Raw genomic sequence first — 56284 nt, forward strand, 5'->3', positions numbered from 1 at the left:
TCGGCCCTCTCATGGCATCGCGACTGTCGGCCATCCAGACCGGTATGACGGTATGACCAGATGCGGCGGCGTGTCAGTGTATTCTCTGGATGCGCGCCTGCGACCTCCCAGCCGCGGTCTGTCACGCCGCGTCAGCCGTGCTGCAGCGCTGTCGGACGCGAGTCCAACTCGCGCGCGCGGCACAGCGACTGATGGCGCCGGTGGAGCGCCTTGTCCAGTGTCAGGATTGCCGGCTTTCTCGCTCTCTGCAAACGGTCGTGCGCACGCCTTGCGCAGGTCATCGGCTCGTGGAGCTGCGACAGCAGGCGCGTACGCTTGCATCGCGCTCGTCTGGGCGCATCCGAGCCAAGCCGCTACGCGTGTCGCCTGCCGACCCTCGCCTGCGTTCGCGGGCGAGCGGGCGATCTGCGTTGAGCAGCCGTTTTCGGCCGCCAATGCTCCAGCACAGTGGCTGCGCTCGGCGCCACCTGGCAGCGAGCCGCGCGCGTGCGCGCCTCGCGCTTCGCGCCGCAACCCTCTCATGCACAAAGTGCACGACGCAGCGCGCAAGACGTGCGCGATCGCTGGGCGTCACATGGCCGCGGACTGTGCGAGCTGCATTGCCGGCGCCCAGATGCCAGAGCGCGTCTGCAGGCAGCATTTCGCGCTGCGGCGAAGTGCCGCCGAGGTCTCCGCATCGCTGTGGCAGCGATGCGCTGCGTGCGCGCGCCTCATCGCAGGGCGGCGCTGGCACACGCGACGCGACAATTCGCCGCCGCGCCTTTGCGGACAACTCGGCTAGCGCATTGCGTGGCTGCAGTCTCACACAAACAGATGCTGCGCTGTCACGCCGTGCGCGCGCGTGTTGCGCTCAGACCTCGCTCGCCGGCGAAGCGCCATGTTGCGGCCTCGGCCGCGCGCCTCCTCGGCCTGGCGCAGGACGACGCATCGATATGCGCGTAGAAGCGGTGTTTGCGGGCAGCGGGGCAAAGCGTGTAAGTGGGAGGGGTGAGAGGACTAATCGAGCGCACGGCCGTGGTGTTGCGGCCGACATTGCCGGATCCGAGCCAGCCCTTTTCCAGCACCGCGACATTGGTGATGCCATGTTCCTTGGCGAGATAATAAGCCGTCGCCAGCCCGTGGCCGCCGCCACCGATGATGATGACATCATAGGACGCCTTCGGATCCGGCTTGCGCCAGGCCGGTTTCCAGTCCTTGTTTCCCTTGAGCGCATTCGCGAGCAGCGAAAAGGCCGAGTACTCTGCCATCATTGTCATCCGGTTCGGGCGATGCCGCAGACTATAGAGCAGGGCGCACCTGCAAAGCCAATATTGCGCCATCGCCTTTCGACTGGCCGACGCCTGGTCAAGCGATTGGATAGGGTCGGCGATCGGATACGACGGCTTGCCCCATGATATGGCCGTCTTTATCAAGGACAGGCTTTCAAATTGCCTTTGCCGCCCATGAGTCGCCGCCAAATCATGCTTTTCCGATTGCTTCGCCTCATTTTGATCCTTGCGCTCGTTGTCTCGGCGCCGCCTTCGTTCGACGTGATGGCGCAAGCGCTCGGCCAGGGCGCCGCCGGATTGATCACCGATCAGCAGAAAGTCATTCAGGGCCTGACGGCCAAGACTGACGATCTCGAGAAGAAAATACAGCAGGACGGTGAGGACGATGCCTCACTCGTTGATATCCGTCTGCAACTGGAGGAGATGTCGCGTGCGGCACTTACCAGTGCGCTGGCGTTCCGTTCGCGCCTTACCGACATCAACAATCGGGTCGAAACGCTTGGCCCGCCGCCAGCGGCGGGGCAGCCGCAGGAGCCCGACATTGTGACCGGCGAACGCCAGGCGCTGGCGTCGGAAAAGGCCGAGATCAACGCAGTCGTCGCCAGCGCGCAGAACCTGTCGATTCGCATCAGCGGGCTGATCGAAAAGATAGGCAACATGCGCAGCGCGCTGTTCCGCAACCTTTTGACCAAGCGCTACGTGCTGTCCGATGCCTTGAGCCCGCAGGTCTTCTCGGATGCCACGGACGAATACGCCAATTTGTACAAGGCGGTGTCGTCCTGGCTGAGCTTCGCTTTCAAGTTCAAGTTCCAGGCCGTCCTGGCCGCGACCTTCGTGGCGCTCGGCCTGGCGCTGGTGCTGCTGGTCGGCGGCCGGCGCCTGTTCGGGCGGGTGTTCGAAGCCGATCCCGCCAACGAAGACCCGTCCTATCTCAGCCGTCTGTCGGTGGCCTTCTGGTCGACCTTGCTGCCGACGCTGGCGGTCGGAGTATTTCTCGCTTCCACGGTGTTCTTTTTCAACTATTACAATGTGTTGCGCGGCGACATCGGCGTCTTCCTGAATGCGCTGGCGGCCGTCATCGGAGTGGTGTTCTGCGTCAACCGGCTGGCCAATGCGGCGCTCGAGCCGCGGCTGCCGAACTGGCGGCTCATTCCCGTCGAAACCGGCCCGGCGCGCTGGCTGGTGCGGCTGACGACCGCCATGGCCGTGGTCATCGGCGTCAACTATTTCCTGTCGATCGTCAACGACAAGATGGGCTCGCCGCTGTCGCTGACCATTGCCCGCAGTTTCGTCGCCACCATAGTCGTCGGCGTCATCCTGATCCTGATGGCGATGCTGAGGCCGTTCAAGGCGCGTGACGGAAGCTGGCGGCCGTGGCCGGCATGGCTGCGCTATACATCGCTTGCACTTGGGCTGTTCACCATCGTTGCGGCGCTGCTCGGCTATATCGGCCTTGCCCTGTTTGTCTCGCTGCAGGTCGTCGTCACCGGCACCGCCCTGATCACCGCCTATATCGGCTTCCTGTCGGCACGGGCGATCGGCGAGGAGGGTGCTTTCGCCAACACGTCCGTCGGCCGCTGGCTGTCCGCCAATTCGAGCTACGAGGATACAGCACTCGACCAGCTCGGCCTTGTCGTCAGCGTCGCCATCAATCTGATGATCGTGCTGGTGTTCCTGCCGCTGATCCTGTTGATGTGGGGCTTCCAGCCCGGCGACATCCAGGCCTGGGCCTACAAGCTGGCAACCGGGATCAATATCGGTTCAGTGACGATTTCGGTCACCGGCATTCTTTCCGGTATCGTCGTCTTCATCATCGGCTATTTCCTGACGCGCTGGTTCCAGGGCTGGCTCGACGGTTCGGTGATGGCGCGCGGCAAGGTCGATACCGGGGTGCGCAACTCGATCCGGCTGGCGGTCGGCTACGCCGGTGTTGCGCTGGCGGCACTCGTCGGCATCTCGGCGGCGGGCATCGACCTGTCCAGTCTTGCGCTCGTCGCCGGCGCCCTTTCCCTCGGTATCGGCTTTGGTCTGCAGAATGTGGTGTCCAATTTCGTCTCCGGCCTGATCCTTTTGGCCGAGCGGCCATTCAAGGTCGGCGACTGGATCGTCGCCGGCGATGTCAGCGGCACCGTCAAGAAGATCAGCGTGCGCGCCACCGAGATCGAGACGTTTCAGCGGCAGTCGGTGATCCTGCCCAATTCGAACCTGATCAACAACGCCGTCGGCAACTGGACGCACCGCAACAAGCTCGGCCGCGTCGACATCAAGGTCGGCGTCGCCTATGGCAGCGACGTCAAACAGGTTCACGCCATCCTGCTGGACATCGCACGCAGCCACCCGCTGGTGTTGAAGAACCCGGAACCTTTCGTGCTGTTTTCCAATTTCGGCGCGGCGGCACTCGAATTCGAGATCCGCGTCTTCCTGGCCGATGTGATGAACGGTAATATCGCGCAGAACGACATCCGTTTTGCCGTGCTTGAGAAATTCGGCGGCGAGCACATCGAGATTCCCTCGACGCCGCGTGCCGTCGTCGAGGTTCACAAGCCCAAGGCCTGGCCAACCGACGACGACAAGATCGAGGCCGATTTCGCCGAGCAGGAGCAGGCCAAGGTGGAAGCCGCGGCCGAGGCGAAGCGGCTTGCCAAGTCGGGACGCAAGGTGCGCAAGCCGGACCCCGACTAGGGGGCCGACAGTCCAACTGGCGTTCGAACGGGCGCGCTCGCAATCGCCCAAAGCCAATTGCGGCATGAATGCGGCATTCAGTTGCGGTTCAGCTTCCGTCTCATATAAGCTTCCATGCAAAGGCAAGAACGCCTTGCGAATGCAACAGAGGCGGTGGGAACACCGATATTGCAACATGTGGAAGTCTCTCGTCGCTGCCGTCGCCCTGGCCGCCGCCATCGGCTCGGCCCATTCCGCCAGCGCGGTCAACAAGGACGCCGAGACCCGCACGCTGGTCGTGACCGAGGGCGGCAGCAAGTCCGAACTGGCGCTGGCCGCTGGCGAAACCGTCGAATTCTGCCCGAACGGCTGCTTCGTCACCTTGCCGAATGGCGATCTCGAAGCCCTGACCGGCTCGGAAACCGTCGAGATCTCGGGCGGCGTCGCCCGTATCAAGTAATTCCGACCGCATGACAGGAAAGGCCGGGCATTCGCTCGGCCTTTTATCGTTTCCGGTAGTAGTTGTTTAACAATGACGCCGGAAATACCGCCATGGCAGCCGCCTGCAACCGGACGTTTTAACGTTCGCTACGCCATCCCCCGCTATACCAGCTTCAAGACGGCGAAACGCGGCGCGCAACGAGGTCCGTTTTCCGGATCATACGCTGGCAGGGCAGAACGGACATGGATGCGCGGTCGGACAGGAACGCAATACCGCTTGCGGTCGATCTCGACGGCACGCTGATCGCGACCGACCTGTTGTGGGAAGGGCTATTCATCCTTCTCAAGAAGAACCCGCTCTATATATTTCTCGTGCCTTTCTGGGCTGCCGGCGGACCGGCCCGGTTGAAGCAGGCGATCGCCCAGCGCATCGACATCGATCCGGCATCACTGCCCTATCGCGAAGCGCTGCTCTGCCGTCTCCGGACCGAGCACGCCGAAGGCCGCAAGATCGTGCTGGCGACCGGCACGCCGCGCAAATTCGCCGACGCTATCGCTGACCATCTCGGCATTTTCGACCGGGTGCTGGCCACCGACGGTCCCGACAATCTCACCTCCGGCAAGAAGCGCGCCTCGCTGGTCGCGGCCTATGGCGACGCGGGCTTCGACTATGCCGGCAACAGCCGCCACGACCTCCAGGTCTTCGACGCCGCGCGCACGGCAATCGTCGTGGCGCCCGACCGTCACGCCGCGCGCTGGCAGGCCGCACATGGCGCCGAGACGATGGCGACGCCAAAGCCGACATCGCGGACCATCATCAAGATGCTGCGCGTGCATCAGTGGCTCAAGAACTCGCTGATCGCCGTGCCGATGGTGCTGTCGCATGAATATTTCAACACCGACATGATCTGGGAATGCCTGCTGGCGTTCGTCTCGTTCAGCGCTGTGGCGTCGGCCATCTACATCCTCAACGATTTCTTCGATCTCGCGCTCGACCGCAAGCACGCCACCAAGCGCAACCGGCCGTTCGCCAGCGGCGCGCTGTCGATCCCGTTTGGTCTCGGCGCGATCGCGGTGCTGCTGGCAACCGGCATCGGCACCGGGTTGCTTTTGCCGCCCGAATTCCTGGCCGTGCTTGGCGGCTACATGGTGGTCACGACAGCCTATTCGTTATCGTTCAAGCGCATGCTGCTTGTCGACGTGCTGACGCTCGCCGGCCTCTACACGATCCGCGTCCTGGCGGGTGCGGCCGCGACCGGTGTCGACGTCTCGTTCTGGCTGCTCGCCTTCTCGATCTTCTTCTTCCTGTCGCTGGCGCTGGTGAAGCGCTTTGTCGAACTGCGCACCACCGCCATCCCGCCCGGCGAGCGCATTGCCGGGCGTGGCTATCGTACTGAAGACCAGGAGATCGTCGCCCAGGCCGGTATGGCTTCGGCCTTCTCCTCGGCGCTGGTTCTGGCGCTCTACATGGACAGCGTCGCGGTGCGCGAGCTTTATCCGCATCCGTGGCTGATCTGGCCGCTGGCGCCGATCGTGCTTTATCTCACCATGCGCGTCTGGATCCTGGCGCGCCGCGACGAGATGCATGACGACCCCGTCGTCTTCATCATCCGCGACTGGCGCAGCCAGATCGTGGTGCTGATCGGCGCGGTGATGCTGGTCATCGGAGGCTGGTAGGCATGGCCACTGAGCGCTTCCCAAGCTTTGGCCTTGCCACGCCGCCGGCGCCGCGCGCAATCGACGCCGAGGACGGCATTGCGCTGCTGAAGGGCGGCCAGGCGAAGCCAGGGTCGCTGCTCGCCTATGGCAATGGCCGCTCCTACGGCGATTCCTGCCAGAACGAGGCCGGCACGGTCATCGATATGCGGCCGCTGAACCGAATCCGCGCCTTCAATGCCGAGACAGGCCTTCTCGAAGCCGATGCCGGCGTTCTGTTGTCGGACATCATCGCACACGCTGCCCCTCACGGCTTTTTCCCGGCGGTTGTTCCGGGCACCCAATTCGTCTCGCTCGGCGGTGCCATCGCCAATGACGTGCACGGCAAGAACCATCATCGGCGCGGCACCTTCGGCTGCCATGTCGAGACCTTGACGCTGCTCAGGTCCGACGGAAAGATCCGTCGCTGCTCGGCGACCGACAATGCGCGGCTGTTTCGGGCGACGATCGGCGGCCTGGGGCTGACCGGCCTGATCCTGTCGGCCTCGATCCGGCTGATGCGGGTGCATTCGCTCGACATCGTCGAGACGGCGACGCCGTTTCGCGATCTCGGCGAATTTTTCGGGTTGGCCGAGGCGGCCGACCGGGCCAATGAGTATGCGGTCGCCTGGATCGACCAACTCGCCGGCGGCCGCAACAGCGGTCGCGGTTTGCTGTTCACCGGCAATCATGCCGAGCACGGTTCGCATGCGGCCTCGCGTGCAGGCGGCAATCTCTCGGTGCCGGTCCAGCCGCCGTTCAATGTGCTCAACCGGCCGTTCCTGACCGCCTTCAACGCCGCCTACCGCTGGAAGAAGGGCCGGTCTGCGGCTCCGCGACAGGTCGGATACCAGGGCTTTTTCTTTCCGCTCGACGGCGTGCGCGACTGGAACCGGCTTTACGGGCCGAAAGGCCTTTTCCAGCAGCAGAGCGTGGTGCCGGAAGAGACGGCGCGCGAGGCGGTGCCGGCGCTGCTGGCGGCTGCCAGGCGAGCCGGGCAGGGCTCGTTCCTCACGGTGCTGAAGCGGTTCGGCTCCATCCGCTCGCCGGCGCTGCTGTCGTTCCCGCGTCCCGGTTACACGCTGACACTGGATTTCCCCAACAGGGGAGTGGCGACGCTGGCGCTGTTGCGGGAACTCGATCGCATCACGATCGAGGCCGGCGGCGCGGTCAATCCCTACAAGGATGCCCGCATGGGCGCCGACATCTTCGCTTCGTCCTTTCCCGAATGGCAGCGGCTGGAGGCGTTGCGCGATCCCGCCTTCATGTCGTCGTTCTGGGCGCGGACGGCAAAGAAGCTCGACATGCGGCGCGGCACGGTCGAGGCCGCGGAATAGATAAAATTTGAAATACTCTTGGTTGGGGCATCGCTAAATCCACGGTTCATTCAAAACATTCTTGTGGCTTCACGAAATGTTTGCGGGTTTGTAGTAGGAAGTGTGAAGGGGTGGCTGGGAACACATGAAATACATCGTCTTCATTCTCTTTACGGTCATGACCAATGCCGCCGCGCAGCTGATGCTGAAGCAAGGCATGATGTCGCTCGGTCCGATCTCCTTCGAGGGCGTCAATCCGCTGGTCAAACTGTTGCAGATCGTCTTCAGCCCCTGGGTGTTCCTTGGCCTGTGCACCTTCGTCATCTCGATGGCCTCGCACCTCTACGTGCTGTCCAAGGTCGAGCTTTCCTTCGCCTATCCGTTCCTTAGCCTCGCTTATGTTGCCGTCGCCATCTTCGCCTATTTCGTCTTCCGCGAGGACCTCAATGGCTGGCGCATCGCCGGCATTGCCTGCATCTGCGTCGGCACCGTGCTGATCGCCCAAAGTGGACGAGACTTGGGTGGGCGCGGCCATGACGCGGAAACGGCTTCCCTTTCGTCCGACAAGATTCACAGCGAGATCATTCGATGAGACATGTGATTTTCGGCGGCGACGGTTTCGTCGGCCGCCACCTTGCCCCGAAGCTTGTGGCCGATGGTGAAGAGGTTGTCGTCGCCGATATCGCCAGGAGCGACCTTTCGCATTACCGCAATGTCCGCTTTATCCAGTGTGACGTCACCGATCCGGCCTCGGTCGCCGCGGTGGGGCTCAAGGCCGACGACATGGTCTACAATCTGTCGGCCAAGATGCTGTCGCCGATCCAGGTGCGTGCCAAGCGGCACGATTTCTTCTTCCCGGTGAATTTCCACGGCACCGAGCACATCATGCAGGCCATGGACAAGGCCGGCGCACCCAAGCTCGTCCACTACACGACCGACATGATCTATGGCCACACGGTGACCCAGCCGATGACCGAGGACCATCCTGTCGCGCCGCTTGGCGAATATGGCTGGTCGAAGCAGAAGACCGAGGAACTGGCCGCCGAATGGCGCAAGCGCGGCATGTCGATCTCACTGTTTCGCCCGCGCCTGATCATCGGCCCCGGCCGGCTCGGCATTCTGGAAAAACTGTTCAAGCTGATCGACTGGAATTTTCCCGTTCCGATGATCGGTTCGGGCAGGAATCCCTACCAGTTCATCTCGGTGTTCGACTGCGCCGAGGCCGCACGCGCCGCCTGGAAGGCCGGCGTGCCTGATGAGGCCTACAATCTCGGCTCGCTCAACCCGCCGCCGGTCAAGAAACTGCTTGGCGACCTGATCAGGCATGCCGGCTCGAAATCGATCCTGATCCCGACACCGGGCTGGGCGGTGAAGCGCACGCTCGACCTGCTCGACCTCTTGAACATGCCGATCATGGATCCGGAGCAGTATCTGATCGCCGACGAGGAATGCGTGCTCGACGTCTCCAAGGCCGAGCGCCAGCTCGGCTGGGTGCCGCAATATCGCGACGAGGACATGCTGATCGCCGCCTACAGCGAGTACCGCGCCAAGAAGGCCGGTCATGCCGTCGCCACCAAACATGTGCCCGCCGAATAGCGGGTTCGCAAAACAGCTTTCGTTGCGCAACGATCCTGGTCATGCGCACAGACAGGAGATTGAAATGACCGTCATGGCCAAGCCCGAACAGACGAGCGCGCGCACCATGGTCAGCGCGCCGGCGCTGTCGCCCGTAACCATCGCCAAGCCCGACCTGATCAGCGTCGAGCAGGCCAAGGCGATGGACATTGCGCGCATGACCGACCTGTTCAAGGCGCATCTCAACCCCGGCCAGCTGCATTTCATGAAGTTGCTCGGTTTCCACAAGATCAAGATCGAGCGTGCCGAGGGCATGTTCTACGTCGACCAGAACGGCCGCAAGATCCTCGATTTCTTCGGCGGCTTCGGTTCGCTGGCCTTCGGCCACAACCATCCGCGCATTCTGGAAGCACGGAAGCAATTCCAGGAGGAGAAGCGCCAGGAAATCGCCATCGCCTTCATGTCGCAATACGCGGCAGCCCTGGCACACAACATCGCCAAGTGTTCGCCCGGCGATCTCGACATGGTGTTCCTCGGTTCGTCCGGTTCGGAAGCGATGGAAGCGGCGGTGAAACTTGCCGAGCGTGCCGCCGGCCCGAAGCGGCCGAAAATCGTCTATGCCGAGAATTCCTTCCACGGCAAGACCAAGGGCGTTCTGGGCATCACCGACGGCCAACTCTACCGCGCCGACTTCAAGATGGCGGACAATACGGTCCGCATTCCCTTTGCCGACATCGAGGCGGTCGAGCGCCTGTTCCGCTCCGACCCGGAGGTCGGCGTCATCGTGCTCGAAACCATCCAAGGCGGCGGCGGCATCATCCAGGCGCCTGCCGAATACTGGCAGAAGCTGCGCGCGCTGTGCGACCAGTACGACGTGCTGTGGGTCGCCGACGAAGTGCAGTGCGGCTACGGCCGCTCGGGCCGCTTCTACGCCTTCGAGCATTACGGCGTCGTTCCGGACGTGACGGCGCTGGCCAAGTCGCTTGGCGCCGGCAAGGCGGCGGTCGGCGCGATGATCGCGCGGCGCGAGGTGTACATGAAGGCCTATGGCACACCGAAGACGGCGATGATCCACGCCATGGCGACCTTCGGCGGCATGGGCGAGGCCTGCGTCACCTCGATCGAGGGGCTCAACGTGCTCTATGACGAAGGGCTGATCGACAACGCTGCCGTCACCGGGGATTACCTGCTGCAGCGGCTGCAGGCGCTTAGGGATAAATACCCCAAGATCATCAAGGACGTGCGCGGCAAGGGTTTCATGGTCGGGCTGGAGTTCCACGATTTCTCGCAGACCTTGCCGATGGTGCTGAGGCCGATCGTCAGCGTGCTCGACGACAAGCTGAAGGGGTCGCTGTCGGGTTTTGTCGGGGCGCTGCTGCTGCGCGACTACGGCGTGCTCGTCGCCTTCACCGAATACAACCGCAACGTCATCCGGCTCGAGCCGCCGCTGATCTGCCAGCGCGAGCATGTCGACCGCTTCGCCGATGCCTTCGACAGCCTGCTGTCGCGCGGCATCGTGTCGATCGTCAAGGATTTCGTCAAAAGCCAGGTCCGTTAAAGCGAAGGTCGTCGAGCAAGACCATGCTGACCAAGTCTCCCGCTGCGAAAAACCCACTCGATCGGCTCACCGAGGCCGGCCTGGCCTGGGGCGAGGGAACCTATGCGCGGCTGGCAGCACCCATCGGCGCGGCGGCTTTCGCGCTCTACATCCTGTTGATGGCGTTCACGGCATGGGTGATGCCGGACGCCAACTGGGACATGCTGCCCTATCTCGCCGTCGCCGAGGAGGGCGCCTATCCCGACGCGCAGGCGCTGCACGACTATGCCTACGGCACCGTCCAGGCCGGCGTGTCTGCGGGCGACTACAAGACGCTGACCGACGATGGCGGCGGTTTCCGCAGCCATATGACGGAGAATGCCGCCGACTTCCATTCGCTGCTTGGCATGTACAGGATCAAGTTCCTCTATGCCGAGATCCTGTCGACGATGAGTTCGGTGATGTCGCCGGTCGAGGCGATGCGGCTCGTCTCGGTGCTCTCCGTGCTGCTGTTCGGCGCGATCGCGCTGCTCTGGCTGCGTTCGGAGCAGGCATTGGGGTTGGCGCCGGTGGTCGGCGCGGTGCTGATCATGGCCGATTTCAGCGATGCGGCGCGCGCCTCGACGCCTGATCTGTTGTGTTCGGCATTGTTCCTCGGCGGGCTCTACGCCTATGTCCGCGGCCGCGAGGTGGCAACGGCGGTGCTGCTCTTCCTCGCCTTCATGGCACGGCCCGATAACATTGTTTTCCTGGCGATTTTCGCCGTGCTGCTGGTCGCCTTCCGGCAGAAGGCCTGGGGTGCCTTGGCCGGCTTTGCGGCGTCCTTCGTCGCCTATTTCGCCATTTCGCACTGGGCCCATCACCCCGGTTGGTGGCCGCATCTGTGGTTCTCCAGCATCGAACAGCACTACAATATGGACGGGTTCGAGCCGCCATTCTCGGTCCTCGCCTATCTCAGGGCGTTTGCGACGTCGCTGCTGCGCGCCGTCAGCCTGAACAGCTGGGTCGGCGTCTCGGTGCTGGCACTGGCCGGCTGGTATGCGGCTGGCCGCGCCGGCTTCCGCCTCGAGCGTCGTGCCGGCATATTGTTCGCGGCGCTGGTGCTCGGCGTGCTGGCAAAATTCGCTGTCTTCCCGATCCACGATACCCGCATCTATTTCCCCAATCTGATCCCGCCCTTCCTGCTGCTGGCGCCGCCCTTCATGGCGCTGTGGGCGACAATAGCCCGTGGCCAGCATCGCGCTGCCTTGCACGTCATTGCCGGAGACAAGTCATGAGTTCCCTATCCAGCCTGGCGCGCGTTGCCCTTTCGCTCGGTCTTCCCAGCGGGCTTCTCGATCGTGGGCCGTCGCTGCGTGGAACGAAGTTCCTGGCCAAGGCGGCGCTGAAGGCGCGCTTCGGTGGGGCGGGGCGACCGTTCCAGATGGTCAATGTCGGCGCCTGCGACGGCGCGCTTTTCGATGACGTCACGCCGTGGCTGCACCGCATAGCTGGCGCACGCGCCATGCTGGTCGAGCCGATCCCGTACAATCAGAAACGTCTGCGCGCCAACTATCCCGACAGGAACCGCTTTGTTATCGAGCCGGTGGCGGTGACCAAGGCAAAGGGCACGATCACCGTCCACACCTTCGATGCCGCCGCGCTCGAGGCTGGTACGCTGCCGATCGAGTTCATCGGCTGCTCGTCGGTCACCGACACCAACCTGATGTCAGGCAAGAATGCCTGGGGCGAGGCTGACGCCAACTTCAACAAGTTCGCGCCGCATCTGAGAGATATCGAGGTGTCTTCGGAAACGCTGCAGACATTGCTCGACCGCAACGGCATCAGCCATATCGACGCCTTCCTCGTCGATTGCGAGGGTGCCGACTGGATCGTCTTCGAGCAGCTCGACCTCAAGCGCTATCGCCCCGGCATGATCAAGGTCGAGGTTGGTGCGCTGCCGGCCGCCGAGATCGGCCAGGTCGTGGTCAAGCTGAAGACGGCAGGCTATCAGGTCGGCTTCCAGGCAGAGGACATCTGGGCGTTTGCCTGAACTGGGCTTTCGAGCGAAAAGAGAGCCGCCCAACGCGCGCGATGTGAACCATTCTATCGCCTGGTCGCTCGGCTTTTTGCGACGCATCGCCCCGAAAATCGGAACCGATTTTCGGAAAGGACGATGCGCATTTAAATTGTTAGAGCGTACTTTGCGCGTCCTGATGGACGCGCGTCGCTCTAATGTCGCAAACAGGCTTCATCAGCCACACCGCTCCGCCCTATAGTCCGCCCGTTTTATCACTTTGGAGTCGCGGGCAATGGCAGAGTTTCCGAAAAAGGCGAAGGTCGTCATCGTCGGCCTGGGCGGCATTGTTGGCGCATCGATCGCCCATCACCTGATCGAACGCGGCTGGAACGATATTGTCGGCATCGACAAATCAGGCATCCCGACCGACATCGGCTCGACGGCGCACGCCTCCGACTTCTGCTACACGACCAGCCACGATTTCCTGTCGTGCTGGACGACGCTCTACTCCATCGATTTCTACGAGAAGATGGGCCATTACGCGCGCATCGGCGGCCTCGAAGTGGCTCGCGTCGGCGACGACAGCCGCATGGACGAGATCAAGCGCAAGATCGCCTCGGCCAAGGCATTTGGCACGCGCGCCCGGCTGATCGAACCGGCCGAGATCAAGGAAAAATTTCCGCTGATCGAAGAAGCGATGGTGCAGGGCGGCCTGTGGGACCCCGACGCCGGTCTCGTCATCCCGCGCTCGCAGACCGTAGCCGGCAAGCTGGTCGACCAGGCGGAAGCCTCCGGCAAGCTCAAATCCTTCGCCAACACGCCGGCCAGGTCGCTCGTCGTCAAGGACGGCCGCATCACCGGCGTGGTGACCGATCGCGGCACCATCGAGGCCGACTATGTCGTGGTCTGCGCCGGAATTTGGGGCCGGCTGATCGCCGAGATGGTCGGCGAGGACCTGCCGGTCATGCCGATCGACCATCCGCTGACCTTCTTCGGCCCGTACAACGAGTTTGCCGGTACCGGCAAGGAGATCGGCTGGCCGCTGCTGCGCGACCAGGGCAACTCAGCCTATATGCGCGACACCGGCGATCCCAAGACCGCCGAAGGCGGGCAGATCGAATGGGGCTATTACGAAGAGACCAATCCGCGCCTTTGCCATCCGCGCGACCTGCTGGAGAAGGACCAGGCCCGGCTTTCACCGTCGCAGCGCGATCTCGACATGGAGCAGATCCTGGCGCCGCTCGAACGCGCCATGGAACTGACGCCGATCCTGGGCGAACTCGGCTATAACGAAGGCCATTCCTTCAACGGCCTGCTGCAGGTGACGGCGGATGGCGGCCCGTCCATGGGCGAAAGCCAGAAGGTGAGGGGCCTGTGGTATGCGGTCGCCATCTGGGTCAAGGACGGGCCTGGCATGGGCAAGCTGATCGCCGACTGGATGACCGACGGCCGCACCGCGATCGACCATCACGCCATCGACTATGCGCGCTTCTATCCGCACCAGACGAAGGAGCAGTTCATCTGGGACCGCTGCACCGAGACGGCGATGAAGGTTTACAATCCGGCGGTCCACCCGCGCGAACCGTTCTCCAAGGCCCGCAACATCAGGCGGTCGCCGTTCTGGGAGCGCGAGAAGGAACTCGGCGGCTATTTCATGGAATTGGGCGGCTGGGAGCGCGCCCACGGCTATGCCGCCAACGAGCATCTCTTGGAGAAATACGGCAACCGCGTGCCGGTGCGCGAGAACGAGTGGGACAACCGCCATTTCTGGCGTGTCTCCAATGCCGAACACCTCGCCATGAGCGAGGATTGCGGCATCGTCAACCTGTCGCACTTCTCGATGTATGACGTCGAAGGACCCGACCATGTCGCGTTGCTGGAATGGCTGTGCGCGGCCAAGATCGGCGGCGACAACAACATCGGCAAGGGCATCTACACCCACTTCCTCGACGAGGAAGGCATGGTGCGCGCTGACTTTACCGTCATCCGCATGGCTGATCGCTGCCGCGTCATCGATGGGGCGGATGCCGGCCCGCGCGACTTCCAGTACATGCGCCGCACGGCGCAGGACAAAGGCTTCGATGTCACCATCACCGATGTGACCGAGAAATTCGTCACCATCGGCATCTGGGGTCCGAACGCCCGGGCGACACTGCAGAAGGTGGTCGAGAATCCGGACGGGCTATCCCTGGAAAACTTCCCCTTCGCGGCGATCAAGCCGGTTCGGATCGGCGGCAAGGACGTCACCGCTTTCCGCATTTCCTACGTCGGCGAGCAAGGCTGGGAACTGCATATGCGCTACGAGGACGGCCTTGCCGTCTGGGACGCCTTGCGCTCGACCGGCGTGATGCCCTTTGGCGTCGAGACTTATGCCAACACCCGCCGCATGGAAAAGAGCCTGCGCCTGCAGAATGCCGACCTGCTGACCGAGTACAATCTGCTCGAAGCCGATCTTGCCCGCCCGAAGGTCAAGGAGAACGATTTCTGCGGCAAGGCAAAGCATGTCGAATACCGCGCCCGCGAGCACCAGCCGGCCATGCTGTGCACGCTGGTGATGACCGAGAATGTCGATTCGAAAGGCGTTGCCCGCTATCCCGTCGGCACGATGCCGGTGATGGACCCGAAGACGGGCGAAACACTTGTCGACGAACTCGGCCGCCGGTCCTTCACCACCTCGATGGCCTTTGGCCCGACCATCGGCAAGAACATCGGTCTCGCCTACCTGCCATGGGCCCATGCCCAGGGGGGTCGCAAGCTCACCATCGAGTATTTCGGCGAAACATACCCGGTCGAAGTCGCCGCGGTCGGCTACAAGCCGCTCTATGACCCGGAGAACCTCAAACCGCGCAGCTGATGGCTGGGCAGGACGCGAAGCAGCATGAATGAAAAGCCCGGCCAGCCGCCGGGCTTTTCTCTTTTTAAACGGGCGAATCTCGCATACCCTTGCGGCATGTCTGCTTTTTCTTGTGCAAGACATGTCTTGTCGGGGGGCGCCGCGCTGGCTCTGATGCTCTGGCTGACGCCGGCGTCCCTGGCGGACGAACCGGTCGATGTCGAGCTGGTTCTGGCCGTCGATGTTTCACTGTCGATGTCGGCGGACGAACTCGAGATCCAGCGTCACGGCTACGCCGCGGCGCTGACGCACGACAACGTGCTGCAGGCCATAGCCGATGGTGCCTATGGCAAGATCGCCGTCACCTATGTCGAGTGGGCCGGCACCACCTGGCAGCGCGTCATCGTTCCGTGGACGGTGATCGCCAGCCGCGCCGACGCGGAGCGGGTGGTTGCGCAATTGTCCGCCCAGCCGCCCGGCAGCGCGCGACGCACCTCGATCTCCGGCGCGTTGGAGTTCGGCGGCGATCTTTTCGCCGAGAGCGGCTACCAAGGGACGAAGCGGGTCATCGACATTTCGGGCGACGGCCCCAACAACCAGGGCGCGCCGGTCAACCTCACCCGTGACGAGCTGATCAAGCAAGGCATCGTCATCAACGGCCTGCCGCTGATGACCCGAGGCGGCTTTTCCGGCGCCTACGACGTCAACAATCTCGATCGCTACTACAGCGACTGCGTCATCGGCGGTCCCGGCGCCTTCATGATCCCGGTCAACGACTGGACGCAATTTCCCGAAGCCATCCGCCGCAAGCTGGTGCTGGAACTTGCCGGTCCGGCTTCGCCGCAATGGGCGAAGGAAGAGGCCGATCATCCGCCGGTGGTATTGGCGCAGGACCAGCCCGCCACCGATTGCCTGGTCGGCGAGAAGATGTGGCGCAACCGCAGCTGGATGTTCGACAGCCACTAACTCGTCTCGCCGGATCCAAGTATTGGCAAAATGGTCAGGCCGCGCTATCCAGCCGCTGAGGGGCCGCGGTCAAAACCCGAGGAAACATCAGATGAGACGTCTTGCCATCCTGACTGCTGTCGCGTCCGTGCTTTGCGCTGACGGCGCCAGCGCCCAATACAATGACGAGCCTGCCTGCATCCTGTTCGAGCACGCGAATTTTCGCGGCCGAACGCTGGAGATGGAGGCTGACGATGCGGTGAGTTTTCGCGGTGGCCAGTTCTGGAACGACCGTGTGTCGTCGGTGTTCGTGCGCCGCGGCTGCACGCTCATCGCCTACGAGGACGCGCGCATGGGGGGAGATTCGATCGAAATCAGGCGCAGGGTCCGCAATTTCGCTGATGGCGACTGGAACGACCGCATCTCGTCGGCGGAGTGCACTTGCAACGACTACTGAAGCCGCGTCGGATTTTCGGCGGTTGGCTGCCGTTTCGGTGACCGCCGCCGATCCAGTGGGTTAACGGCGCCGGTTTGCCATGCACCTCACCATCCTGTTCATTGACAAGCCGATTGGCGTCTGTGAGACAATTTCCTCAGAGAAAACAAAAGGGGAACTGACATGACCAGGATCGCCGTTCTAGCCGCAACATTGACGCTTGCCGCCGGCTTGTCCGCGCCGGCGACGGCCGCCACCTCGGTCACCATCGGCATCAGCGGCTGGACCGGCTTCGCTCCGCTGACGCTTGCCAAGCAGGCAGGCCTGTTCGAGAAGCACGGGCTCGATGTGACCTTGAAGAAGGTGCCGCAAGCGAGCCGGCCGCTCGCCATCGCCAGCGGCGACCTGCAATGCGCCGCCACCACGGTCGAGACCTGGCTTGTCTGGAACGCCAGCGGCGTCACCACCAAGCAAATCTTCCAGCTCGACAAATCCTATGGCGCAGACGGCATCGTCGCCCGCAACGACATCAAGACCGTCGCCGATCTCAAGGGCAAGAACGTCGCGTCCTCGGCACCGGGCACGTCGCCCTATTTCATGCTTGCCTGGGTGCTGAACAAGAACGGCATGTCGACCAAGGATGTGACCGTCGTCAATCTGGAGCCGGACGCGGCGGCGCAGGCCTTCCTTGCCGGCCAGAACGACGCCGCCGTCACCTATGAGCCGTTCATCTCTTCAGTGCGCGACAAGTCCGATCAGGGCCACATCCTGGCGACCACGCTCGACTACCCGATGGTGCTCGACACGGTCGGCTGCACGCCCGAATTCCTCAAGGCCAATCCCGACGCCGCCAAGGCGCTCGCCGACAGCTATTTCGAGGCGCTCGACCTGATCAAGAAAGATCCGCAGAAATCCTACGAGATCATGGGCGCCGATGTGAAACAGTCGGCCAAGGAGTTCGAGGATTCGGCGAAGTACCTGAAATGGGCCGACCGGGCGGAGAACAAGCAGTTCTTCACCAAGGAATTCCAGGATTTTTCCAAGACCGCCGGCGATCTTCTGCTGCAGATGGGGCTGATCAAGCAAGCCCCCGACGTCAACACGCTGGCCGACACCAGCGCGGTGTCGAACTGACAGCCCGACCTTTGACCATCTTGCGGCGGCGCCTGGCGTCGCCGCTTTCTCCCGGACAAGTGACGATTTGAAGATGGGGACGATTTGAAGATGCGCCCCTTGCATCCAGTCTCGCCTGGCATCCGAACCGTGCTCGGCATTTCCTTCTTCGTGCTGTTCGTTGCCTTCTGGGCGTGGATCACGCTTGGCGGCCACGTCAATCGCATCTTCCTCGCCGATCCGCTGGCGATGCTCCGGGACGGCTGGCGGCTGCTGGTCGAGGATCGCTTCTGGCTCGACATACTGATCACCATCTGGCGGGTTTTCGGAGGCTTCCTGTTGGCGTCGGTCGTCGCCGTGCCGCTCGGCATTGCCATGGGCGCCTGGAAGCCGGTGGAGGCGTTCCTGGAGCCATTCGTCTCCTTTGCCCGCTACCTGCCGGCCTCGGCCTTCATTCCGCTGCTCATCCTATGGGCCGGCATCGGCGAGCTGGAAAAACTACTGGTCATCTTCGTCGGCTCGGTGTTCCAGATCATCCTGATCATCGCGGTCAAGGTTGGCGGCACGCGGCGCGACCTGGTGGAGGCGGCCTATACGCTGGGCTCCACCAACAACGGCATCGTCAGCCGTGTGATCATGCCGGCCAATGCGCCCGAGATCGCCGAGACGTTGCGGCTGGTGCTCGGTTGGGCGTGGACCTATGTCATCGTCGCCGAACTGATCGGCTCGTCCTCGGGTATCGGCTACATGATCATCAACAGCCAGTCGCGGCTGGCGACTGGCCAGATCATCTTCGGCATCATAGTCATCGGTCTGATCGGGCTGTTGTCCGATTTTGCCTTCAAGGCCTTCAACCGCTGGCTCTTTCCATGGAGCCTGGCGTGAGCAAGCTGCTGATCGAGGGCGTCTCGCGCACTTTCGCCGGCGTGCGCGGCGGGCAGCCGGTCAAGGCCTTGATGCCGGTCGACCTGGCGGTCGCCGCCAACGACTTCATCACCATCCTCGGTCCATCGGGCTGCGGAAAGTCGACACTGCTCAGAATTGTCGCCGGCCTCGAAGCGCCGAGCGAAGGCCGCGTGCTGCTCGACGGCAAGGCGGTGACCCGGCCGGGGCCCGATCGCGGCATGGTCTTCCAGTCCTACACGCTGTTCCCCTGGCTGACGGTCGCGCAGAACATCGCCTTCGGCCTGCGCGAGCGCGGCATGCCCGAAAAGGAGCGGGACGGGATCGTCGCTTCCTATGTCGATCTCGTCGGCCTGAAAGGGTTCGAGAACCATTGGCCGAAGCAGCTTTCCGGCGGCATGCAGCAGCGCACGGCGATCGCCCGCGCGTTGGCCAACGATCCAGAGATCCTGTTGCTGGACGAGCCGTTCGGCGCGCTCGACAACCAGACCCGAGGTCTGATGCAGGAACTGCTGCTCGGCATCTGGGAGCGCCGCAAGAAAACGGTGCTGTTCGTCACTCACGACATCGAGGAGGCGATCTTCATGGCGTCGCGCGTGATCGTGATGACGGCCCGGCCCGGCCGCATCAAATCGGATGTCGCCATCGACCTGCCGCATCCGCGCCACTACACGCTGAAGACGAGCCCGGAATTCTCGGCGCTGAAGGCACGGCTGACCGAGGATATCCGCGTCGAGGCGATGCGCACGGCGCAAACACAGCCGGCCTAGGCTTTGACCCGGAGCGAACCTACTCAGGCCGCCAGCAGCTGCTTGCGGTCGACGCGCTCCTGCTGCGGCGAGCGGGCGTAAAGCTCGCGGTAGCATTTTGAGAAATGCGAGGCCGAGACGAAGCCGCAGGCGACCGCCACCTCGACCACCGGCATCGACGACTGGATCAGCAGATGCCGGGCGCGGTCGAGCCGGATTTCGAGATAGTAGCGGGCAGGGGAGCGTCCCATCTCGGTGCGGAACAGCCGCTCGATCTGGCGGCGCGACAGGTCGACATGGTCGGCGATCTCGATCAGCGACAGCGGCTCGGACAGGTTCGCCTCCATCAGTTCGATGATGGTCAGCACCTTCGAGTTCTGCACGCCGAGGCGGGCGCGCAGCGGCAGGCGCTGGCGGTCGGTCGGGCTGCGCACGCGGTCGGTCAGGACCTGTTCGCAGACGCGGTTGACGAGGTTTTCGTCGAAATCGTCGCCGATCAGCTTCAGCATCATGTCGAGTGCGGCGGTGCCGCCGGCGCAGGTGTAGATGTTCTGGTCGATCTCGAAGAGGTCGGCAAAGACATTGGCCTTCGGGAACGCCTCGGAAAAGCCCGGCAGGTTCTCCCAGTGGATGGCGCAGCGCTTGTTGGACAGAAGGCCGGCGGCGGCGAGGATATGCGCACCGGTGCACAGGCCGCCGACGGCAACGCCGCGATTGTACTCCTCGCGCAGCCAGGCGAAGGCCGACTTGTTCTGGTAACGCTCGACATTGACGCCGCTGCAGACGATGGCAATGTTCGGCCGGTCAGGGCCCGCCATCTTCTTGCGCTCTTCCTCCAGCGAGGTGTTGACCGCGCATTCGACCCCGTTCGAGGCACGGACAGGCTTGCCGTCGATGCTGGCGAGACGCCAGCGATAGGCCTCATAGCCCAGCATGCGGTTGGCCGAGCGCAGCGGGTCGAGCGCGGTCGCAAAAGCGATCATGGTGAAGTCGGGGACAAGGAAGAATACAAACGATCGCTTGATCGGATGCTTTACGGCGTTCAAGGGAACCTCACACAGCCATGACGCGAACAGGATGTCGCGAATAGCATAGCGACATCAGGAAAAACCATGTTTGTCAATCGGCTAAGTAGTCAGGACACGATTATATTTGCGACATAGGTCGCAAATGGGCAATCGACGGACAGCGAGCCCTGCAAGCGGCGCCCAATTGTTCATGGGACCGGCAAAATTACGCCTTGCGGCGAAACAAAAGCGCCGCCTTGGCTGGAACCAGGCGGCGCTACAGTTTAAAAGCAGCGGCAGGGAAGCGCTGCCTGTAAAAACATTCAGGCGACGAAGCCGAGGCGCGCCGCAGCCATCGCACCGGTCTGGCCGGGCATGGTGTTGGCAAGGCGCTGACGCTCGAGAGCGGTGGTCAGGTTCATTTCGCGGCGGGCGAAGAGGCGGGCAAAAAGCTTCATGATCATCTCCATTTGTTGCTCAGACGGGTCGCCTTCGCTTGATGGAGTGGGGCAGCTCGTTTGCTGGCGCTGATATAGGCCTGTGTAAGCAGAAACTAAATCGCAAAAGCGAAGCGCTTGATATGAAATGCGACACCGATTGCGACAATTTTGGGCAACGTGCTCGAAATTTGCGATTGTTTACAAGGCGCTAATTGGGAAAATGGATCGCTATGCGGCTTGCTCATATGCGTCATGCGCTGGCGACATGGCTCCAAAACTCATTTGAATACAAATAAAATAGAGAAGGCCTGCCGGGCGGCTTGCGCGGCAGGCCTTCAGCACATGGTACACACGATCTACTTTGCTCCAGCCCAGGACCCGACGCCATTGCGAATGCCGGTCTTGGTGTCGGCAGCTTCAGGCCAGCCGATATCCTTCTGCAGTTCGATCGGCAGGGAGTGGATGGCGCGTTCGGTCTGGTAGCGGGCGCGGGCGGCGCTGAATTCGGTCGCGATCCGACCGATGGACGACAGGATAGACATTTCTTTCTCCTTTGGTGCTGGCGGATGCCAGACGGTGGTTTGGTTACGTCGCTTTTGTTTCAACCTCATTTCATGTCGATTGCAGGTTTGTGTCGTGGTCGTTTCGGAGCCACTTCCAATGCGTCCTGCCTCGATGGTGTTGACTATCCTCCCAATCTGATGTTCAATCAAACGAAATGGAATGATGCTTTGTATCAGAAAAATTGAAGGTCACTTCCCATGAACGCCCCGCTCAATCATCCGCTGCCACTGCTCGATCTCGACGTCTTGCGTACTTTCGTGGCGATTGCCGAGACCGGCAGCTTCACCACCGCCGCCAATGCCGTCTTCCGCACCCCGTCCGCCGTCTCCATGCAGATCAAGAAGCTGGAGGATATTCTCGGCCGCTCGGTGTTCGCGCGCGACGCGCGCTCCGTATCGCTGACCACGGATGGCGAAATGCTGCTCGGCTACGCCCGGCGGCTGCTGTCGATCAACCGCGAGGTGGTGTCGAAGTTCATCATTCCCGAGATTGTCGGCGTTGTCCGGCTCGGTTCGCCGGATGACTATGGCGAGCGCGTGCTGCCGCATGTGCTGAAGCGCTTCGCGCAGTCGCATCCGTCGATCGCCGTCGACGTCACTATCGACCAGAGCAGCAATCTGCGCCGGCGCATGGACGACCGGGCGCTCGACATCACGCTCTTGACCAACTCCTACAAGACCAGCGCGCTCGGCGCCGAGGTGCTGCTCACCGAGCCGATCGTCTGGGCCGGCGCCAAGGGCGGCTGTGCGCATCTGCGCGAACCCTTGCCGGTGTCGCTCTGGGAAGAGGGCTGCGCCTGGCGGGCAGGCGCACTTGAAGCGCTTGGCCGCGAAGGCCGCAACTACCGTATCGCCTATATGAGCGCGCACACGGCCGGCCAGCGCGCCGCGATCATGTCCGATCTCGCCGTGGCGCCGCTGCCGAAGTCATTCCTCGGCAACGACATGGTCGAACTCTGCCCGAAGGACGGCATGCCCGACATCGGCACCTACAATCTGGCGATGGTGGTGGCGCCGGACGCCAGCGCGCCGGTCAAGGCCGTTGCCGACCATATCCGCGCGACCTTCGAAGTGTTCCGGGAAACCGGCAAGTTCTGATGGACCTGCTGTGAGCCGCGTTTCAGTGCTCAGCGATCTTATCACATGTGCGAAGCCGATTGATGTTCTGGCTGCAATCCTAAGCGACCTGGGTTGGTCGGAGACGCCAGTAGTCGTCCTGACCGCTGATCATATTTTGAGTGTGCTCTGACGGTTCCAGGCAGGAGAACTCACCGCTGCGGACGTGGAGGCCTGGGCAGACCTGATCGAATGCAGGGAAGATATCGACTACCAGCCAGAGCGAGATGAAGAAATACTGGAAGCAATTTTCGTGCTGGCCAATCCGGTCTTGAATGGTTCGCCAGATGAGGCCTTGGCCGACCAGGTGATCGCCTCGATCTCGGCTTGACCAAAGGTTTTTTCCCCGGCCAGGAAGGTCACTATGCTGTCGCGCGCACGCCGTGCTTCAGGCATGTCGATCAGTGGCCAGACGTGGAACATACCTTCCTCGTAGACGACCTCGACCTCGACGCCGACGGCGCGCGCCTTTTGCGCGAAGATCAGATTGTCAGGACTGAGGAGGTCGTGCGAGCCGGTTAGGAGCAGCGTTTTCGGCAGCACCGAGAGGTCGCCATAGAGAGGGCTGATGTGCCAGTCGCTTCGGTCGAAGTCGGCGCTGTAAAGCCGGACTGCCTCCATCCCGCCCGAAATGCCCAGCCAGGGGTCGCGGCGTTCGGCCTCGAACACTTCGGGGTTGGAAAGCGACATGTCGAGGCCGGGCGAAATCAGCACATGGCGCGACGGCAGTGGCAGGGCCTGTTCCGCGGCCATCATGGTCAGCACGACGGCCATGTTGCCGCCGGCAGAATCGCCCATGAAGACAATGTCTTCGGCCTCCGTCTCGTCGAGCATCTGGCGGTAGACGTCGCCGACCATGCCGAACATGGCGTGGAAATCGTGTTCGGGTGCGATGGGATAGATCGGCACGGTGATGCCGTAACCCAGCCGGTCGGCCATGTCGGCGATCAGGTGCCAATGATAAGGCGTGATTTCAAAGACATAGGCGCCGCCGTGCAGATAGAGAATTCGCCTCCGCTCGCCGGCCTTGGGGGCGATTTCGTAGACCGGAAAGCCGTCGACGGTGCGTGTCTCGATGTTGAAACGCTGATGCAGCGAAGCCGGTGGATGATGATCCTCCGTCTTGCGCGCAGCAGCGATCCAGCGCTGCAGGTTTTCCGGGCTGGAAAACGCCTTCTTGCGGCTGTGCCGGAGCACAAAGGACACGACGTGGCTTTTCAAACTTGGCATGCGGATACACGAACTTCGGTTGCAGCCGACTAAGAGAATTCCCCTCTCTTGCGAAGATCGTGCCGCGGCCGAAAATGTCAAGTTTTACGCTATGTCTACACGGTGGTGTGATCCGCGCCGCGCTGGTCAGCGACGCGGCAGAAGTGCGGCGCGCAGCCTGTTGCTGGCAACCGCCGGGGGCTTGCGAGTTCCCCGGCGTGCTCCGAGCAATTTGCATTTGTCGGCGAAGGTCATCAGCGCGCCGTACCCAGAAGCAGCGAGACGAGCGCGGCCTGCGGGTCGTTCGGCGGCGATGCCGGCCAACCGATGTCCTTCTGGACATGTGCCGGCAGGTTGTTCATGGCCCGGATCGACTTCTTCCTGTCGTGGGCAATCTTGATGGCCACACCATAGCGGCCGAGGCTTTCGAACATCGACATTTTGGTTTTCTCCGGAAGGTCACTGCGGCAGGAAGACATTTCCGGCCGGCCTTCGATAGCGGCTTAAATGCGCCGCGCATGTTTCCAGCGGATTTCACGAAAACAGCGTTTCGGTTTCCGGATCGAGCGATCCGGAAACATTTGCATACAAATGAGTTTGGGAAGCGGCGGCTTGGCTGCTTATTCCCGGCCGCGTCTCGCCGCGTGGCCTTCGCGCGAACGCCGGCGCGGGGCGGCGTCGCCGGCGACGCCATCCTCGCTGACCGTCTTGCGCGGCGGCAGTTTCACCGCCGCCGACAGTTTCGGGAACGGATCGACCTTGTTGGGCAGCGCCATGGCGTAGACGAAATGCTCCTGGAATTTTGGCTCCAGCGCGGTCTCGATCTTCTCGATCTTGCTGACCGTGTCCTCGATCTCGCGGCGGTAGCCGCGGTTGAGCAGCGCCATGCGGGCGCCGGCGCCGGCGGCGTTGCCGACAGCCGAGACCTTGTCGAGGTCGCAATCCGGGATCAGGCCCAGCACCATGGCGTATTTCGGATCGATGAAGGAGCCGAAGGCGCCGGCGAAATGGATGCGGTCGACATGGTCGGTGTGCTGCTTTTCCATCAACAGCTTGGTGCCGGCATAAAGCGCTGCCTTGGCGAGCTGGATGGCGCGTACGTCGGTCTGGGTGATGGTGATCTTCGGTTCGCCTTCCTTCAGCATGTAGGAGAAGGTGCGGCCATGGGCAGTGACGCGCGGCGAGCGCGCGGCAAGCCCGCCATCGATGACGCCGTCCTCGGAGATGATGCCGGCGAGATACATCTCGGCGACGACCTCGATGATGCCGGAGCCGCAGATGCCGGTGACACCGGTTGCCTGCACGCTGTCGAGGAAGCCCGGCTCGTCGGACCACAGTTCCGAGCCGATGACGCGATACTTCGGCTCCAGCGTGTCGGGGTCGATGCGCACGCGCTCGATGGCGCCGGGGGCGGCACGCTGGCCACCGGAGATTTCCGCGCCCTCGAAGGCCGGGCCGGTTGGAGAAGAAGCAGCCACGACCCGCGCACGGTTGCCGAGCACGATCTCGGCATTGGTGCCGACGTCGACGATCAGCATCATCTCGTCCTGGCGATGCGGGCCTTCCGACAGCGTTACCGCTGCGGCATCGGCGCCGACGTGGCCGGCGATGCAAGGCAGCATGTAGAGCCGAGCGCCCTGATTGAGCTTCAGGCCGATGTCGGACGCCTTGATGTGCACGGCACCCGAAACGGCCAGTGCAAAGGGCGCGCCGCCAAGCTCGGTCGGATCGATGCCGAGGAACAGATGGTGCATGATCGGATTGCCGACGAAGACGGAATCCAGGATGTCGTTGCGCTGGACATTGCCTTCGGCGCAGACCTTGTCGACCAGACCGGAGATCGCTTCGCGCACGGCGACCGTCATGCCTTCGCGGCCATCCGGGTTCATCATCACATAGGAGACGCGGCTCATCAGATCCTCGCCGAAGCGGATCTGCGGATTGGAGGTGCCGGAAGAAGCGGCGACGCGGCCGGACAGCAGCGACACCAGATGCATGGCGATGGTGGTCGAGCCGATATCGCAGGCAAGCCCATAGGCTTCGTTCTTGAGGCCCGGCCACAGTGCCACGACGCGCGCGGTCTCGCTGTCGGCATCCTTGTAGATGGCGGCTGTGGCGGTCCAGTTGCCCTTGCGCAAGATGCCTTGCACCTGCGGCAGCAGATAAAAATCGAAATCGAGGCTTTTCAGACCCCAGTCGTGCATCAGGGCGATCTTCAGCCGGTCGAGATCGCCTGATGGATTGTGCATGTCGGGCTCTTCGATCTCGACATAGCACATGCGGATCGCCGCATCGCGGGCGATCACCCTGGTGTCGGCATCCTTGCGGATGGTCTGCGCGTTGATGACCGTGTCCTGCGGCACGTCGATGACGAGATCGCCGAGGATTTGCGCCGAACAGGACAGGCGGCGCCGCTCGGGCAGGCCGCGGACGCGCTCATAGCGTTCTTCCTTGGCGCCCTTGGGAGAGATGTGGTCGTTGGAGGAGACGATCTTGTGCTTGGCGAAATTGCCTTCCTGCACTTCGATCTGGCAGCGCCCGCATGTGGCACGTCCGCCGCAGACGCTTTCGACATAGACGCCGAGCTGGCGCGCGGCATCCAGCACCGGCGTGCCGACCGGAAACCGCCCGCGCTTGCCCGAAGGCATGAACAGCACGAGCGGATCGGTGATGTTGACGGGTGAATTCACGATTGCGCGCTTATCCCCGAGCCATCCGGGCTTCACGGCCGCCACGGCGGCGGCCACCATTGTTGGCGCCTTCACCCGGCGCGTTGACCTGCGTTGGTGCGGCGACCGCCTGGCCGCCTTCGGCCGGCTTGTAATCCTTGTAGGTGCGGATCCAGTTGGTGCAGTTCTCGTCGGTGCCGTTCAGCACATTGGCGCCGCGCACGGCTTCCATTTCCTGCGGCCGCACCGGGTTCATGATTGCTGACGTCATGCCGGCGCCGATCACCATCGGGATGAAGGCAGCGTTGATGCCGTGGCGATGCGGCAAGCCGAACGAGATGTTGGACAGGCCGCAGGTGGTGTTGACCTTGAGCTCTTCGCGCAGTCGACGCAGCAGCGCGAACACCTGGCGGCCAGCATCGCCCAGCGCGCCGATCGGCATCACCAGCGGGTCGACCACAACGTCATGCGCCGGGATGCCGAAATCGGCGCAGCGCTCGACGATCTTCTTGGCGACGGCGAAGCGCACGTCGGGGTCCATCGAGATGCCGGTCTCGTCGTTGGAGATGGCGACGACGGGAACGTTGTATTTCTTGACCAGCGGCAGGATGGCTTCGAGCTTTTCTTCCTCGCCGGTGACGGAGTTGACCAGCGGCCGGCCCTTGGCGACCTTCAGCGCTGCCTCGATCGCGGCGGTGACCGACGAGTCGATCGACAGCGGCAGGTCGACCAGGCCCTGGACGATCTCCAGCGTCTGCACCAGCAGGCCAGGTTCGGTCTCGTTCGGGTTGACCGAGGTGACGCCGGCATTGACGTCGAGCATGGTGGCGCCACAGGCTGCCTGCTCGAGCGCATCCTTGATGACGGTCTCGAAATTGCCTGCGATCATCTCGGCGGCCAGCTTTTTGCGGCCGGTCGGGTTGATGCGTTCGCCAATCACGCAGAAGGGCTGGTCGAAGCCGATGATGATTTCTCGTGTCGCCGAGGCGACGATGGTCCGGGTCATGAATTCTCTCCGCCGTGATATAAAGATTTCTTTATATCGTTGTCTGGTTTCGTTCAAGCGAATGGGTGGTCGCTCGCGCCGTCAGTGCGCGGTCTTCACCATGTCCACCTGCGTTTCGGTAATGTCGTCGTGCAGTATGTGCTCAAGCCGGTCGGCGACCATCTGGTCGTCGCGGCGGATTTCGCGTTTCCATGGCTGGCGGCCCTTCAGCACGCCGGATTCATCGACGATCTCGGCGACATATTCCTCCTGCCGGTAGGCCATCACATGGACGCCGGAAACGCCGGAGATTTCCTTCACCTCGTTGATGATGTCGATGCAGAGCTGCTTGCCTTCCTTCTTCTGGTCCTGCGCGCCTTCCAGCCGCTTGATGACCGAATCGGGGATGTGAATGCCCGGCACGTTGGAGCGGATCCATTTGGCCGTCTTGGCCGAGGCCAGCGGTCCGACGCCAACCAGGATGAAGCACTTTTCGGTGTAGCCGATGTCGCGCACCTTCTGCATGTAGGTGCGGAACATCGGCACGTCGAAGCAATACTGGCTCTGCACGAATTGCGCGCCGGCAGCGATCTTCTTGCCCAACCGATGCGGGCGGAAGTCGATCGGCGGTGCGAACGGATTGATCGCAGCACCCAGGAAAAGCTGCGGCGGCGTCGTCAGCTTGCGGCCGGACAGGAACTTGCCGTTGTCGCGCATGATGCGGCAGGTCTCGAGCAGCGACATGCAGTCGAGGTCGAACACCGGCTTGGCGCCGGGTTGGTCGCCGGCCTGCACGCCGTCGCCAGTCAGGCACAGCATGTTGGCGACGCCCATCGCCGCCCCGCCCAGCACGTCGCCCTGGATGGCGATGCGGTTCTTGTCGCGGCAAGCGATCTGCATGATCGGCGCATAGCCCATGCGGGTCAAAAGTGCGCAGATGCCGACCGACGACATGTGGCAGTTGGCGCCCGAGGCATCGACGGCGTTGATGGCATCGACCCAGCCGTCAAAGATTTTCGCCCGGTTGTAGACGTCTTCCGGATCGGCGCTGTCGGGCGGATTGAGCTCGGTGGTGACGGCGAACTCGCCGCGCCGCAGGACGCGCTCCAGCCGGCCGCGCGAGGTGTGGCCGGGCAGGGGATCCAGCGGCAGATGGATGCCGGCCGGGTTCTCGTCGCGCTGGCGTCCGTTCATGCCGATGCCCCGGTGTTTGCCGCCCCATTCTTGGCGGCAGCGGCTGCTTCGCGCGCGGCGGCCGCCTGCGCGGTCACCCGCAGCCAGGCCGAGGTTTCGCGCAACGACTGATCGACCGGCTTCTGCACGGCCAGGATCCTGTCGCTGTGCACCATGTTCTGCGAGCCTTCCCAGGCCTTGACCCAGACGCAGGGCATGTCAGGCTCGACCTCGCAATTGCCATTGGCGCGCACACCGCCGCACGGGCCGTTGCGCAACTGCTTGGGGCAGTTCATCGGGCACGACATGCCAGTCGAGGACAATATGCATTGGCCGCACATGCGGCAGTCGAACATGAAGCCCTTGACGCGCTTCTCGACGAATTTGACCGACCCTTCGATACGGCCGTAACCGATGCCCTTCCACAAGGGGTGGAGCAGCAGGAACATGTCGGCGAATCTGGCATAGAACCATTCGAGCAATCGCGAGTGCCGCACAGACCACAATCTGACCGCGAAGGAACGCTGCACGCGCCGCTGCGGCGACACGTCGGCCGGCTTGTAGTCGGATTTCGGCGCTGCCTTCTTGACCAGAGTGGCCTGGGTAACCGTCGGCTGGGTGTCAGACATTTTCTTTGCCACCCGCCTTGACCAGAGCGACCAGCCGCTCACGATCGTATTTCGTTTCGATGTCCTGGAAAGCCTTTTCGACCTCGGCCTCGAGGTCGTCGCCGACTGGAACAGGATCGGCCTTGCGCCATTCGGCCAGATAGTCGTCGGTGCCGCCGGCGCCGGTGCGCATGGCGCACATGTCGATCGCCTCGGTGAAGCGCAGCGGCAGTTCGCGCTTGGCGTTCTGCCGGCCCTTCTTGACGATGACCTGGGCAGGGATGTCGCGCCAGTAGACGACGATCAGATCGGCCATGAATTCTCACTCCTCGATCTGTCGAGCATTGCCGGAAGCGCAGTTGGGCCGCTTGTTATGGGACGACGCGCGCGCATTCAAAAGCGACGCATTTGGATGTCGTAAAATGAAAGGTGCGTTTATTCGTTTCCGACGTGTGCCGGCGGCAGGTTCGACGCGCCGGAAAAGCCGGCGCGGTGCAGGCGATCGCGGACGGAGAATGCGCTACCAGATGCCGGTTCTGAGCCCTGTCCAGAGGTAGAACCAGATCGTCGGATGATACCATTGTTGTGACGGCAGGCCCGGATCAATGGTGGCGAGCTTTCCGGCCAACACGTCGCTGACCGCTTCGACGCAGATGTCGCGCGAGAACGCCGCCTGGCGCAACGCGTAGCTCGAAATACTGTCGCCGCGTTCGGGCTTGCCGCGCGCCTGCCTGAGCGCGCCGCCGGTGTCGACACCGGCGTCGACCAGCAGCATGGTGGTGCCGAAATTCTTGGCATCACTGGTCGCCAGCGCCCAGTAGCCGCCGTTCATGCCGCGGTATTTGGGCGTGATGCCAGCATGGTAGTTGATGACGGGGCAAGAGATTTTCGACAGTGTTTCGCGTGTCAGCATGCGGCAACCGGCGAGAAACACGACGCCCGGCTGGATCCTTGCGATGGCGTCCAGGCATTCCGGCGCATTGGCCGAGGGAACGTGAATGATCGACTGGCCCGGTTTCGGTTCGGTCTGCAGCTTCTGCTCGGCGGTCATTTGCGCCGCGTGGCCGGCAAAGAAGCGTTTTCCCAGACGTGTCAGCACCATCGTGCCCAGCTGGCCGATGGCCGATACCCAGCCCAGCCGGCGGGCCCTCCTGAGCAGCAATTGCTTTTTGGATTCAGGGGCTTCGAGGATGACGTTGACTGGCCCCAACCGGTCGACGATGGCGTTGATGACCGCCCAGATGTGCGGCCCGCCCTCGGTGACGACGACGATGTTCGACTTCAGGGGATCCATGGTTCGAGACGCACCGTTGGACAAGATGCGGCCGGTATCGGCCTTGGCTTGCGGCATGCTAGGGCGTGCGGGTTAATCCTTGGTGACGGGATCAGCGCTTGAATTCGAGAATGTCGAGCTTCGATTCGTAGTAGGGCGCGGGAAATTCAATGCGCCAGTCGCTGGCGCTGTTGCGGAAGGCATAGCCGACCTGGTCGGTCTGCGGGCCACTGCCATAGGGTTTTGCCGGATCGCTGTTGACGTAGCCCGAGCCGAGATAGATCGCGCGCTTCTCGCCATCGTCGAAGAAGCGGCCCTTGGTGCGCTGCGAACCGCTGATCTTTTCCAGCCGCCAGCCGGAACCGTCGTCGGTCACCTTGCACTTGAACCAGCCATAGATGACGAGCGGGCTGGTGCCACCAGCCTTGATGGTGCGGCATTTCCAGTTGCCGGTCAGGTCCTTGTCGGAAAAGGAAACGAGGGGTTTCGCCAGCAACGCATCGAGCTGGTTGACCTCGGCGGGATCTCCCGCTTTCGCCTCGGCCAGCGCCGCCTTGCGGGTCTCGCCATATTTGTCGAGCCGTGTCTTGTCGGCGGCGGTGATGAGTTTCTGCACCTCGCCATCGGCAAGCGCGGGAAGGGTGCCGCAGAGCAGACCGACAGCGGCGAGCAGTGGACGAAGGATCATGGAAGGCCTCCCTGTTGATGTCTGGAGCAGCGCCGCTACCACCTGGTGCATAACTTATCGGGTCGCTGGCGCCTGTCATCCGTGCTTAACAGCGTCACGGTCAAAAATCATGGTGTGACGAATGCGAATCTTGCTCACGGGATCGTCGGGTTGGCTGGGCAGTGCGCTGGCGCCGCGCCTGCGGGCCCTTGGTCACGATGTCACCGGCCTCGATCCCGTTCCATCGGCGGAGACCCAGATTGTCGGTTCGATCGCCGATCGCGACCTTGTCCTGGACACGTTCCGCGACAACCGGATCGAGGCGATCATCCACAGCGGTGCGCTGCACAAGCCCAATATCGAGAACCGCGCCAACAGCGATTTCGTCGCCACCAACGTGCAAGGCACGCTCAACCTGCTCGACGCGGCGATGGCCTTCGGCGTCAAGCGCTTCGTCGTCACGTCGACGACCTCGCTGATGATTTCGCAAGCGATACGCGACGGTTTTACTGGTGGCGCGCGCAAGGCCGCCTGGCTGACGGAGGCGATGTCGCCCGAGCCGCGCAACATCTACGGCGTCACCAAGCTTGCGGCCGAACAGCTTTGCCGCCTCTATCATATCCAGCACGGGCTGCCGGTGGTGGTGCTGCGCACCGCCCGCTTCTTTCCCGAAGCCGACGACATGGCGCGTGCGATCGAACAGTCGGATGCCAACACCAAGGCCAATGAACTGCTGTTTCGCCGGCTGACGGTGGAGGACGCGGCCGATGCCCATATCCTTGCGCTCGAAAAGGCACCGCAGCTCGGCTTCGACATTTTCATCGTCTGCGCGCCGACGCCGTTCCGGCCCGACGATTGCGCGGCCCTGATCGCCGACGCACCGTCGGTCGTCGCGCGCTACTTTCCGGAATTCCCGGCGCTCTACGCGCGAAAGGGCTGGACGATGTTCTCGTCCATCGACCGCGTCTATGACGCGTCGCGGGCGAGGGACAGGCTGGGTTTCGTCTGCAAGACCAGCTTTGCCGACGTGCTTGCGGAGTTGCGCGCCGAGGAAGCAGGGGCTACCTAGCCGGCCACGGCCGCGGCGCTCGCCATCCCCGCCGTCAGGTCGCCATAGCCCGTGCCGCGGCGTTCATAAGCGAGACCGAGTATTTTCGCGGCTTTTTCGGCGACCTTGTCGAGCTCCGGATCGTCGGTCTGGGCGAGATAAATCAGCTTCTCGTAATTGCCGAAATAGTCCTTGATCAGCTCCGGGTGCTTGTCGAGGCCGAGCGGCTTCATGAAGAAGGCGTCGAACTGGCGGCACAGGAAGTCGGTCATGTAGAAGGACATCATGTCGTCGTCGGCGATCTTCGCATAGGCCTCCATGCCTTGATAGAAGGCGAAGCAATGCGGGCCGGCCATGCGCTCGACGCCATGCTTCTCGCAGATCCGGTCGAGCAGGCCCCCGGTTCCGCAGTCGGCATAGCCGACGAAAATGTGTTCGTAGCCCTCCGCCTTGGCCTTTTTGATCGCCTTGTCCATGGCCGGCGCAATGCGGTCCGGATAGAAGTGGAATTCCGCCGGCAGGCAGGTCAGGTCGAGGTGATCCAGTCCGAGCTGTTCCTTGACGGCCAGAACTTCGCGCGCAATCATCCCACAGGCGATGACGAGCAGCCTGTCGTCTTGATTCGGTTTCGTTTTTTGTATCTTGGCCATGGAACCAGTCGAGCCGGCCTTTCGTTGCTGTGGGGCTAATTTTATCTGTTGAGGGAGACACCGTCCATGAAACTGTTACGCGTCGCGCCGATAGCCTTCCTTGCCTGCGCCCTGGCCCTTACGGCATGTGCGAACACCGTCCGTGGCGTCGGCAAGGATGTCAAATCGACGGCCAGGGCGGTTAAGGACACCGTCACCAAGCCATGATCCGCGCACAGCCTTCTTCGTCATCTGGGAACAAAAAAGCCGCGCTGCAAGGCGCGGCTTTTCAATTGTCCGTGCCGGATTTCGATCAGGCCGACGCGCGGACGTTGTGCTTGCGCTTCATGAAGTCCTTGGCGGTCTCGACCGCCACCGCCGCGTCGCGACAATAGGCATCGGCGCCGACGGCCTTGCCGAATTCCTCGTTCAGCGGCGCGCCGCCAACCAGCACGACATAGTCGTCGCGGATGCCCTTTTCCTTCATCGTGTCGATGACGACCTTCATGTAGGGCATGGTGGTGGTCAGCAGCGCCGACATGCCGATGATGTCGGGCTGGTGCTGTTCGATGGCATCGAGATATTTCTCGACCGCATTGTTGATGCCGAGGTCGATGACGTCGAAGCCGGCACCCTCCATCATCATGCCGACGAGGTTCTTGCCGATGTCGTGGATGTCGCCCTTGACGGTGCCGATCACCATCTTGCCCTGCTTCGGCGCGCCGGTGGCGGCAAGCAGTGGACGCAGGATGAACATGCCGGCTTTCATGGCATTGGCCGAGAGCAGCACTTCCGGCACGAACAGGATGCCATCGCGAAAGTCCTCGCCGACGATGCGCATGCCTTCGACCAGCGCCTCGGTCAGCACCTTGTAGGGTATCCAGCCGCGTCCGAGCAGGATGTTGGTGCCTTCCTCGATCTCTTCCTTCAGTCCGTCGTAAAGATCGTCGTGCATCTGCTGCACCAACTCGTCGTCGGAAAGTTCGGAAAGGATGATCTCGTCGTCGGACATTTGTATCAAGCTCCTGCCGGCATCGCGACTGCGTCGCAAGGCACAAAATATTCGCGCTCATACCTAACCCGCTGGGGGCATGTATCCATAGCTGATTTGCGACTTCCCGCAAAAGGAAAGCGACCGTAACTCTCTTGGAATTCTTGTCGATTTTGCGACAGGCGTTGGCGCTGGCGGGCCGTTTCGAATAGGGTGCATGGCTACGATCCGGCAAGAAGCGGCGATACGTTGCCGCAATGGAATCCGGACAAGAACAAATTCAGGGAAGAGCGATCATGAGCGAACACGCGGCAGTCGATCAGGAAGCGTCAAACGCGCGACGCGGGCGCGGCGCCAGCGGCGGGGCGGCTGCCCGGCGTGCGGCACGTTCGGGCGGCGGCCCCGGCACCCAGCTCACCTATATCAAGCGCAAGATCAACGTCTATGAGGTGCTGGACGAGGAAGGCCTGGCGCTGATCGAGAAGAACACCGACACGGTGCTTGAGGAGATCGGCATCATCTTTCGCGATGACGCCGAAGCGCTGCAGCTTTGGAAAGAGGCCGGCGCCGACGTCAAGGGCGAGCGCGTGCACTTTCCCAAGGGCCTCTGCCGCTCGCTGCTGAAGACCGCGCCTTCCATCTACACCCAGCACGCCCGCAATTCCGAGCGCTCGGTGCAGATCGGCGGCAACGCCACTGTCTTCGCGCCGGTCTATGGCCCGCCCTTCGTGCGCGACCTCGACGGTGTCAGACGTTATGCGACGATCGAGGATTTCCAGAATTTCGTGAAGCTCGCCTATATGGCGCCGTCGATCCACCATTCGGGTGGCACCGTGTGCGAGCCGGTCGATGTGCCGGTCAACAAGCGCCATCTCGACATGATCTACAGCCACATCAAATATTCGGACAAGCCGTTCATGGGTTCGGTCACCGCGCCGGAGCGGGCTGAAGACACCGTCGCCATGGCCAAGATCGTGTTCGGCGACGACTTCGTCGAAAACAACACGGTGCTGACCAGCCTGATCAACGCCAACTCGCCGATGGTGTTCGACGAGACCATGCTCGGCGCGCTGAAAGTCTATTCGCGCCATAACCAGGCCTGCATCGTTACGCCGTTCATTCTTGCCGGCGCGATGAGCCCGGTGACGGTCGCCGGCACGCTGACGCAGGTCCTGGCCGAAGTGCTGGCCGGCGCGTCGTTCACGCAGCTGATCCGGCCGGGCGCGCCGGTGCTGTTCGGCACCTTCGCCTCTTCGATCTCGATGCAGTCGGGCGCGCCGACCTTCGGCACGCCGGAGCCGTCGCTGGTGTCCTATGGCGCGGCACAGCTTGCCCGCCGTCTCGGCCTGCCATTCCGTACCGGCGGCTCGCTCTGCGCGTCCAAGGTTCCGGACGCGCAGGCGGCCTATGAGAGCGCCAACACACTGAACTCGACCATCCTTGCCGGCACCAACTTCGTGCTGCACTCGGCCGGCTGGCTCGAGGGTGGGCTCGCCTCCTGCTACGAAAAATTCATGATGGACATCGACCAGCTCGGCATGACGCAGAAGTTTTCCGAAGGCGTCGATCTGTCGGAGAATGGCCAGGCGATGGACGCCATCCGCCAGGTCGGCCCGGGCAGCCACTATCTCGGCTGCGACCACACCCAGGCCAATTTCCAGACCGCGTTCTACCGCTCCAACATCGCCGACAACAATTCCTACGAGCAGTGGCTGGCCGAGGGCGAGAAGACCGCACCGCAGCGCGCCAACGAACTCGCCCGCCGCTGGCTGGAAAGCTACGAGGCGCCGTATCTCGATCCGAGCATCGACGAAGCGCTGAAGGACTTCATCGCCAAGAAGAAGGGGTCGATGCCTGACGCCTTCACTTGAAAGGAGCCCGAGTCAGGCGGGGCTAAAGTCGCCAACATCATCCACAAGGAGGTCTGGCGGAGCGCGTTCTCCGATCCGGTCAAGAAGGGATGATTGTGGCCGCCGGCAGCGTTGACGGTATCGCTGCGGCGCTTCTCGCGAACGGCCTTGTTCTTCGTGGCGGTTTCAATTTTGCTCCGGGTGAAACGGCACCCCTTGGTCTCTCAGCCGGTCCTGCCAAGGCCGTTCTGCTGGTGGGGCAGGCAGGTGCCGCGCCCTGGCCGCATTTCCTGCGCTGGCAGGAAAAGCAATCACGGACCATCGCCGATCCGCTCGACAGCTGGTCGCGCGAGGTGATCGGAGCGGCGGCGAAGGCATTCGGGGCGAGAGCCGTTTCGCCCTCCGACAGGCCCTATCTGCCGTTCCAGCAATGGGCTATGCGAGCCGAGGGGTTGAAGCCGTCACCGCTAGGCATCCTCATGCATCCGCGATATGGGCTGTGGCACGCTTATCGCGGCGCGCTGCTGTTCGAGGTCGAGCTTCCGCTTCAAGCCGCTGCGACGTCACCCCACCTTTGCGACGCATGTGTCGAAAAGCCCTGCCTGAAATCCTGTCCGGTCGACGCCTATTCCGCGCAAGGTTTCACCCACCAGTCCTGCCTGGCGCATGTGCGAGGAGCGAATGGCGAACCGTGCCGCAGCAGCGGTTGCCTTGATCGAAACGCCTGCCCCTATGGCATGGACTATCGCTATCCCCCGGAAGTGCAGGCTTTCCACATGGCGGCTTTCGCGGATCTGTAGTCGTCGCGATCCTGCACGAAATGTTGACTGCCAGGTTCAGGGAACGCCTTGTTCTCGTGGCTCGCGCGGCTATGTATCGCGCATCTGACGAACGGAGCAGGCGATGACGAAACAAGACCTTCAGATCGAGACCAGGGATGGCGTTGCCCAGGCGGGGCTTTTCCGCTCGGCGAACGCGTCTCCGGCCAAGGCCGGCGTCATCCTGTATATGGACGCGTTCGGGCCGCGTGCCGCGCTCGATGGCATGGCGGAACGGCTGGCGGGCGAAGGCTATGCGGTGCTGGTGCCGGACCTATTCTACCGCAATGCGCCCTACGGGCCGTTCGAGGCCAAGACCGCCTTCACCGAGGAAAAGACCAAGGCAGCGCTGATGGCGCTGGTCACCGGCACGACGCAGGACATGACCATCAGCGACAGTGGTGCCTTCCTCGATGCGCTCGTTGCCGAGGGCGTCACCGGACCGATCGGCACGGTCGGCTATTGCATGGGCGGCGCACGGGCGTTGAACGCCGCTGCAACCCATCCGGAGCGGATAAAGGCCGCGGCCAGTTTCCATGGCGGCAATCTGGCCAGTGATGCCGCCGACAGCCCGCATCGCAAGGCCGCCTCCATCAAGGCGCGTGTCTATGTCGGCACATCGGGTGTCGACAGAAGTTTTCCGCCGGAGCAGTCGGGTCGGCTTGCCGAAGCGCTGCGGGTTGCGGAAGTCGACCATGTCATCGAGAACTATGTCGGCGTGGCGCATGGCTGGTGCGTGCCCGATCATAGCGTTTTCAATGCCGCGGGTGCCGAACGCCACTGGAAGCGGTTGACGACGCTGTTTGCCGAGACGCTGATCTAAAACGCTGATCAGGGCGTTGCCTGCGGTCGCACCGAACGGGTAGAGACTGCACGATTGGCGCGGCCTGCCAAAACGGCGCCGGTCGAGCGGGAACGATTTGGCCTGATGCAATCCTATGATGTCATAATCATCGGCGCGGGTGCCGCCGGAATGATGTGCGCCGTGGAGACGGCCAAGCGCGGCCGTTCGGTGCTGATCCTCGATCATGCGGCGATGCCCGGCGAAAAGATCCGCATCTCCGGCGGGGGCCGGTGCAATTTCACCAACATACATGCCAGCCCGAAGAACTTTCTCTCGGGCAATCCGCATTTCTGCATCTCGGCGCTCAGCCGTTACACGCAGCGCGACTTCATCGCGCTCGTCGAACGCCATCACATCGCCTATCACGAGAAAACGCTGGGGCAACTGTTCTGCGACGGCTCCGCACGCCAGATCATCGACATGCTGGTCTCGGAAATGCAGGGCAGGGGCGTGCAACTGGCACTGTCGACCGTGGTCGAGGATGTTCGCAAAACCGTGGAGGGGTTTGTGCTCACCCTGTCCACCGGTATGGTCACCTGCCAGTCCCTGGTCGTCGCGTGCGGCGGCAAGTCGATCCCCAAGATGGGAGCGACGGGATTCGGCTACGAGCTTGCCGAACGGTTTGGCCTCGCCATTGTCGAAACGCGGCCGGCGCTGGTGCCGCTGACCTTCGACGCGAAAACGCTCGAACGGCTGGCGCCGCTGGCCGGCAATGCCGTCGATGCGGAAGTCGCCTGCGGCAAGACACGGTTTTCCGAAGCGATGCTGTTCACGCATCGCGGCGTCAGCGGACCGTCCATCCTGCAGATATCGTCCTATTGGCGCGAGGGCGACGAAATTCGTATCGCCATGCTGCCAGGAGTGGATACGGCGGACCTCATTCGTACCGCCAAGCGCGGCAATGGGCGGCAAGCGGTGCAGACGGTGCTGGCAAATCACCTGCCGAAACGGCTTTCACAGTCGATCGCCGAACGCACCGGGATAGACGGCAACCTCGCCGATCTTTCGGACGCCGAGATCAAAACCATCGCCGCCGCGGTCAATGACTGGCGCATCAAGCCGGCCGGTTCGGAGGGCTACCGCACCGCCGAAGTGACGCTTGGCGGGGTCGACACCAACGGGCTTGACCAGAAGACGATGCAGGCGAAATCCGTGCCGGGGCTGTTCTTCATCGGCGAAGTCGTCGATGTCACGGGCTGGCTGGGTGGCTATAATTTCCAGTGGGCCTGGTCATCGGGCTGGGTGGCCGGGCAGGCTGCCTAAGGTGTGTTGAGATTCAGGTGATGCCGGCCTGCAAACGTTGGTTTTCTGCGCTTCCGGTGCTCACGTACTTTAAGTACGCTCCGCTCCGGTTCTCGAAAACCAGCGTTTTCGACTCGACCTGACCTGAATCTCAACACACCTTAGAGCCGGTTCGAAAAATGGCGCTGATGCTACTTCTCTAGCTTCGACCGAGCGCCCGAAGGCGCCTTCTTATTCTTTTTGGCCTGGTTGTAATCAATGGCGGACCGGACGAGGTCTTTCAGCGCGCTCTCATCGAACTCATCGCCCTCGAAAAGATCGATCGCACGCCACACTTTGCCGTCCAAACCTGCGTTGAAGAGCTTCTCGGGATCCGGCAGGCTGGCGCCGTGGGAGAAGGTGAGTTTCACCTTGTCCTTGTGGGCGTTGCCGACCGCGATCATTCCGTCGCGGGACCACACCGGGCTGCCCATCCATTTCCATTCCTCGATGATCTCGCCATCGACTTCAAGAATGGCCTTGCGGACGCTGGCCAGCGTCTTGCCGCGCCAGTCCGTGAGGCCTGCGATCAACTGGTCGATCTGTTGCGATGGAGTCATCGGGTGCCTTCCTGTGCCACGACGCGTTTCAACGGCCGACCGCTACCAGCGCGCGAGCTGGGTGATCTGAACCAGGTTGCCGCAGGTGTCGTTCAATTGGGCGATGGTCGAGCCGGTCACCTCGGTCGGCGGCATGGTGAACTCGCCGCCGCTCGCCTTGATGCGCTGGTAGTCGCCCTTGACGTCGTCGGTGAAAAATATGACCGCGGGCTGGCCCTGCTTGAAGATGGCTTCCTGATAGGTCCTGGCGGCCGGGTTGTCGTTGAGCGCGAGCTGCAGCTCGGTTCCATCAGGCTCTTCGGCCGAGGCCACGGTCAGCCAGCGATAGGGCCCATTGCTGAAGTCGGCCTTCTTGGTGAGGCCCAGCACGTCGGTGTAGAAGCGCAGGGCGTTTTCCTGGTTGTCCACATAGACGCTGGTCAGCTTGATCTTCATCGCTATTTCTCCTCTGTCGCGTTCGGTTTCCGCCCTATCGGCAGGGCGAGGCTTTGAATTGTGCTTGCAGGCTTCGATCTATCCCGCTGCCGCGGCTACGGGATCCAGCCGGGCAGGGCGGCGGCCTGCTTGATCCAGTCCGTCATCTGCGCCTCGTCGAACTCGTCGCCTTCGCGGATGTCGATCCAGCGCGCGTCCTTGCTTTTCACCGTCCCGCTGGGTGGGATCGGTCGCAACGACATGCCGCTGAAGAAGGTCACCTTCACATAGCGGGTCAGGACATGAAACGTCACGAACCAGCCTTGGCCCTCGATGCCGTAGAGCGGCGAATTCCATCTCACGGCTTTGCGCACGTCAGGCACGTTGCGCACGATGAGTGCGTCGAGGCGCTCGCCGAGGCCGCGCTTCCAACCCGGCATCGCGGCGATGTACGCCTGCACCGGGGCGTCGCCGTTTCCCTTCGCGATTTGCGGGTTGCCGCCCGAGAGCAGCACCGGTGCAGCCTTGGCCGCAACCTTGGTAGAATGCTCCTGGGCCTTGGCCATTCTGCCCATTCCTATCCGCCGGCACGTTGATCGCCGCGTCCCTTGGCGGCATACGGCAGCACGAACATGTACAGGCCACTGAACAGCAGCAAGAAGAGCGGCAAGAGTGGCGAGTAGACAAGCCAGGCGGGAGGCTGCCCCAATGCCATGGCGACGAAGTTGGCGGCGACGGTCAGGGTAAAGATGATCGACAGCCAGCGATGAATTTGCCGAACCCACATGTTCCAGTCCAATGGCACCTCCTGTCAGACGAGCCGAAGCGGATCCTGCCCGCCGGGTTTCAATCTATCCGCGCCAGAACCTCTTCCAGGGCTGTAAGGAACCTCTGCCAGCCGACCGTGGCGCCGCGGTAGTACGGCTGCTGATCCGACCGGAAGCCCGCCTGTTCCATGCGCAGATGGGTCCCGGTGCTTGTAGGGGTGAGCGTCCATGTGACCACACTCTCGAGATCCTTGGTATCCCAGGTGTAGGACAGCGTTTTGTTGGGCTCGACCGTCTGGACCTGACAGTCGACGCCGCCCCAGTCCGCGCTGAGATTGAAACGGTGGTCCACGATTGGCTTGAAGTCGTTCTTCATCAGCCACTCCTCGATCAAATGCGGTTGGGTGAGCGCGCGCCAGATCTTTTCCGGCGGATAAGGTACCTCACGTTCGACAACGACGGAGCGTGTTTCGGTCGCAATGTTGGTCATTGGTCCATTCTTTTGAGCAGATCTTCGAGGTCGTCGAACCGGCTCTGCCAGAATGTGTTCATCTGGTTCGTCCAGTCGATCAGTGGGGAAAGCGCGGCGAGCTGCGCGCTGTAGTGGGTCTGTCGTCCGTGATGGCGGTCGCGCACCAGCCCGGCCTGCCTGAGCACGCCGAGATGCTTTGACACCGCCGGCTGCGAGACCCCGGACTGAATTGTCAGAGCGCCGACCGTCTGCTCACCTTCCCGGCACAGGCGCTCGAAGATCGCCCGACGGGTCGGATCGGAGAGCGTTCTGAAAAGGACATCGTGAGCGTTCGTCATTGGGATCGATAACTCTGCGGCTATTGGTTGACGTATAACCGTAGAGATATGTATGTGTCAAGCGCCGGCGGTGATGGCGACGATCCGCCCGTTTCCAAAAAAATCTTTCCATTGCCCCAAGGATTAGCCATTAGCCTTCGTCCAACAGGCAAATGATGGCGATGATGCTGGATGAAAGCGAAGCCTCCGACGCCGAACTGATCGGGCGGGCGAAGGGCGGAGACAGGGGGGCCTTCGGCAAATTGCTGGAAAGGCACTATGACTTCGTTTATCGCGCCGCCTACCGCTGGTGCGGCAAGAAGGTCGATGCCGAAGACATCGCCCAGGAAGTCTGCGTCCGGCTCGGCCGGGCGATCCGTGACTATCGCGGCGGCGGCGCCTTCACGACATGGCTCTACTCCGTGACCCTGAACGCCGCGCGCGATATGATGCGCAAGTCCGCCCGCGACATGGCAAAGACCGAGGCCTACGGCGTCCATGCGCTGATCTCGGGCGAGGCTTCGGCCGAACCGGAAGACCCGGCCGAGGCGTTGTGGGTTGCGGTGCGGCAACTGCCGGACAAGCAGCGCGACGCGGTGCTGCTGGTTTACGGCGAGGGCTTGGGCCACGCGGCCGCCGCCGAGGCGATGGCGATCTCGGAGACGACGGTTTCCTGGCACATCCATGAAGCGAAGAAACGGCTGAAGACGCTGATGCGCTCGGCCGGGGAAGTGTGACCATGGTCGACGACAACGAACTCAAGAGACTACGCGACATAGCGGCGCCGGCACCTGCGCAGGATGCCAAGACACGTGCCTTCGAAGCGGCCATGCGCGCATACGATCAGGAAAATATTTCGACGCTGACCCAAGGATCGGTTGGCGGCCTTCGTCTCACAGAGCGAGCACAAAAGCTCTGGAGCGAGATCATGCAAAAGAAACTCATTGCCACGCCGGCCATTGCCGGGCTCGTCGCCCTGCCGATCGCCGGATATGCCACCTTCCATCTGCTGAGGGAACAACCGCCGAAATTCGGCGGCGACGAGAAGATCACCGAGACGCTGGCCGACAAGCCGGCGACCGTGAAGCCGACGACCTTGAAGCCTACGATCGCCGAGCCGAAGCCGGCCCCCACTGAGTTGGCGAAGGTGGAGGACAAGAAGGCCGACGCGGATGTGGAAAGCCGCGACGCCACCGACGCACTTGTGGCGCCGGCCTCGCCGCCGAAATCCGAATCGACCGTTGCCGTCGGCGGTGCGCAGCAGAAACCGGCGACGGGCGCTCCCCGACAGGATGCCGCCGACGCCGGAAAGGTGAACATTGCACCCCCGGCGCCAGCCCCGACGGGCGAGTTCGCGCTGGATAGCCGAGCTGCGCCGTCTGGCAGAGTGATAATGGGCCTTACGCAATCTCCAGAGGCCGATGGCGCGTCGCGTGCCGCCCGTATGCCTGCCGAGTCCAAGCTGATGGCGCCGCAGCAGCCTGCCGTGATGCCGGCCGACCAGGTGCCTCCGCAAGAGGAAAACCGCGACCGCATCGAGGACTTCAAGACCAATCCGGTACATGCCGCGCTTGAGGACCCGGTCTCGACCTTCTCGATCGACGTCGATACCGCTTCCTATTCCTTCGTGCGGCGTTCGTTGAAGGAAGGTTTCGTGCCGCAGGCCGATACGGTCCGCGTCGAGGAGATGATCAACTACTTCCCCTATGACTGGAAGGGTCCGGACTCCGCTTCGACGCCGTTCAATTCGACCGTCAGCGTCATGCCGACACCGTGGAACACGCACACCAGGCTCATGCATGTCGCCATCAAGGGTTTCGACGTCAAGCCGACCGAGCAGCCCAAGGCCAATCTGGTCTTCCTGATCGACGTCTCGGGCTCGATGGACGAGCCGGACAAGCTGCCGCTGCTCAAATCGGCGTTCCGGCTGCTGGTCAGCAAACTGAAGGCCGACGACACGATCTCGATCGTCACCTATGCAGGTGACGCCGGTACGGTGCTGATGCCGACCAAGGTCGCTGAAAAGGACAAGATCCTCAATGCCATCGACAATTTGCAGCCTGGCGGCTCGACGGCCGGTGAGGCGGGCATCAAGGAAGCCTACAGGCTTGCCCAGCAATCCTTCGTCAAGGACGGTGTAAACCGGGTGATGCTGGCCACCGACGGCGACTTCAATGTTGGCCAGACTGATGACGACGATCTGAAGCGGCTGATCGAGAGCGAGCGCAAGACCGGTGTCTTCCTGTCGGTGTTCGGCTTCGGTCGCGGTAATCTGAACGACCAGATGATGCAGACCATCGCCCAGAACGGCAACGGCACGGCCGCCTATATCGACACGCTCGCCGAGGCCGAAAAGGTGCTGGTCGAGGACGCCTCATCGACGCTGTTCACCATCGCCAAGGATGTGAAGATCCAGGTCGAGTTCAATCCGAACAAGGTCTCGGAATATCGCCTGGTCGGCTACGAGACCCGGGCCTTGAACCGCGAGGATTTCAACAATGACCGCGTCGATGCCGGCGATATCGGTTCGGGTCACTCGGTCACCGCGATCTACGAGATCACGCCGAAGGGCAGCGGTGGCGAGCAGATCGATCCGCTGCGCTACGGGCAGGCAACGGTCAACAATGGCGGCGTCGCCAATGCGGACGAATATGCCTTCGTCAAGATCCGCTACAAGCTGCCCAACGAGGACGTCTCGAAGCTGATCACCACGCCGGTGACCTCGGCCAACGAGGTGGCGTCCTTCGACCAGGCCAGCACCGACCAACGCTTCTCCGTCGCCGTCGCGGCCTTCGGCCAGAAACTGCGCGACGAGGATGCGACCGCGAAGTTCGGCTACGACAAGATCATGGAGATCGCCACTGCCGCTCGAGGAGCCGACCCGTTTGGGTACAGGTCCGAGTTCCTCTCGCTTGTGCGCCTTGCCTCGGCGCTGGGCGGTAATCGGTAGCGGTGATGACGGCCGGTTTCTTTCAGATGGGATCGTTCTGATATGGGAAACCGACCCACGGGCGGGTGAGGCAGGCCGGCGAGGGATTTATTCCCTTGCCGGCCTTTTTTTGGTGACTGTTAAATTGCGTTGGATTTCCGGTACATGATCGCAATTTCCTCTTGTTATATAGAGGCTAATGTTTGGGCTTGAGGGGGCCGGAATTGCTTATCAGGACTGTTGCGAACTCGATATCAAGAGATATGCCGGCGGTAGGGTCGGCTGCTTCGTCCGCACCATCGGCGGAATCCAGGCGCATCAGCGACGATGTCGCTCAAGCGCGTCACACCGCCATGTCGGCGCTGACCAATGACCGTTTTCGTGTCATGCTGGAGCAGATCACCGACCCCGGCGCATCGGGCGCGCTGATGACGATGCGCACCGATGCGGCAGCTGGTGCCGGCACCGATTTCAAGTCGGCGCAGTCGAGCTACGCCGACAACAGCGAATAACAGAAACGATAGATCAGGCCCGGCCGCGCCGCCGCTCGCGGCGGGCTTCGCTGGTCTCCGCGGTGTTTTCCGTCGCCACCTTGTTGCGCATCGGACCGATGCGCTCGACGATTTTTTCGACGGTCGGACGATCCGCCCGGGTGTGGGCGTCGAGCGCCTTGCGCATCGCGGCAAGGTGCTGGAACGAGGTGCCGCAGCAGCCGCCGACGATTTTGGCGCCGGCATCGACAGCAAGGCGAACATAGTCGGCCATCAGCTCGGGCGTGCCGGAATAATGGATCTCGGTGCCGCGGAATTCGGGAATGCCGCAATTGCCCTTGACGATCACCGTCGCTTCCGGCTTCGCCTCGGTCATGTCGAGCAGCGAGGCGAGAATGTCGGAGGCGCCAACGCCGCAATTGGCGCCAACGCCGAGCGGGGCCTGCGACAGCCCGTCGGTGACGCCGTGGATGTCCTTCGGCAGCAGGCCCATCATGGTGCGGCCGGCGGTGTCGAAGGAACCGGTATAGGTGTAGGGCAGGCCGACGCGGATGGCGGCTTCGGCGGCGGCGCGGATCTCGTCGGGAGCCGACATGGTTTCGATCCAGGCGACTTCGGCGCCGCCTGCCTTGAGGCCCTCGATCTGCTCGGCGAAGGCGTCGACCGCCTCGTCATAGGTCATGGCGCCAAGTGGCACCAGCAACTCACCGGTCGGGCCGACAGACCCGGCGACGACGACCTTCCGGTCGGCCTTGTCGGCGACGGCACGCGCAAGCTCGGCGGCGCGCTTGTTCAGCGCATGCGCACGGTCCTGGGCATGGTGCAGCTTCAGCCGATGACGGGTGCCGCCGAAGGAATTGGTCAGGATGATGTCGGCGCCGGCATCGACGAAATTCTGGTGCAGGCTGGTGATGGTGTCGGGCGCCGTCTCGTTCAAGAGCTCGGGCGCTTCGCCGGCCTCCAGCCCCATGGCGAACAGGTTGGTTCCGGTGGCGCCATCGGCCAGCAGCACGCCCTTTTCAGCCAGCAGCGCATCGATCGGGTTGGTCGTCGTCATCGGATTGGCTTTCATGTTTCGAATTCGAATAAGGATATAAAGAAGTCTTTATGTGTAGTCAATGATTTTGCCGCGATCGACTGGATATCGGCGGCCGAGCGTTGGGTTGAATGACCAACGATTGCCGTCGATCAGGCAGAGCCTGATGCGAACGACATATCTGCCAGATTGCGCGCGAAGGCGGCGGCCTCATGCGGGTTGACGTCGGCGGCACGGATCAGATTGTCGAAATGCTGGGTCAGGGCCTGGACCGGCTGGGTGGCGTTCAGCACCACATACATGTCGCCGACATAGATAGCCGCCCGATACGGGCCGAAGATGGTAAGGGGAATGGAATAGCGCATGCGGCCATCATAGAGAAACAGGCGGAAGGTCGGGTAGAGATCGTCAAGCAGCGTTGCCATGTGGGCGAGTTGTTGTCGGCGGTCGACCTCCGGAAAACGGTCCCACACACCCAGGCCGCGGGCGAAGATCTCCAGCGTATGGCGCGGCATGCAGACTTCCATGTCGGTTTCCGGCCGCCGGTTGTAGTTGATGCGGTATTGGGTTTCGCTGGCCTGCGCCAGACGGCTCCTGTTGGTGATGTTGGCTTCGTAGTCGACGAGCGCGTGTGTTCGCAGAAGATCAGGGATGCCGGCCGGCACATAGCGGATCTTGGTACCCGCCGCCTCGGCGAACCATTTGGCCAGCAGCGTGCGGTCGAAACCGTCGGGCGCTTCCTCGATCTCCAGGCTCTCGCGGATCTCACCGGTGACACCCTCGTCCTGGCTTAGGCCAAGCAGCCAGTCCAGCGACACCTTGAACTCGGCGGCGATGTTGAGCAGCGTTTCGGCGCGCGGCAGGCGCGTCGAGGCGCCCGACAGCAACTGCGACAGTGCCGACCGATCGATGCCGACAGCGGTCGCGAAGGCCGACTGGTTGAGATCGGACCGTGTCAGGAGCAGCTTCAAACGCTCCCGAAAGATCGCCGACAGATCCCGTTTGTCCATCACTTGGCTCCGCGAATCAGGAGGAAAAATTTGCGCCAAAGCCGCCGAATTGGCGTCTCAGGCGTAAATGAATCCCCAAGACTGTTTACAATGTGTAACATATGCGGTCAAAAATGCGCAATGGCAACATTTTGTACACTTTGTCTCGTTGAGTGGAATCGCTTCTCCTGACACAATGCTGTCAGGAACCAGTTGGGGTTCCGGCGACTGAGGGACAGTGGTCGATAGCATGACAAGCAAGAGCATCAGACAGCGTAGCGTACCGGCCATCGAATGGCCGACCGTGGTTCTCGCATTCTTCTGTTACGCAACATGGTTCGCCACCGGCTTTCTGCTCTGGCCCTCTTATCCCATCCTGGCGCTCGCCATCCTTGCCTTCACCGCCGCGCTGCAATCCTCGATCATGCACGAAGTGCTGCACGGTCATCCGACGCGCAACGCGCGGGTCAACGAAGCCTTCGTCTTCCTGCCGATCGGTCTTGTCTGGCCGTTCCGCCGCTTCAAGACCATTCACCTGCGCCACCATGCCGACGAGCGGCTGACCGATCCGCTGGATGACCCCGAAAGCTATTATCAGGCGCTCTGGCAGCATGACGACCTGCCGTCGACGATGAAATTCCTGCTCAAGATCAACAATACCATGGCCGGCCGCCTCGTGCTCGGCCCCTGGCTGTCCTGCGTCGGCTTCTTCATCGATGACGCCAAGCACATGATCGCTGGCGACAAGGCGATCCGCAAGGCCTGGCTGCTGCATGCGATCGGGCTTGCGATCGTGGTGCCGATCGTCCAGTTCGGCTTCGGCATTCCGTTGTGGCTCTACATCCTGGTGCCGGTCTGGCTCGGCCAGTCGCTGATCTCGATCCGTACTTTCGCCGAGCATCAATGGTCGGAACACCCGGAAGGCCGCACGGTGATCGTCGAACGCTCGCCGCTGTCGTTCCTGTTCCTCAACAACAATCTGCACTTCGTCCACCACAAGAGCCCGACCGTGGCCTGGTACCGGCTGCCGAAACTGTTTCGCGACCGTCGTGACGAATGGCTGCGGATGAACAATGGCTATGCCTATCCGAACTATTTCGCGCTGATCAAAGCCTATGCCTTCAAGGCGAAGGAGCCGATCGTGCACCCGGTCCTGCGGCGCGCGCCGGAGCCGGGCAGGGCCTTCAAGCCGCGCGTCAGGGCGCGCAGCATCAATGGGCTCGGCAGTGCGCCGGTTCCCGCCGAACCGCCCAAGGAATGAGTTTTTGCGGCAAGCGGGTGCTGCCTGCCAGACTGGCTGCGGTCGGTTCCCTTCTATCCCAGACATAACGGTCAGATCCCGGTATGAGCGAATTGGTTGCGGCGTTGCCGATGTATGACTGGCCTGAAGTGCGCGACGAGGTCGACGCCCAATGGGCGCGATTGCGCGACGCCTTCCGGCAGAAGGGTATCGACGCGCCGCAAACGATTGCGCGCCGCAATGGCGATCTGCCGTCGGTGCCGGGCGGCATCCAAGATATCAATGGAAAACTGATCGCGCCCGACCCGGCGACATTGCCGCCGGACGAGCTTGATTTTCACAAACTGTGGCTGCATCCAGCGCTGCTGTTCGCGCAGACCTGCTGGGGGCCGATGGAGCTTGGCCTGTCCAAACATGTTCAGGTGGTCGGCCAGCCGAGCTACGACGCCTATGAAGGCGGGCGGGGCGAGCTTTATTCGAGCGCGCTGGTGATGCGGTCAGGCGAGGGGCCGGAGGTTCGATCGCCTGCGGACGGCCGCGCTCTCATCCCGCTCGATCTGATCCGCGGCAAGCGCTTCGCCTTCAACAGCCTTGATTCCATGTCAGGCATCATTGCGCTGACGCGCGACCTGCAAGCGGCCGGCGAAAGCCTGGACATTTTCTCGATGCGCAGCGAAAGCGGCGGCCATCGCGGCTCGATCGTCGCTGTCGCCGAGGGCAAGGCGGATGTTGCAGCCATCGACTGCGAAAGCTGGGCGCTGGCGCAGCACTTCGAGCCGGCGGCGCGGAAGCTTGTCATCGTCGGCTGGACAGGGCGGCGCAAAGGCCTGCCGTTCATCACCGCAATAACGACGCCGGAAAAGACGGTCAGGGCGTTGCGCGAGGCGCTTGCCGCACTAACCGAGCAGCCTCGCATCCAACGGGTAGGTTGAAAGCTTTTCGTTGCCGGTCTCGGTGATCAGGATCTGCTCCTCGATCTTGACCCCCTCGTGCCCGCCAAGGCGGCCGATATAGCTTTCCACGCACAGCACCATGCCTGGTTCCAGCACGCCGTCCGGCGTGTCGGGGGTCCAGTCGCTGGCATGCGGCAAGGTCGGGTATTCATCGGCGAGGCCGACACCATGATAGAGCACGCCGTAGCGGGTCGGGAAGCAGTCTCCGGGCGGCACGGCCGAGCGTTCGACAAGGTCGCGGAACGAGGTGCCCGGTTGCATCAATTCGGTATTGTGGGTGATCTGGTCAGCGGCGATGCGGAACAGGTCGCGCTGTTCGTTGGTCGGCTTTGTATCGCCGCACAGCCAGGTGCGCGACAGGTCGGCGCAGAAGCCGTAAGGGCCGATCAGGTCGGTGTCGAAGGCGACGAGATCGCCTGACACAATCTTGCGCGACGAGCATTCCTGAAACCACGGATTGGTGCGCGGGCCTGACGTCAACAGCCGCGTCTCGATCCATTCGCCACCGCGCGCGATGTTGCCGCGATGCAGTTCGGCCCACAATTCGTTTTCGGAAATGCCAGGCTCCAGAGCTTGCTCCATCTCGCCCATCGCCGCCTCGCAAGCGACGATGGCGCGGCGCATGGCGAGGATTTCGTCCGGCGACTTGATCAGCCGAGCAGTCTCTATCACCGCTTCGCCATTGCCGATCGTCACACCAAGACGGGCCAGTTCCTCGACGCCTTCCGGGTTGATGTGATCGACGGCGATGCGGCTGTTGCCGCCGCCATGTTCCCTGACCAGATCGGCGATGCCGGCGGCCCAGCGGCGGACTTTTTGCTCCGTCAGCTCGCCGCCATAGAGATACATCCACGAGACAGCGGGGCGAACCTCGTCGACGATGCCGGAATGGTCGGACAGGTGCTCGCAGGAAAAATAGTCGAACAGCACCACAGGCCCTTCAGTGGCAACGAAACAATGCCGCGTCGGGTTATGCGCCACCCACAGCTGCATGTTGGTGGAATCGGTGGCGTAGCGGATGTTGACGGGATCGTAGAGCAGGGCGCCGGCATAGTCGCGGCGCTTCAGCTCGGCGCGGATGCGCTCCAGCCGGTATTGGCGCATCGCCGGCAGATCGGGCGCGGCAATGCCTGCCGCTGCCCATTCAGCTTCCGCCTGCGCGCCATAGCCCAGCACATGCTGGTTGAGCGACGCCGCCTTCTGGCGGGAGGCGTCGCGCAACGCCTCGATCGAGCCAGGCTCGAACGGCATGATCTTGCGATGGCGGCCAAAACTGCCCTTTGGCCCCGCGCTGTCCATGGGCTCAGGTCCGCATCTTCTCGCCGCTCGGGTCGAAAGGCGCCTCGACGTTGATGCGGGCCGGCCGGCGGTGTCCGAGAATTTCGATCTCGAACAGCCCGGCACTTTCATCCTCGGCGAGTGCTGCCGGAACGTAGCCCTGCGCCATCGACTTCTGCACATAGTGCGCATAGCCGCCTGACGTCACCCAGCCGACCACACGCCAGTCGCCATCGACGATGCCGCGCACGGCGGAAGCGCCTTCGGCGGCCTTGGAGCCGCGTATTTCCTTGCCGCCTGTGTCGAAGCGCGGCGCGCCATAGCCATGCGGCTTTTCCACCGTGCCGTAGTCCTTGCTGACCTTGGCCCAGATCGGCTCGTCGCCCATGACGTCGGCGTCGGCGGCATCGACGATGAAGGAGACACGGCGCAGTTTTGGCCCCTCGGCCTGTTCCTTGGCTGCAGCCTCGCGGCCGATAAAGTCGTTCTTCTCGAGCTTGATGAAGCGGTCCATCGCCCCTTCGAACGGCCCGTAGATCGGCCGCAACTCGCGGAACCAGGTTGGGAAATTCTTTTCGAGGCGCATCGACAGCAGAGCGCGCATGCCGAAATCGACGAGGCCAAATTCCTCGCCGGCATCCTTGATGGCCTTGTAGACAAGGCGCTGGTAGGCGGGCGCCATCCAGATCTCGTAGCCGAGATCGCCGGTGTAGGTGATGCGGTTGACCAGGCACGGCGCGCCGCCGACCGCCATCTCGCGGAAGTCCATGAAGCGGAAGGCTTTGGTCGAGATGTCGACGTCGACGAGTTTCTGCAAGAGGTCGCGCGATTTCGGCCCGGCGATCGACAGGCCGACCAGCGTCTGGTCGAAACGGTGGATGCGCATCGAACCGTCCTTCGGCAGATGCTTCTCGAACCAGCGCATGTGGTATTTCTGCGCCGCCGACGAGCCCCAGATCATAAAGCGGTCTTCGCCGGCCTTGGCGATGGTGAAGTCGCCGATCAGCTTGCCGAATTCGTTGATCATCGGCGTCAGCACTATGCGGCCGGTCTTCGGCATGCGGTTGGTCATCAGCCGGTTGAGGAAATCTTCCGCTGCCGGTCCCGACACTTCGTATTTGGCGAAGTTGGCAATCTCAGTGACGCCGACTCGCTCACGCGTAGCGCGCACCTCCTCGCCAATCGGCTCAAAATCGTTGGAGCGATGGAAGGAGACGATGTCCTTCGGTTCCTTGCCCTTCGGCGCGAACCAGAGCGGGGTTTCAAGACCCCAGGAGTCGCCCATGACGGCGTTGTTGGCGAGCATCGTGTCGTAGAGCGGCGTCGTCTGGGCCGGCCGCGCGGCCGGCAGCTCCTCGTTGGGGAAACGGATGGAGAAGCGGCGCGAATAGTTTTCGCGCACCTTGGCGTTGGTGTAGCGCAGGCCGGCCCATTCGCCGAAGCGGGCGACATCCATGCCCCAGACGTCGAAGCCCGGATCGCCATGGACCATCCAGTTCGACAGTGCGAGACCGACGCCGCCACCCTGGCTGAAGCCGGCCATGACGGCGCAGGCGCACCAGAAATTGGTCAGGCCCTGCACCGGGCCGACCAGCGGATTGCCGTCGAGCGCGAAGGTGAAGGGGCCGTTGATGATCTGCTTGATGCCGGCCTTCTCGATGCCGGGGAAATGCTTGAAGCCGATCTCCAGCGACGGCGCGATGCGGTCGAGGTCGGGCGGCAGCAACTCATGGCCGAAATCCCATGGCGTGTTGACCGGCGACCACGGCTTGCAGGCCTTTTCATAGGTGCCGAGCAGGATGCCGTTGCGCTCCTGGCGGGTGTAGATCTCGCCCTTGAAATCGAGCACGCCGATCATCTCGCGGCCGGTCGACTTGTTGAACTCCTCGACCTCCGGCATCGGCTCGGTCAGGAGGTACATGTGCTCCATGGCCAGCACCGGCAATTCGACGCCGACCATGCGGCCGATCTCGCGGGCCCACAGGCCGCCGCAGTTGACGACATGCTCGGCGTGAACCGTGCCCTGTTCGGTGACGACGTTCCAGGTGCCGTCGACCTCCTGCGTCAGCTCGACAACGCGGTTGCGCAGCACGATCTCGGCACCCAGCTTCTTGGCCGCCTTGGAATAGGCGATCGTGGTGCCGGACGGATCGAGATGGCCTTCGACCGGATCCCACATGGCGCCGACGAAGTTGGTCTCGTCCATCAGCGGGAACATCGCCTTGGCTTCGGACGGCGTGATCAGCTCAGTGTCCATGCCGAGATAGCGGCCCTTTGCGTGGGCAAGCCGCAGGAAGTCCATGCGCTCGGGCGTATCCGCCATCATCACGCCGCCGGTCAGGTGCAGCGAGCAGGACTGGCCGGAAATCTCCTCGATCTCCTTGTAGAGCTGCACCGTGTAGGCCTGCAGCTTGGCGACGTTGGGATCGCCATTCAGCGTGTGGAAGCCGCCGGCCGCATGCCAGGACGAGCCGGAGGTAAGCTCCGAGCGCTCGATCAGCATGATATCGGTCCAGCCGGCCTTGGCCAGATGGTAGAGAACCGAGCAGCCAACAACGCCGCCGCCGATGACAACCGCTTTTACGTGAGATTTCATCTAGATAGGTCCGTTTTTGAAGAGATTGAATCGAATGGGCGAGGGGTGAAAACAAAGCGGAGGTCGGATGCAGCAACGTTTTCGGCCAGCTTGCCATCAAGTGCGGCAAGGATGGTTTCGCAGACGGAAGTACGATGTTTCAGGACGTCATGGCTCCAAAGACGCAGGATCGAATAGCCTTGGGCGCGCATGAAATCGTCGCGGCGGCGGTCATATGAACTGCCGGCATGTTGGTGTCCGTCGATTTCAACGACAAGCCATTTTTCGCGGCAGGCGAAGTCTGCAAAAAAGGGGGCGATTGAGAACTGACGCGTGAACTTATAGCCGCCAAGTTTGCGGGCCTTTAACTCAAGCCAAAGCAGCGCTTCGGCCTGGTTGTCACCTTGCCTGAGTTTTCTGGCTCGCTGGGTGGTGCCCGTTTTGCGCCGACTGCGGGTTTCACCTGCGGCTTCCCCCACTCCGTCGCTGCTTCGCAGCGCCACCTCTCCCCCCTCCGGAGGGAGAGGAAGGGAGCCAGCCGGAATCGCTTCGCGCCCTTCCTCTCCCCCGTCGATCGGGGAAGAGGTGTCGAGCGAAGCTCGACGGAGTGGGGGTCGACTGCTCATCAAGGCAATGCTTCCGCCTGATTGCCCGCTTGCCCAAGGTTTGGCGCTCGCTGGGTTGTGCCCGTTTTGCGGCGACTGCGCGTTTCAGGAACGGCTTCCCCCACTCCGTCGCTGCTTCGCAGCGCCACCTCTCCCCCCTCCGGAGGGAGAGGAACGGAGCCAGGGCCGGCTAAATCGCGGCCTTCCTCTACCCCGTCGATCGGGGGAGAGGTGTCGAGCGAAGCTCGACGGAGTGGGGGTCGACTGTTCATCAAGGCAATGATCAGAAATCGGTTGGGGCGCCGCCCTCGGACCGGCGCTTTGCGACGAAGGCGTTGAGCTCCTCGCGGATGGCGGGGTCGATATAGGGTTCTTCGTAGGATGCCAGCCGCTCCTTCCACACCTTGTTGGCCTTTTCCAGCGCTGTCGGCGATCCGGCTTCCGCCCAGGTCTCGAAATTGCGCCAGTCGGACAGGATCGGCGAGTAGAAGGCGGTCTTGTAGCGGTCCTGCGTGTGCTGGGTTCCGAAGAAATGGCCGCCGGGGCCGACCGACTGGATGGCGTCGAAGCCGAGCGCCTCGTCCGACAGGTCGAGCGGGGTCAGGAACTCCGCCACCATCTGCAGCAGGTCGATGTCCAGAATGGTCTTCTCATAGGAGCAGCGCAGGCCGCCTTCGAGCCAGCCGGCCGCATGCATCATCAGATTGCCGCCGCCCTGGATGGCGCCCCACAGCGAGAACACGCTCTCATAAGCCGCCTGCGCGTCGACCGTGTTGGCGGCGCAGGTGTTGGAGGTGCGGTAGGGGATGTTGTAGCGGCGGGCAAGCTGACCACCGACGAGCTGTGCCTTCATGTATTCCGGCGTGCCGAAGGCCGGTGAACCGGACTTCATGTCGACATTGGAGGTGAAGCCGCCATAGCCGACGGGTGCTCCCTTGCGCACCATCTGGGCAAAGGCGATACCGGACAGCGCCTCGGCATTCTGCTGCACCAGCGCGCCGGCGATCGTCACCGGCGCCATGGCCCCCGACAGGGTGAACGGCGTCACGACAACGACCTGCCCCTTGCTCGACATCTGGATGATGCCTTCCATCATTGGCACGTCGAGCTTGAGCGGCGAATTGGTGTTGATGATGGTGAAGACCGACGGCTCTTCGAGCAGCTGCTCGTGGCTGATGCCGCGCGCGATCCTGGCGATCTCGATACCGTCGACATTGCGTTCCTTGCCGAGCGAATAGATGTGAAACACCTTGTCGGTCAGCGTGGCGAGGTCGCGAATGCACTCCAGGTGCCGGACGGCTGGATGGATATCGGTCGGCTCGACCGGATAGCCGCCGGTGCAGTTCAGGATGTTGTGCATCTGAGCGAGCTTGAGGAAGTTGCGGTAATCCTGCTGGTTGCCGGGTCGGCGGCCGCGGTCGATGTCCGAGCAGTTGGGCGCCGACGCCATCATCGAGATGATCAGATTGTCGCCGCCGAAGCGCACATTGTGCGCCGGATTGCGCGAGTGGATGGTGAACTCCGACGGACAGTGCGACACCAGCTCGAGGATCATGTCGCTGTCGAAGCGCACGCGCTCGCTGCCATCGCGCACCTCGGCGCCGTGCGCCTTCATGATACGCCGGGCCTCGTCGTGCAGAACGTCGACGCCGATCTCCTTCAGCACGCGCAGGGACGCGAGGTGGATCGATTCCAACTCGTCGTCCGAAACCAGCTTAGTAGGCGTCAGCGGATTTTTCAGCTGACGGAAAGCAGGCTGCTCGAACGCGGCCGAGCCGCCGGCGCGCTTTCCCGCGCGGCCGCCGCGACGGGCGCGGTCGGTGGCCAATGCCGGTTCTGCAGGTTGTAGGGCGGCGGTCATGATGGTCCTCGTGCGATGCGATAGTGCGCGGCATAATGGACCGGCGACCCGCCGGCCATTGCGGAGGCGGCGACCCCTAGGGCGAGGGAAGCGACATACCGGAACGGCAGTTGTGCGACCACGACATCGTCCTCGCTGCGCCTCCCATTGGCGCAAGCGGATTTCGGCGACCGGCCCTTTCTTTGTTCGGATCGAACCAGTAGCCAGTCGGGCTTGCCGGCCGGATGGCCAGCACTTCATATGGATGGCAGCAACCGGTTCGAGCGAAGGCGATGTGCCTGGCGCTGGCGGTTACGAGCGTCGTTGGCCGGCGGAAAGCCTCAATCGTCGGCTGAACATATTGAATATCGGACACAGCATATCGATGTTGGCGGTGCCAAAAGCGACGCGTTTATCGGAGACTTCATGACCAAGCCCATCACCAAGACGCCCAATTCCACCCCGTCGACCGACGATCCGTTCCTCTGGCTAGAGGACAGGACCAGCAAAGAGTCGCTCGACTGGGTGCATGGCCAGAACGAGGTCACAACAGGTGAATTGCAGGGCGATCCGTCCTATCAGGCGGCGTTCGAGACTGCGCTCGATCTGATGACGGCCGAGGACAACATCGCGGTCGGCGCCGCGCTCAACGGCCATATCTATAATTTCTGGCAGGACAAGACCAATGCGTTCGGCCTCTGGCGACGCACGACGGTCGCCTCTTACAAGACCGAGAAGCCGGATTGGGAAACGATCGTCGACTTCGACCAGCTTGCGGCGAAGGAGGGGGTCAAATGGGTGTTCGGCGGCGCCAGCCGGCTTTACCCGGACTTCAAACTCTGCCTTGTCTCGATGTCGCCGGACGGCGGTGACGCCAGCGAGATGCGCGAATTCGATATCGAGACCAAATCCTTTGTCGAGGACGGGTTCCGCGCGCCAGCTTCCAAGTCGGGCTTCAGCTGGCTCGACAAGGACACCGTCATCGTTTCGGCCGCATTCGAGGAGGCGGACAAGACCGAATCCGGCTATCCGCGCGTGGTCAAGCTGTGGAAGCGTGGCACCAAGCTGGACGACGCGACGCCGATCTTCGAGGCGCAGAAGGCGGATCTCGCTGTCGGTGCCGCCGTCGAGTTCGACGGCGACCGACGCTATCTGATCCTGGCCCGGACGCTCGAT

54 protein-coding genes and 1 pseudogene (1 of these 55 cut by a window edge) are annotated in these 56284 nt (G+C 62.7%); 28 read left to right on the forward strand and 27 right to left on the reverse strand.

Annotated features, from left to right (window positions below; all coding sequences use genetic code 11):
* Positions 1 to 932: 932 nt before the first annotated feature.
* Positions 933 to 1247 (reverse strand): annotated as a pseudogene (locus tag ACFSQT_RS37705) (FAD-dependent oxidoreductase); the annotation flags it as partial.
* A 213-nt stretch (positions 1248 to 1460) separates the two neighbouring features.
* Between ACFSQT_RS37705 and ACFSQT_RS37710 the strand changes: the two are divergent.
* The 15 genes from ACFSQT_RS37710 to ACFSQT_RS37780 all read left to right on the forward strand — a co-directional run bounded on the left by ACFSQT_RS37710 (position 1461) and on the right by ACFSQT_RS37780 (position 19492).
* On the forward strand, positions 1461 to 3950 hold the full coding sequence (locus ACFSQT_RS37710) for a mechanosensitive ion channel family protein (protein WP_379017397.1): 2490 nt from the start codon (positions 1461 to 1463) through the stop codon (positions 3948 to 3950).
* Positions 3951 to 4125: 175 nt separating this feature from the next.
* Positions 4126 to 4389 carry a hypothetical protein gene (locus tag ACFSQT_RS37715; RefSeq protein WP_379017396.1) on the forward strand — a complete coding sequence of 88 codons (264 nt, stop codon included), beginning with the start codon at positions 4126 to 4128 and terminating at the stop codon, positions 4387 to 4389.
* Positions 4390 to 4613: 224 nt separating this feature from the next.
* The gene (locus ACFSQT_RS37720; RefSeq protein WP_379027089.1) at positions 4614 to 6047 is read left to right on the forward strand and encodes a UbiA family prenyltransferase; all 1434 of its coding nucleotides are present in this window, start codon (positions 4614 to 4616) and stop codon (positions 6045 to 6047) included.
* 2 nt (positions 6048 to 6049) lie between these two features.
* A complete protein-coding gene (locus tag ACFSQT_RS37725; RefSeq protein WP_379027090.1) occupies positions 6050 to 7402 on the forward strand; it encodes an FAD-binding oxidoreductase in 1353 nt (450 codons plus the stop codon).
* Positions 7403 to 7526: 124 nt separating this feature from the next.
* The gene (locus ACFSQT_RS37730; RefSeq protein WP_379027091.1) at positions 7527 to 7973 is read left to right on the forward strand and encodes an EamA family transporter; all 447 of its coding nucleotides are present in this window, start codon (positions 7527 to 7529) and stop codon (positions 7971 to 7973) included.
* Positions 7970 to 8977: an NAD-dependent epimerase/dehydratase family protein gene (locus ACFSQT_RS37735; protein WP_379027092.1), complete on the forward strand. Its 1008-nt coding sequence runs from the start codon at positions 7970 to 7972 to the stop codon at positions 8975 to 8977. Before ACFSQT_RS37730 ends, ACFSQT_RS37735 begins: the two co-directional genes overlap by 4 nt.
* 106 nt (positions 8978 to 9083) lie before the next feature.
* Positions 9084 to 10514, forward strand: coding sequence for an aspartate aminotransferase family protein (locus ACFSQT_RS37740; protein ID WP_379027150.1), 1431 nt, complete (start codon positions 9084 to 9086; stop codon positions 10512 to 10514).
* A gap of 23 nt (positions 10515 to 10537) precedes the next feature.
* On the forward strand, positions 10538 to 11770 hold the full coding sequence (locus tag ACFSQT_RS37745; protein WP_379027093.1) for a hypothetical protein: 1233 nt from the start codon (positions 10538 to 10540) through the stop codon (positions 11768 to 11770).
* A complete protein-coding gene (locus ACFSQT_RS37750; RefSeq protein ID WP_379027094.1) occupies positions 11767 to 12525 on the forward strand; it encodes an FkbM family methyltransferase in 759 nt (252 codons plus the stop codon). Before ACFSQT_RS37745 ends, ACFSQT_RS37750 begins: the two co-directional genes overlap by 4 nt.
* Positions 12526 to 12784: 259 nt before the next feature.
* The gene (locus tag ACFSQT_RS37755; protein ID WP_379027095.1) at positions 12785 to 15346 is read left to right on the forward strand and encodes a GcvT family protein; all 2562 of its coding nucleotides are present in this window, start codon (positions 12785 to 12787) and stop codon (positions 15344 to 15346) included.
* 96 nt (positions 15347 to 15442) lie between these two features.
* On the forward strand, positions 15443 to 16291 hold the full coding sequence (locus tag ACFSQT_RS37760; protein ID WP_379027096.1) for a DUF1194 domain-containing protein: 849 nt from the start codon (positions 15443 to 15445) through the stop codon (positions 16289 to 16291).
* 91 nt (positions 16292 to 16382) lie between these two features.
* Positions 16383 to 16727, forward strand: coding sequence for a peptidase inhibitor family I36 protein (locus tag ACFSQT_RS37765; RefSeq protein ID WP_379027097.1), 345 nt, complete (start codon positions 16383 to 16385; stop codon positions 16725 to 16727).
* 162 nt (positions 16728 to 16889) lie between these two features.
* Complete coding sequence (locus ACFSQT_RS37770) at positions 16890 to 17840, forward strand: ABC transporter substrate-binding protein (protein ID WP_379027098.1); 951 nt, start codon at positions 16890 to 16892, stop codon at positions 17838 to 17840.
* 90 nt (positions 17841 to 17930) lie between these two features.
* Entirely contained in the window at positions 17931 to 18704 is a 774-nt protein-coding gene (locus ACFSQT_RS37775; RefSeq protein ID WP_379027099.1) for an ABC transporter permease, read from the forward strand.
* A complete protein-coding gene (locus ACFSQT_RS37780) occupies positions 18701 to 19492 on the forward strand; it encodes an ABC transporter ATP-binding protein (protein ID WP_379027100.1) in 792 nt (263 codons plus the stop codon). Before ACFSQT_RS37775 ends, ACFSQT_RS37780 begins: the two co-directional genes overlap by 4 nt.
* 23 nt (positions 19493 to 19515) lie before the next feature.
* Here the strand turns inward: ACFSQT_RS37780 and ACFSQT_RS37785 are convergent, their stop codons facing one another.
* The 3 genes from ACFSQT_RS37785 to ACFSQT_RS37795 form a co-directional block, all read right to left on the reverse strand.
* On the reverse strand, positions 19516 to 20454 hold the full coding sequence (locus ACFSQT_RS37785) for a GlxA family transcriptional regulator (RefSeq protein ID WP_379027151.1): 939 nt from the start codon (positions 20452 to 20454) through the stop codon (positions 19516 to 19518).
* Between the two features lie 347 nt (positions 20455 to 20801).
* Positions 20802 to 20936, reverse strand: coding sequence for a hypothetical protein (locus tag ACFSQT_RS37790; protein WP_013894968.1), 135 nt, complete (start codon positions 20934 to 20936; stop codon positions 20802 to 20804).
* Between the two features lie 338 nt (positions 20937 to 21274).
* Entirely contained in the window at positions 21275 to 21460 is a 186-nt protein-coding gene (locus ACFSQT_RS37795) for a hypothetical protein (protein ID WP_184874366.1), read from the reverse strand.
* A gap of 219 nt (positions 21461 to 21679) precedes the next feature.
* Here ACFSQT_RS37795 and ACFSQT_RS37800 point away from each other — a divergent pair, with 219 nt between their 5' ends.
* The gene (locus ACFSQT_RS37800) at positions 21680 to 22579 is read left to right on the forward strand and encodes a LysR substrate-binding domain-containing protein (RefSeq protein WP_095087339.1); all 900 of its coding nucleotides are present in this window, start codon (positions 21680 to 21682) and stop codon (positions 22577 to 22579) included.
* Between the two features lie 228 nt (positions 22580 to 22807).
* On the opposite strand, the gene ACFSQT_RS37805 is transcribed toward ACFSQT_RS37800, so the two are convergent.
* The 9 genes from ACFSQT_RS37805 to ACFSQT_RS37845 all read right to left on the reverse strand — a co-directional run bounded on the left by ACFSQT_RS37805 (position 22808) and on the right by ACFSQT_RS37845 (position 31202).
* Entirely contained in the window at positions 22808 to 23827 is a 1020-nt protein-coding gene (locus tag ACFSQT_RS37805; RefSeq protein WP_379027101.1) for an alpha/beta hydrolase fold domain-containing protein, read from the reverse strand.
* A gap of 233 nt (positions 23828 to 24060) precedes the next feature.
* A complete protein-coding gene (locus ACFSQT_RS37810) occupies positions 24061 to 24246 on the reverse strand; it encodes a hypothetical protein (protein WP_379027102.1) in 186 nt (61 codons plus the stop codon).
* Between the two features lie 180 nt (positions 24247 to 24426).
* Positions 24427 to 26556, reverse strand: a complete 2130-nt coding sequence (locus tag ACFSQT_RS37815; RefSeq protein ID WP_379027103.1) for an ASKHA domain-containing protein — start codon at positions 26554 to 26556, stop codon at positions 24427 to 24429.
* Positions 26507 to 27481 (reverse strand): methyltetrahydrofolate cobalamin methyltransferase, encoded by a 975-nt coding sequence (locus ACFSQT_RS37820; RefSeq protein ID WP_379027104.1) that lies wholly within the window; start codon positions 27479 to 27481, stop codon positions 26507 to 26509. Before ACFSQT_RS37820 ends, ACFSQT_RS37815 begins: the two co-directional genes overlap by 50 nt.
* Before the next feature lie 81 nt (positions 27482 to 27562).
* Entirely contained in the window at positions 27563 to 28654 is a 1092-nt protein-coding gene (locus ACFSQT_RS37825) for a methylenetetrahydrofolate reductase (RefSeq protein ID WP_379027105.1), read from the reverse strand.
* The gene (locus ACFSQT_RS37830) at positions 28651 to 29262 is read right to left on the reverse strand and encodes a methylenetetrahydrofolate reductase C-terminal domain-containing protein (protein ID WP_379027106.1); all 612 of its coding nucleotides are present in this window, start codon (positions 29260 to 29262) and stop codon (positions 28651 to 28653) included. Before ACFSQT_RS37830 ends, ACFSQT_RS37825 begins: the two co-directional genes overlap by 4 nt.
* Positions 29255 to 29557, reverse strand: a complete 303-nt coding sequence (locus ACFSQT_RS37835) for a virulence factor (RefSeq protein WP_379027107.1) — start codon at positions 29555 to 29557, stop codon at positions 29255 to 29257. The genes ACFSQT_RS37830 and ACFSQT_RS37835 overlap by 8 nt, the downstream gene beginning before the upstream one ends.
* Before the next feature lie 204 nt (positions 29558 to 29761).
* Positions 29762 to 30535, reverse strand: a complete 774-nt coding sequence (locus tag ACFSQT_RS37840) for a formyl transferase (RefSeq protein WP_379027152.1) — start codon at positions 30533 to 30535, stop codon at positions 29762 to 29764.
* A 91-nt stretch (positions 30536 to 30626) separates the two neighbouring features.
* A complete protein-coding gene (locus ACFSQT_RS37845) occupies positions 30627 to 31202 on the reverse strand; it encodes a DUF4893 domain-containing protein (RefSeq protein WP_379027108.1) in 576 nt (191 codons plus the stop codon).
* Between the two features lie 121 nt (positions 31203 to 31323).
* On the opposite strand from ACFSQT_RS37845, the gene ACFSQT_RS37850 reads away from it, so the two are divergent.
* Positions 31324 to 32250 carry an NAD-dependent epimerase/dehydratase family protein gene (locus ACFSQT_RS37850; RefSeq protein WP_379027109.1) on the forward strand — a complete coding sequence of 309 codons (927 nt, stop codon included), beginning with the start codon at positions 31324 to 31326 and terminating at the stop codon, positions 32248 to 32250.
* Here ACFSQT_RS37850 and ACFSQT_RS37855 read toward each other — a convergent pair.
* Positions 32247 to 32879, reverse strand: a complete 633-nt coding sequence (locus ACFSQT_RS37855) for a DUF1638 domain-containing protein (protein WP_379027110.1) — start codon at positions 32877 to 32879, stop codon at positions 32247 to 32249. The two genes, ACFSQT_RS37850 and ACFSQT_RS37855, sit on opposite strands and share 4 nt — an antisense overlap.
* Positions 32880 to 32945: 66 nt before the next feature.
* Between ACFSQT_RS37855 and ACFSQT_RS37860 the strand changes: the two genes are divergently transcribed.
* Positions 32946 to 33086 (forward strand): EncA/B family entericidin, encoded by a 141-nt coding sequence (locus ACFSQT_RS37860; protein ID WP_379027111.1) that lies wholly within the window; start codon positions 32946 to 32948, stop codon positions 33084 to 33086.
* Between the two features lie 85 nt (positions 33087 to 33171).
* Here the strand turns inward: ACFSQT_RS37860 and ACFSQT_RS37865 are convergent, their stop codons facing one another.
* A complete protein-coding gene (locus tag ACFSQT_RS37865) occupies positions 33172 to 33870 on the reverse strand; it encodes a corrinoid protein (protein ID WP_379027112.1) in 699 nt (232 codons plus the stop codon).
* 275 nt (positions 33871 to 34145) lie between these two features.
* Here ACFSQT_RS37865 and ACFSQT_RS37870 point away from each other — a divergent pair, with 275 nt between their 5' ends.
* From ACFSQT_RS37870 to ACFSQT_RS37885, 4 genes are all read left to right on the forward strand, one after another.
* Entirely contained in the window at positions 34146 to 35720 is a 1575-nt protein-coding gene (locus tag ACFSQT_RS37870) for a trimethylamine methyltransferase family protein (protein ID WP_379027113.1), read from the forward strand.
* Between the two features lie 89 nt (positions 35721 to 35809).
* The gene (locus ACFSQT_RS37875) at positions 35810 to 36499 is read left to right on the forward strand and encodes a hypothetical protein (protein WP_379027114.1); all 690 of its coding nucleotides are present in this window, start codon (positions 35810 to 35812) and stop codon (positions 36497 to 36499) included.
* Positions 36500 to 36602: 103 nt separating this feature from the next.
* The gene (locus ACFSQT_RS37880; RefSeq protein ID WP_379027115.1) at positions 36603 to 37340 is read left to right on the forward strand and encodes a dienelactone hydrolase family protein; all 738 of its coding nucleotides are present in this window, start codon (positions 36603 to 36605) and stop codon (positions 37338 to 37340) included.
* 105 nt (positions 37341 to 37445) lie between these two features.
* A complete protein-coding gene (locus ACFSQT_RS37885) occupies positions 37446 to 38624 on the forward strand; it encodes a BaiN/RdsA family NAD(P)/FAD-dependent oxidoreductase (RefSeq protein WP_379027116.1) in 1179 nt (392 codons plus the stop codon).
* A 170-nt stretch (positions 38625 to 38794) separates the two neighbouring features.
* Here ACFSQT_RS37885 and ACFSQT_RS37890 read toward each other — a convergent pair whose 3' ends face one another.
* The 6 genes from ACFSQT_RS37890 to ACFSQT_RS37915 form a co-directional block, all read right to left on the reverse strand.
* The gene (locus ACFSQT_RS37890; protein ID WP_379027117.1) at positions 38795 to 39202 is read right to left on the reverse strand and encodes a DUF1801 domain-containing protein; all 408 of its coding nucleotides are present in this window, start codon (positions 39200 to 39202) and stop codon (positions 38795 to 38797) included.
* A gap of 42 nt (positions 39203 to 39244) precedes the next feature.
* Positions 39245 to 39637 (reverse strand): VOC family protein, encoded by a 393-nt coding sequence (locus ACFSQT_RS37895; protein WP_379027118.1) that lies wholly within the window; start codon positions 39635 to 39637, stop codon positions 39245 to 39247.
* 95 nt (positions 39638 to 39732) lie between these two features.
* The gene (locus ACFSQT_RS37900) at positions 39733 to 40182 is read right to left on the reverse strand and encodes a DUF1801 domain-containing protein (RefSeq protein ID WP_379027119.1); all 450 of its coding nucleotides are present in this window, start codon (positions 40180 to 40182) and stop codon (positions 39733 to 39735) included.
* A gap of 11 nt (positions 40183 to 40193) precedes the next feature.
* Entirely contained in the window at positions 40194 to 40415 is a 222-nt protein-coding gene (locus ACFSQT_RS37905; protein WP_379027120.1) for a hypothetical protein, read from the reverse strand.
* A 47-nt stretch (positions 40416 to 40462) separates the two neighbouring features.
* Positions 40463 to 40873 carry an SRPBCC family protein gene (locus tag ACFSQT_RS37910; RefSeq protein ID WP_379027121.1) on the reverse strand — a complete coding sequence of 137 codons (411 nt, stop codon included), beginning with the start codon at positions 40871 to 40873 and terminating at the stop codon, positions 40463 to 40465.
* Positions 40870 to 41193 carry an ArsR/SmtB family transcription factor gene (locus tag ACFSQT_RS37915; RefSeq protein ID WP_379027122.1) on the reverse strand — a complete coding sequence of 108 codons (324 nt, stop codon included), beginning with the start codon at positions 41191 to 41193 and terminating at the stop codon, positions 40870 to 40872. The genes ACFSQT_RS37910 and ACFSQT_RS37915 overlap by 4 nt, the downstream gene beginning before the upstream one ends.
* A 155-nt stretch (positions 41194 to 41348) precedes the next feature.
* Here ACFSQT_RS37915 and ACFSQT_RS37920 point away from each other — a divergent pair, with 155 nt between their 5' ends.
* The 3 genes from ACFSQT_RS37920 to ACFSQT_RS37930 all read left to right on the forward strand — a co-directional run bounded on the left by ACFSQT_RS37920 (position 41349) and on the right by ACFSQT_RS37930 (position 44613).
* Positions 41349 to 41909, forward strand: a complete 561-nt coding sequence (locus ACFSQT_RS37920) for an RNA polymerase sigma factor (protein WP_379027123.1) — start codon at positions 41349 to 41351, stop codon at positions 41907 to 41909.
* A 2-nt stretch (positions 41910 to 41911) separates the two neighbouring features.
* Complete coding sequence (locus ACFSQT_RS37925; RefSeq protein ID WP_379027124.1) at positions 41912 to 44122, forward strand: vWA domain-containing protein; 2211 nt, start codon at positions 41912 to 41914, stop codon at positions 44120 to 44122.
* 242 nt (positions 44123 to 44364) lie between these two features.
* Complete coding sequence (locus ACFSQT_RS37930) at positions 44365 to 44613, forward strand: hypothetical protein (protein WP_379027125.1); 249 nt, start codon at positions 44365 to 44367, stop codon at positions 44611 to 44613.
* Between the two features lie 13 nt (positions 44614 to 44626).
* Here the strand turns inward: ACFSQT_RS37930 and bmt are convergent, their stop codons facing one another.
* The gene (bmt, locus tag ACFSQT_RS37935; RefSeq protein ID WP_379027153.1) at positions 44627 to 45649 is read right to left on the reverse strand and encodes a betaine--homocysteine S-methyltransferase; all 1023 of its coding nucleotides are present in this window, start codon (positions 45647 to 45649) and stop codon (positions 44627 to 44629) included.
* A gap of 131 nt (positions 45650 to 45780) precedes the next feature.
* Positions 45781 to 46638, reverse strand: a complete 858-nt coding sequence (locus ACFSQT_RS37940; protein WP_379027126.1) for a helix-turn-helix domain-containing protein — start codon at positions 46636 to 46638, stop codon at positions 45781 to 45783.
* A 229-nt stretch (positions 46639 to 46867) separates the two neighbouring features.
* Here ACFSQT_RS37940 and ACFSQT_RS37945 point away from each other — a divergent pair, with 229 nt between their 5' ends.
* A complete protein-coding gene (locus ACFSQT_RS37945) occupies positions 46868 to 47878 on the forward strand; it encodes a fatty acid desaturase (RefSeq protein WP_379027127.1) in 1011 nt (336 codons plus the stop codon).
* Between the two features lie 83 nt (positions 47879 to 47961).
* On the forward strand, positions 47962 to 48789 hold the full coding sequence (locus ACFSQT_RS37950) for a phosphate/phosphite/phosphonate ABC transporter substrate-binding protein (protein WP_379027128.1): 828 nt from the start codon (positions 47962 to 47964) through the stop codon (positions 48787 to 48789).
* Here the strand turns inward: ACFSQT_RS37950 and ACFSQT_RS37955 are convergent.
* The 4 genes from ACFSQT_RS37955 to ACFSQT_RS37970 form a co-directional block, all read right to left on the reverse strand.
* A complete protein-coding gene (locus tag ACFSQT_RS37955) occupies positions 48754 to 50109 on the reverse strand; it encodes a M24 family metallopeptidase (RefSeq protein WP_379027129.1) in 1356 nt (451 codons plus the stop codon). The two genes, ACFSQT_RS37950 and ACFSQT_RS37955, sit on opposite strands and share 36 nt — an antisense overlap.
* 4 nt (positions 50110 to 50113) lie before the next feature.
* Positions 50114 to 52684, reverse strand: a complete 2571-nt coding sequence (locus tag ACFSQT_RS37960) for a GcvT family protein (RefSeq protein ID WP_379027130.1) — start codon at positions 52682 to 52684, stop codon at positions 50114 to 50116.
* A complete protein-coding gene (locus ACFSQT_RS37965) occupies positions 52681 to 53166 on the reverse strand; it encodes an endonuclease domain-containing protein (RefSeq protein WP_379027131.1) in 486 nt (161 codons plus the stop codon). Before ACFSQT_RS37965 ends, ACFSQT_RS37960 begins: the two co-directional genes overlap by 4 nt.
* A gap of 385 nt (positions 53167 to 53551) precedes the next feature.
* Positions 53552 to 55129, reverse strand: coding sequence for a trimethylamine methyltransferase family protein (locus ACFSQT_RS37970; RefSeq protein WP_379027132.1), 1578 nt, complete (start codon positions 55127 to 55129; stop codon positions 53552 to 53554).
* Between the two features lie 405 nt (positions 55130 to 55534).
* Between ACFSQT_RS37970 and ACFSQT_RS37975 the strand changes: the two genes are divergently transcribed.
* On the forward strand, positions 55535 to 56284 hold the start of the coding sequence (locus ACFSQT_RS37975; protein WP_379027133.1) for a prolyl oligopeptidase family serine peptidase. It continues 1323 nt past the right edge of the window; only the first 750 of its 2073 coding nucleotides appear in the window; the start codon lies at positions 55535 to 55537; the stop codon falls past the right edge of the window.

Source organism: Mesorhizobium calcicola, assembly GCF_042682105.1.
Lineage (GTDB): Bacteria > Pseudomonadota > Alphaproteobacteria > Rhizobiales > Rhizobiaceae > Mesorhizobium > Mesorhizobium calcicola.

Bases quoted from the DNA above. Each gene is read 5' to 3' on its own strand.
- ACFSQT_RS37950 (WP_379027128.1), top strand. From the start codon at position 47,962: ATGAGCGAATTGGTTGCGGCGTTGCCGATGTATGACTGGCCTGAAGTG.
- ACFSQT_RS37910 (WP_379027121.1), bottom strand. From the start codon at position 40,873: ATGACCAACATTGCGACCGAAACACGCTCCGTCGTTGTCGAACGTGAG.
- ACFSQT_RS37870 (WP_379027113.1), top strand. From the start codon at position 34,146: ATGAGCGAACACGCGGCAGTCGATCAGGAAGCGTCAAACGCGCGACGC.
- ACFSQT_RS37895 (WP_379027118.1), bottom strand. From the start codon at position 39,637: ATGAAGATCAAGCTGACCAGCGTCTATGTGGACAACCAGGAAAACGCC.
- ACFSQT_RS37800 (WP_095087339.1), top strand. From the start codon at position 21,680: ATGAACGCCCCGCTCAATCATCCGCTGCCACTGCTCGATCTCGACGTC.
- ACFSQT_RS37810 (WP_379027102.1), bottom strand. From the start codon at position 24,246: ATGTCGATGTTCGAAAGCCTCGGCCGCTATGGTGTGGCCATCAAGATT.
- ACFSQT_RS37835 (WP_379027107.1), bottom strand. From the start codon at position 29,557: ATGGCCGATCTGATCGTCGTCTACTGGCGCGACATCCCTGCCCAGGTC.
- ACFSQT_RS37955 (WP_379027129.1), bottom strand. From the start codon at position 50,109: ATGGACAGCGCGGGGCCAAAGGGCAGTTTTGGCCGCCATCGCAAGATC.
- bmt (WP_379027153.1), bottom strand. From the start codon at position 45,649: ATGACGACGACCAACCCGATCGATGCGCTGCTGGCTGAAAAGGGCGTG.
- ACFSQT_RS37915 (WP_379027122.1), bottom strand. From the start codon at position 41,193: ATGACGAACGCTCACGATGTCCTTTTCAGAACGCTCTCCGATCCGACC.
- ACFSQT_RS37805 (WP_379027101.1), bottom strand. From the start codon at position 23,827: ATGCCAAGTTTGAAAAGCCACGTCGTGTCCTTTGTGCTCCGGCACAGC.
- ACFSQT_RS37765 (WP_379027097.1), top strand. From the start codon at position 16,383: ATGAGACGTCTTGCCATCCTGACTGCTGTCGCGTCCGTGCTTTGCGCT.
- ACFSQT_RS37740 (WP_379027150.1), top strand. From the start codon at position 9,084: ATGGTCAGCGCGCCGGCGCTGTCGCCCGTAACCATCGCCAAGCCCGAC.
- ACFSQT_RS37860 (WP_379027111.1), top strand. From the start codon at position 32,946: ATGAAACTGTTACGCGTCGCGCCGATAGCCTTCCTTGCCTGCGCCCTG.
- ACFSQT_RS37920 (WP_379027123.1), top strand. From the start codon at position 41,349: ATGGCGATGATGCTGGATGAAAGCGAAGCCTCCGACGCCGAACTGATC.
- ACFSQT_RS37730 (WP_379027091.1), top strand. From the start codon at position 7,527: ATGAAATACATCGTCTTCATTCTCTTTACGGTCATGACCAATGCCGCC.
- ACFSQT_RS37970 (WP_379027132.1), bottom strand. From the start codon at position 55,129: ATGACCGCCGCCCTACAACCTGCAGAACCGGCATTGGCCACCGACCGC.
- ACFSQT_RS37890 (WP_379027117.1), bottom strand. From the start codon at position 39,202: ATGACTCCATCGCAACAGATCGACCAGTTGATCGCAGGCCTCACGGAC.
- ACFSQT_RS37940 (WP_379027126.1), bottom strand. From the start codon at position 46,638: ATGGACAAACGGGATCTGTCGGCGATCTTTCGGGAGCGTTTGAAGCTG.
- ACFSQT_RS37715 (WP_379017396.1), top strand. From the start codon at position 4,126: ATGTGGAAGTCTCTCGTCGCTGCCGTCGCCCTGGCCGCCGCCATCGGC.
- ACFSQT_RS37840 (WP_379027152.1), bottom strand. From the start codon at position 30,535: ATGGATCCCCTGAAGTCGAACATCGTCGTCGTCACCGAGGGCGGGCCG.
- ACFSQT_RS37795 (WP_184874366.1), bottom strand. From the start codon at position 21,460: ATGTCTATCCTGTCGTCCATCGGTCGGATCGCGACCGAATTCAGCGCC.
- ACFSQT_RS37710 (WP_379017397.1), top strand. From the start codon at position 1,461: ATGCTTTTCCGATTGCTTCGCCTCATTTTGATCCTTGCGCTCGTTGTC.
- ACFSQT_RS37775 (WP_379027099.1), top strand. From the start codon at position 17,931: ATGCGCCCCTTGCATCCAGTCTCGCCTGGCATCCGAACCGTGCTCGGC.
- ACFSQT_RS37790 (WP_013894968.1), bottom strand. From the start codon at position 20,936: ATGAAGCTTTTTGCCCGCCTCTTCGCCCGCCGCGAAATGAACCTGACC.
- ACFSQT_RS37865 (WP_379027112.1), bottom strand. From the start codon at position 33,870: ATGTCCGACGACGAGATCATCCTTTCCGAACTTTCCGACGACGAGTTG.
- ACFSQT_RS37735 (WP_379027092.1), top strand. From the start codon at position 7,970: ATGAGACATGTGATTTTCGGCGGCGACGGTTTCGTCGGCCGCCACCTT.
- ACFSQT_RS37825 (WP_379027105.1), bottom strand. From the start codon at position 28,654: ATGAACGGACGCCAGCGCGACGAGAACCCGGCCGGCATCCATCTGCCG.
- ACFSQT_RS37760 (WP_379027096.1), top strand. From the start codon at position 15,443: ATGTCTGCTTTTTCTTGTGCAAGACATGTCTTGTCGGGGGGCGCCGCG.
- ACFSQT_RS37820 (WP_379027104.1), bottom strand. From the start codon at position 27,481: ATGACCCGGACCATCGTCGCCTCGGCGACACGAGAAATCATCATCGGC.
- ACFSQT_RS37945 (WP_379027127.1), top strand. From the start codon at position 46,868: ATGACAAGCAAGAGCATCAGACAGCGTAGCGTACCGGCCATCGAATGG.
- ACFSQT_RS37875 (WP_379027114.1), top strand. From the start codon at position 35,810: ATGATTGTGGCCGCCGGCAGCGTTGACGGTATCGCTGCGGCGCTTCTC.
- ACFSQT_RS37745 (WP_379027093.1), top strand. From the start codon at position 10,538: ATGCTGACCAAGTCTCCCGCTGCGAAAAACCCACTCGATCGGCTCACC.
- ACFSQT_RS37770 (WP_379027098.1), top strand. From the start codon at position 16,890: ATGACCAGGATCGCCGTTCTAGCCGCAACATTGACGCTTGCCGCCGGC.
- ACFSQT_RS37830 (WP_379027106.1), bottom strand. From the start codon at position 29,262: ATGTCTGACACCCAGCCGACGGTTACCCAGGCCACTCTGGTCAAGAAG.
- ACFSQT_RS37960 (WP_379027130.1), bottom strand. From the start codon at position 52,684: ATGAAATCTCACGTAAAAGCGGTTGTCATCGGCGGCGGCGTTGTTGGC.
- ACFSQT_RS37815 (WP_379027103.1), bottom strand. From the start codon at position 26,556: ATGGTGGCCGCCGCCGTGGCGGCCGTGAAGCCCGGATGGCTCGGGGAT.
- ACFSQT_RS37845 (WP_379027108.1), bottom strand. From the start codon at position 31,202: ATGATCCTTCGTCCACTGCTCGCCGCTGTCGGTCTGCTCTGCGGCACC.
- ACFSQT_RS37785 (WP_379027151.1), bottom strand. From the start codon at position 20,454: ATGATCGCTTTTGCGACCGCGCTCGACCCGCTGCGCTCGGCCAACCGC.
- ACFSQT_RS37900 (WP_379027119.1), bottom strand. From the start codon at position 40,182: ATGGCCAAGGCCCAGGAGCATTCTACCAAGGTTGCGGCCAAGGCTGCA.
- ACFSQT_RS37930 (WP_379027125.1), top strand. From the start codon at position 44,365: ATGCCGGCGGTAGGGTCGGCTGCTTCGTCCGCACCATCGGCGGAATCC.
- ACFSQT_RS37720 (WP_379027089.1), top strand. From the start codon at position 4,614: ATGGATGCGCGGTCGGACAGGAACGCAATACCGCTTGCGGTCGATCTC.
- ACFSQT_RS37855 (WP_379027110.1), bottom strand. From the start codon at position 32,879: ATGGCCAAGATACAAAAAACGAAACCGAATCAAGACGACAGGCTGCTC.
- ACFSQT_RS37725 (WP_379027090.1), top strand. From the start codon at position 6,050: ATGGCCACTGAGCGCTTCCCAAGCTTTGGCCTTGCCACGCCGCCGGCG.
- ACFSQT_RS37925 (WP_379027124.1), top strand. From the start codon at position 41,912: ATGGTCGACGACAACGAACTCAAGAGACTACGCGACATAGCGGCGCCG.
- ACFSQT_RS37755 (WP_379027095.1), top strand. From the start codon at position 12,785: ATGGCAGAGTTTCCGAAAAAGGCGAAGGTCGTCATCGTCGGCCTGGGC.
- ACFSQT_RS37750 (WP_379027094.1), top strand. From the start codon at position 11,767: ATGAGTTCCCTATCCAGCCTGGCGCGCGTTGCCCTTTCGCTCGGTCTT.
- ACFSQT_RS37850 (WP_379027109.1), top strand. From the start codon at position 31,324: ATGCGAATCTTGCTCACGGGATCGTCGGGTTGGCTGGGCAGTGCGCTG.
- ACFSQT_RS37880 (WP_379027115.1), top strand. From the start codon at position 36,603: ATGACGAAACAAGACCTTCAGATCGAGACCAGGGATGGCGTTGCCCAG.
- ACFSQT_RS37885 (WP_379027116.1), top strand. From the start codon at position 37,446: ATGCAATCCTATGATGTCATAATCATCGGCGCGGGTGCCGCCGGAATG.